The organism is Flavisphingomonas formosensis (genome assembly GCF_009755815.1).
GTDB classification, from domain to species: Bacteria; Pseudomonadota; Alphaproteobacteria; order Sphingomonadales; family Sphingomonadaceae; genus Flavisphingomonas; species Flavisphingomonas formosensis.
In genome coordinates this window covers 282,950-339,477 of sequence record NZ_WRPK01000002.1, presented here as the reverse complement: position 1 = coordinate 339,477, position 56,528 = coordinate 282,950, and the positions used below count along the sequence as shown (strand labels likewise).

At 66.4% G+C, this 56,528-nt stretch carries 50 protein-coding genes, 1 tRNA gene and 1 pseudogene (2 of these 52 running past the window's edge); 31 read left to right on the top strand and 21 right to left on the bottom strand.

The window, feature by feature from the left end; translation table 11 throughout:
• Positions 1–1,044: the 3' end of a TonB-dependent receptor gene (locus GQY20_RS07665; protein ID WP_157216472.1), read on the top strand. It extends 1,362 nt beyond the left edge of the window; the window shows 1,044 of its 2,406 coding nt (coding positions 1,363–2,406); the start codon falls outside the window, past its left edge; it ends in the stop codon at positions 1,042–1,044.
• A 333-nt stretch (positions 1,045–1,377) separates the two neighbouring features.
• Here GQY20_RS07665 and recQ read toward each other — a convergent pair whose 3' ends face one another.
• Together recQ and GQY20_RS07655 are read right to left on the bottom strand one after the other, a co-directional pair.
• Positions 1,378–3,153 (bottom strand): DNA helicase RecQ, encoded by a 1,776-nt coding sequence (recQ, locus tag GQY20_RS07660; protein ID WP_157216471.1) that lies wholly within the window; start codon positions 3,151–3,153, stop codon positions 1,378–1,380.
• 75 nt (positions 3,154–3,228) lie between these two features.
• The gene (locus GQY20_RS07655) at positions 3,229–5,043 is read right to left on the bottom strand and encodes an ABCB family ABC transporter ATP-binding protein/permease (RefSeq protein ID WP_157216470.1); all 1,815 of its coding nucleotides are present in this window, start codon (positions 5,041–5,043) and stop codon (positions 3,229–3,231) included.
• A gap of 553 nt (positions 5,044–5,596) precedes the next feature.
• Between GQY20_RS07655 and GQY20_RS07650 the strand changes: the two genes are divergently transcribed.
• From GQY20_RS07650 to GQY20_RS07640, 3 genes are read left to right on the top strand one after another with little or no spacing between them, the layout of a single operon-like run.
• Entirely contained in the window at positions 5,597–7,348 is a 1,752-nt protein-coding gene (locus GQY20_RS07650; protein ID WP_157216469.1) for a tetratricopeptide repeat protein, read from the top strand.
• Complete coding sequence (locus GQY20_RS07645) at positions 7,348–7,608, top strand: hypothetical protein (RefSeq protein ID WP_157216468.1); 261 nt, start codon at positions 7,348–7,350, stop codon at positions 7,606–7,608. The genes GQY20_RS07650 and GQY20_RS07645 overlap by 1 nt, the downstream gene beginning before the upstream one ends.
• The gene (locus tag GQY20_RS07640; RefSeq protein WP_157216467.1) at positions 7,605–8,453 is read left to right on the top strand and encodes an HpcH/HpaI aldolase/citrate lyase family protein; all 849 of its coding nucleotides are present in this window, start codon (positions 7,605–7,607) and stop codon (positions 8,451–8,453) included. Before GQY20_RS07645 ends, GQY20_RS07640 begins: the two co-directional genes overlap by 4 nt.
• Before the next feature lie 20 nt (positions 8,454–8,473).
• On the opposite strand, the gene GQY20_RS07635 is transcribed toward GQY20_RS07640, so the two are convergent.
• Positions 8,474–8,734: a hypothetical protein gene (locus GQY20_RS07635; RefSeq protein WP_157216466.1), complete on the bottom strand. Its 261-nt coding sequence runs from the start codon at positions 8,732–8,734 to the stop codon at positions 8,474–8,476.
• A 103-nt stretch (positions 8,735–8,837) separates the two neighbouring features.
• Here GQY20_RS07635 and GQY20_RS07630 point away from each other — a divergent pair, with 103 nt between their 5' ends.
• Entirely contained in the window at positions 8,838–9,455 is a 618-nt protein-coding gene (locus GQY20_RS07630) for a hypothetical protein (RefSeq protein ID WP_232475940.1), read from the top strand.
• A gap of 253 nt (positions 9,456–9,708) precedes the next feature.
• The gene (locus GQY20_RS07625; protein ID WP_157216465.1) at positions 9,709–10,743 is read left to right on the top strand and encodes an IS110 family RNA-guided transposase; all 1,035 of its coding nucleotides are present in this window, start codon (positions 9,709–9,711) and stop codon (positions 10,741–10,743) included.
• 1,530 nt (positions 10,744–12,273) lie between these two features.
• Here the strand turns inward: GQY20_RS07625 and GQY20_RS07620 are convergent.
• From GQY20_RS07620 to aroA, 4 genes are all read right to left on the bottom strand, one after another.
• Positions 12,274–12,744 (bottom strand): MEKHLA domain-containing protein, encoded by a 471-nt coding sequence (locus tag GQY20_RS07620; protein WP_157216464.1) that lies wholly within the window; start codon positions 12,742–12,744, stop codon positions 12,274–12,276.
• A 98-nt stretch (positions 12,745–12,842) separates the two neighbouring features.
• Positions 12,843–14,552, bottom strand: a complete 1,710-nt coding sequence (rpsA, locus tag GQY20_RS07615) for a 30S ribosomal protein S1 (protein WP_157216463.1) — start codon at positions 14,550–14,552, stop codon at positions 12,843–12,845.
• 235 nt (positions 14,553–14,787) lie between these two features.
• Positions 14,788–15,417 (bottom strand): (d)CMP kinase, encoded by a 630-nt coding sequence (locus tag GQY20_RS07610; RefSeq protein ID WP_157216462.1) that lies wholly within the window; start codon positions 15,415–15,417, stop codon positions 14,788–14,790.
• Between the two features lie 46 nt (positions 15,418–15,463).
• Positions 15,464–16,780, bottom strand: coding sequence for a 3-phosphoshikimate 1-carboxyvinyltransferase (gene aroA, locus GQY20_RS07605; RefSeq protein ID WP_157216461.1), 1,317 nt, complete (start codon positions 16,778–16,780; stop codon positions 15,464–15,466).
• A gap of 132 nt (positions 16,781–16,912) precedes the next feature.
• On the opposite strand from aroA, the gene GQY20_RS07600 reads away from it, so the two are divergent.
• The 4 genes from GQY20_RS07600 (at position 16,913) to GQY20_RS07585 (ending at position 18,620) form a co-directional block, all read left to right on the top strand.
• Positions 16,913–17,230: a TIGR02300 family protein gene (locus GQY20_RS07600; protein WP_157216460.1), complete on the top strand. Its 318-nt coding sequence runs from the start codon at positions 16,913–16,915 to the stop codon at positions 17,228–17,230.
• Positions 17,231–17,303: 73 nt separating this feature from the next.
• A tRNA-Ala gene (locus GQY20_RS07595) sits at positions 17,304–17,379 on the top strand.
• Between the two features lie 171 nt (positions 17,380–17,550).
• Complete coding sequence (locus tag GQY20_RS07590; protein WP_157216459.1) at positions 17,551–18,057, top strand: DUF1993 domain-containing protein; 507 nt, start codon at positions 17,551–17,553, stop codon at positions 18,055–18,057.
• The gene (locus GQY20_RS07585) at positions 18,054–18,620 is read left to right on the top strand and encodes a DNA-3-methyladenine glycosylase I (protein WP_157216458.1); all 567 of its coding nucleotides are present in this window, start codon (positions 18,054–18,056) and stop codon (positions 18,618–18,620) included. The genes GQY20_RS07590 and GQY20_RS07585 overlap by 4 nt, the downstream gene beginning before the upstream one ends.
• Before the next feature lie 7 nt (positions 18,621–18,627).
• Here GQY20_RS07585 and GQY20_RS07580 read toward each other — a convergent pair whose 3' ends face one another.
• The 6 genes from GQY20_RS07580 to GQY20_RS07555 form a co-directional block, all read right to left on the bottom strand.
• Complete coding sequence (locus tag GQY20_RS07580; RefSeq protein WP_232475939.1) at positions 18,628–19,806, bottom strand: winged helix-turn-helix domain-containing protein; 1,179 nt, start codon at positions 19,804–19,806, stop codon at positions 18,628–18,630.
• The gene (gene mmsB / locus GQY20_RS07575) at positions 19,803–20,681 is read right to left on the bottom strand and encodes a 3-hydroxyisobutyrate dehydrogenase (protein ID WP_157216457.1); all 879 of its coding nucleotides are present in this window, start codon (positions 20,679–20,681) and stop codon (positions 19,803–19,805) included. The genes GQY20_RS07580 and mmsB overlap by 4 nt, the downstream gene beginning before the upstream one ends.
• A 160-nt stretch (positions 20,682–20,841) precedes the next feature.
• The gene (locus GQY20_RS07570; protein ID WP_157216456.1) at positions 20,842–21,618 is read right to left on the bottom strand and encodes an enoyl-CoA hydratase-related protein; all 777 of its coding nucleotides are present in this window, start codon (positions 21,616–21,618) and stop codon (positions 20,842–20,844) included.
• Between the two features lie 76 nt (positions 21,619–21,694).
• Positions 21,695–22,744, bottom strand: coding sequence for an enoyl-CoA hydratase/isomerase family protein (locus tag GQY20_RS07565; RefSeq protein ID WP_157216455.1), 1,050 nt, complete (start codon positions 22,742–22,744; stop codon positions 21,695–21,697).
• 188 nt (positions 22,745–22,932) lie between these two features.
• Positions 22,933–24,075: an acyl-CoA dehydrogenase family protein gene (locus GQY20_RS07560; protein ID WP_157216454.1), complete on the bottom strand. Its 1,143-nt coding sequence runs from the start codon at positions 24,073–24,075 to the stop codon at positions 22,933–22,935.
• 165 nt (positions 24,076–24,240) lie between these two features.
• Entirely contained in the window at positions 24,241–25,737 is a 1,497-nt protein-coding gene (locus GQY20_RS07555; RefSeq protein ID WP_157216453.1) for a CoA-acylating methylmalonate-semialdehyde dehydrogenase, read from the bottom strand.
• Between the two features lie 174 nt (positions 25,738–25,911).
• Between GQY20_RS07555 and GQY20_RS07550 the strand changes: the two genes are divergently transcribed.
• The 3 genes from GQY20_RS07550 (at position 25,912) to GQY20_RS07540 (ending at position 28,225) form a co-directional block, all read left to right on the top strand.
• Positions 25,912–26,790, top strand: coding sequence for a LysR family transcriptional regulator (locus GQY20_RS07550; protein WP_157216452.1), 879 nt, complete (start codon positions 25,912–25,914; stop codon positions 26,788–26,790).
• A 92-nt stretch (positions 26,791–26,882) separates the two neighbouring features.
• Complete coding sequence (locus GQY20_RS07545; RefSeq protein WP_157216451.1) at positions 26,883–27,590, top strand: CoA transferase subunit A; 708 nt, start codon at positions 26,883–26,885, stop codon at positions 27,588–27,590.
• Positions 27,590–28,225, top strand: coding sequence for a 3-oxoacid CoA-transferase subunit B (locus GQY20_RS07540; protein ID WP_157216450.1), 636 nt, complete (start codon positions 27,590–27,592; stop codon positions 28,223–28,225). The genes GQY20_RS07545 and GQY20_RS07540 overlap by 1 nt, the downstream gene beginning before the upstream one ends.
• Positions 28,226–28,503: 278 nt before the next feature.
• Here GQY20_RS07540 and GQY20_RS07535 read toward each other — a convergent pair whose 3' ends face one another.
• A complete protein-coding gene (locus GQY20_RS07535; protein WP_232475938.1) occupies positions 28,504–29,904 on the bottom strand; it encodes a hypothetical protein in 1,401 nt (466 codons plus the stop codon).
• A gap of 269 nt (positions 29,905–30,173) precedes the next feature.
• Here GQY20_RS07535 and pstS point away from each other — a divergent pair, with 269 nt between their 5' ends.
• From pstS to ligD, 6 genes are all read left to right on the top strand, one after another.
• Positions 30,174–31,211 carry a phosphate ABC transporter substrate-binding protein PstS gene (gene pstS / locus GQY20_RS07530; protein WP_157216448.1) on the top strand — a complete coding sequence of 346 codons (1,038 nt, stop codon included), beginning with the start codon at positions 30,174–30,176 and terminating at the stop codon, positions 31,209–31,211.
• A 75-nt stretch (positions 31,212–31,286) separates the two neighbouring features.
• Positions 31,287–32,237: a phosphate ABC transporter permease subunit PstC gene (gene pstC, locus GQY20_RS07525; RefSeq protein WP_157216447.1), complete on the top strand. Its 951-nt coding sequence runs from the start codon at positions 31,287–31,289 to the stop codon at positions 32,235–32,237.
• A 10-nt stretch (positions 32,238–32,247) separates the two neighbouring features.
• Positions 32,248–33,084 carry a phosphate ABC transporter permease PstA gene (gene pstA, locus GQY20_RS07520; protein WP_157216446.1) on the top strand — a complete coding sequence of 279 codons (837 nt, stop codon included), beginning with the start codon at positions 32,248–32,250 and terminating at the stop codon, positions 33,082–33,084.
• Complete coding sequence (locus GQY20_RS07515; RefSeq protein WP_157216445.1) at positions 33,081–33,980, top strand: phosphate ABC transporter ATP-binding protein; 900 nt, start codon at positions 33,081–33,083, stop codon at positions 33,978–33,980. Before pstA ends, GQY20_RS07515 begins: the two co-directional genes overlap by 4 nt.
• A gap of 146 nt (positions 33,981–34,126) precedes the next feature.
• The gene (gene ku / locus GQY20_RS07510) at positions 34,127–35,062 is read left to right on the top strand and encodes a non-homologous end joining protein Ku (protein ID WP_157216444.1); all 936 of its coding nucleotides are present in this window, start codon (positions 34,127–34,129) and stop codon (positions 35,060–35,062) included.
• Between the two features lies 1 nt (position 35,063).
• Entirely contained in the window at positions 35,064–37,598 is a 2,535-nt protein-coding gene (gene ligD / locus GQY20_RS07505; RefSeq protein WP_157216443.1) for a DNA ligase D, read from the top strand.
• Positions 37,599–37,664: 66 nt separating this feature from the next.
• Here ligD and GQY20_RS07500 read toward each other — a convergent pair whose 3' ends face one another.
• The 6 genes from GQY20_RS07500 to GQY20_RS07475 form a co-directional block, all read right to left on the bottom strand.
• Positions 37,665–38,699, bottom strand: a complete 1,035-nt coding sequence (locus GQY20_RS07500; RefSeq protein ID WP_157216442.1) for a sensor histidine kinase — start codon at positions 38,697–38,699, stop codon at positions 37,665–37,667.
• Positions 38,696–39,139, bottom strand: coding sequence for a response regulator (locus tag GQY20_RS07495; protein WP_157216441.1), 444 nt, complete (start codon positions 39,137–39,139; stop codon positions 38,696–38,698). The genes GQY20_RS07500 and GQY20_RS07495 overlap by 4 nt, the downstream gene beginning before the upstream one ends.
• A complete protein-coding gene (locus tag GQY20_RS07490) occupies positions 39,136–40,647 on the bottom strand; it encodes a sensor histidine kinase (protein ID WP_332836080.1) in 1,512 nt (503 codons plus the stop codon). Before GQY20_RS07490 ends, GQY20_RS07495 begins: the two co-directional genes overlap by 4 nt.
• Before the next feature lie 94 nt (positions 40,648–40,741).
• Complete coding sequence (locus GQY20_RS07485) at positions 40,742–41,134, bottom strand: PaaI family thioesterase (protein WP_157216439.1); 393 nt, start codon at positions 41,132–41,134, stop codon at positions 40,742–40,744.
• Positions 41,135–41,193: 59 nt separating this feature from the next.
• Positions 41,194–42,144: an aldo/keto reductase family protein gene (locus GQY20_RS07480; RefSeq protein ID WP_157216438.1), complete on the bottom strand. Its 951-nt coding sequence runs from the start codon at positions 42,142–42,144 to the stop codon at positions 41,194–41,196.
• Positions 42,145–42,274: 130 nt separating this feature from the next.
• Complete coding sequence (locus GQY20_RS07475; protein WP_157216437.1) at positions 42,275–43,633, bottom strand: MFS transporter; 1,359 nt, start codon at positions 43,631–43,633, stop codon at positions 42,275–42,277.
• Between the two features lie 265 nt (positions 43,634–43,898).
• Between GQY20_RS07475 and cyoA the strand changes: the two genes are divergently transcribed.
• From cyoA to GQY20_RS33010, 12 genes and pseudogenes are all read left to right on the top strand, one after another.
• Entirely contained in the window at positions 43,899–44,909 is a 1,011-nt protein-coding gene (cyoA, locus tag GQY20_RS07470; RefSeq protein WP_232475973.1) for a ubiquinol oxidase subunit II, read from the top strand.
• Between the two features lie 11 nt (positions 44,910–44,920).
• Entirely contained in the window at positions 44,921–46,921 is a 2,001-nt protein-coding gene (gene cyoB, locus GQY20_RS07465) for a cytochrome o ubiquinol oxidase subunit I (protein ID WP_232475937.1), read from the top strand.
• Positions 46,922–46,926: 5 nt separating this feature from the next.
• Positions 46,927–47,556, top strand: coding sequence for a cytochrome o ubiquinol oxidase subunit III (gene cyoC, locus GQY20_RS07460; protein WP_157216434.1), 630 nt, complete (start codon positions 46,927–46,929; stop codon positions 47,554–47,556).
• The gene (cyoD, locus tag GQY20_RS07455) at positions 47,553–47,966 is read left to right on the top strand and encodes a cytochrome o ubiquinol oxidase subunit IV (RefSeq protein WP_157216433.1); all 414 of its coding nucleotides are present in this window, start codon (positions 47,553–47,555) and stop codon (positions 47,964–47,966) included. Before cyoC ends, cyoD begins: the two co-directional genes overlap by 4 nt.
• A gap of 199 nt (positions 47,967–48,165) precedes the next feature.
• On the top strand, positions 48,166–48,876 hold the full coding sequence (locus GQY20_RS07450; RefSeq protein ID WP_232475936.1) for an SURF1 family protein: 711 nt from the start codon (positions 48,166–48,168) through the stop codon (positions 48,874–48,876).
• The gene (locus GQY20_RS07445) at positions 48,873–50,195 is read left to right on the top strand and encodes an ATP-binding protein (protein ID WP_157216431.1); all 1,323 of its coding nucleotides are present in this window, start codon (positions 48,873–48,875) and stop codon (positions 50,193–50,195) included. Before GQY20_RS07450 ends, GQY20_RS07445 begins: the two co-directional genes overlap by 4 nt.
• Entirely contained in the window at positions 50,192–50,725 is a 534-nt protein-coding gene (locus tag GQY20_RS07440) for a response regulator transcription factor (RefSeq protein ID WP_157216430.1), read from the top strand. Before GQY20_RS07445 ends, GQY20_RS07440 begins: the two co-directional genes overlap by 4 nt.
• A gap of 35 nt (positions 50,726–50,760) precedes the next feature.
• Positions 50,761–51,936, top strand: coding sequence for an acetylornithine deacetylase (gene argE, locus GQY20_RS07435; RefSeq protein ID WP_157216429.1), 1,176 nt, complete (start codon positions 50,761–50,763; stop codon positions 51,934–51,936).
• A gap of 74 nt (positions 51,937–52,010) precedes the next feature.
• On the top strand, positions 52,011–52,538 hold the full coding sequence (locus tag GQY20_RS07430; protein ID WP_232475935.1) for an RNA polymerase sigma factor: 528 nt from the start codon (positions 52,011–52,013) through the stop codon (positions 52,536–52,538).
• Between the two features lie 61 nt (positions 52,539–52,599).
• Positions 52,600–53,553, top strand: coding sequence for a FecR family protein (locus tag GQY20_RS07425; RefSeq protein ID WP_157216428.1), 954 nt, complete (start codon positions 52,600–52,602; stop codon positions 53,551–53,553).
• Positions 53,456–54,244: pseudogene (locus GQY20_RS33015) on the top strand (TonB-dependent receptor plug domain-containing protein); the annotation flags it as partial. The gene GQY20_RS07425 and the pseudogene GQY20_RS33015, both read left to right, overlap by 98 nt.
• A gap of 201 nt (positions 54,245–54,445) precedes the next feature.
• Positions 54,446–55,855, top strand: a complete 1,410-nt coding sequence (locus GQY20_RS33010; protein ID WP_408641068.1) for a TonB-dependent receptor — start codon at positions 54,446–54,448, stop codon at positions 55,853–55,855.
• Here the strand turns inward: GQY20_RS33010 and GQY20_RS07415 are convergent.
• Positions 55,827–56,528, bottom strand: the 3' portion of a protein-coding gene (locus tag GQY20_RS07415; protein ID WP_157216426.1) for an endonuclease/exonuclease/phosphatase family protein. It continues 396 nt past the right edge of the window; only the last 702 of its 1,098 coding nucleotides appear in the window; its start codon lies off the right edge, out of view; the stop codon is at positions 55,827–55,829. The genes GQY20_RS33010 and GQY20_RS07415 overlap by 29 nt on opposite strands.

The following is a 56,528-nucleotide window of genomic DNA, read 5'->3' as shown; positions in this document are numbered from 1 at the left end:
CAGCATACCCGAGTGAAGGTGATTTCGGATGCGGTGTTCGTGCAGCCGGAAATCCATATCACCGACCAGTTCGACATCGTCGGCGGCGCGCGCATCACGCGCGACAAGAAGCATGGCGTGGAATATCTGCCCAACCAGCCGCTGAATCCCAGTCTGCCGCGCCTGACCTCGCCGATCCAATATCGCCGCAGCCACGCGACCTTCCTCGCCGGCGTGAACTACCGGCCGACCGACCGCATCCTGACCTATGCCAAATATGCGACCGGCTATATTTCCGGCGGGCAGCTCGCCACCATCACCTTCAAGCCCGAGACCGCCAAGAGCTGGGAGGCGGGCATCAAGGCCGACCTGTTCGATAGGCGCTTCCGCAGCAACCTGGCGCTGTTCAGCGTCAAATACCGCAACATCCAATATACCACCTCGGGCCAGCTGACCGGCGTGCCGAGCTCCTTCCCCTTCTCCCAGGCGGTGATCTCGACCGCCAATGCCAAGGCGAAGGGCTTCGAATGGGAGAATACGATCGTGCCGCTGAACGGCCTGACCCTGACGGCCAATGTCGGCCTCACCGATCTGAAGTTCGATCAGGGCAGCGTCTTCCCGGGCCTGCTGCTACAGTCGGGCGCGCCGGGCTACCAGGTGTTCCAGCGGCCGAAATGGACGGGCAGCCTGGCCGCGCAATATGAGACGCCGCCGGTGCTGGCGGGCGGCCGGCTGGTGCTGCGCGCGGACGGCAATTTCCGCAGCCGCATCCTCCATACGTCCGACATCACGCCGGGCGCGGCCACCACGGCCGCGCAGATCCCGAGCGTGCTCGCCGATCCCAAGCTGGTGAAGGCGGCGACGACGCCCTTCCAGTGGATCGTCAACGCGCGGATCGCGCTGGTCGACATCGATGTCGCCGGCAGCAAGGCCTATGTCGCAGCCTGGGGGCGGAACATCTTAAACAACCGCAACATCACCCAGTTCACCGGGCTCGGCCCGGTTGCCTCGGTGATCTACGAGCGGGCGCCGACCTATGGCATCGACGTGGGATTCGAATTCTAGGGAAAGCTGCGTGCAGCCTGACTCTTTCACCCCTCCCCTGAAGGGGAGGGTTATCGCATATGGCGAAATCGCTGCATGCGGGCCTCCTCATCCTCCCCAGCTCTGCTGGGGAGGGGGACCAGCCGAAGGCTGGTGGAGGGGAAATACCGTGCATTTGCAAAGTGCGAGCCGTTAGCCAGCCGCGCATTTCCCCTCCACCGCGCTGCGCGCGGTCCCCCTCCCCATCTGCGATGGGGAGGATGAAGAACTCTGCCGTTCATATGCGATAACCCTGCCCTTCGGGGGAGGGGCTTATGCGTTCCAATCATCACAGCTTAGTGAGAGCCGGGCGGCTCAGGCGAACTGGCGGATGGCGTCGAGAAAGGCGTCGCCATAGGCTTCGAGCTTCTTGGCGCCGACGCCGGCGATGGTGCCGAGCGCGCCGCGGGTGCGCGGCTTCAGCGCCGCCATTTCGCGCAGCGTGGCATCGTGGAAGATCACATAGGGCGGCACCCCCTGATCCCTGGCGAGATCGCGGCGGACGGCGCGCAGCGCCTCGAACAGGGGATCGTGGGGATGCTCCTCCACACTGCCGCCGCCCCGATCGCGGCGGCGCCGCTCGCGCTTCGGCGGCAGGACGACGTCGACGCGCTCCTCGCCCTTCAGGATCGGCCGGGCGGCGGGGCCGAAGCTGAGGCCGCCATATTCGTCGGCGCGCAGCGCGTCGCGGGCCATCAGCGCGCGGGCGACCGGCTTGATCAGCGTCAGATCATCGGCGCTCGCGATGCCGAAGACGGAGAGCCGGTCATGGCCCAGGCTCCGGACCTTCTCATTGTCGCGGCCGGCGAGCACGTCGGTGAGATGGCCGAGGCCGTAGCGCATCTCGGTGCGGAAGGCGGCGGAGAGCAGCTTGCGCGCGGTTTCGGTAGCGTCGGCGGCGGTGGGCGGATTGAGGCAATTGTCGCAATTGCCGCAGGCCGGCGGCGGATCCTCGCCGAAATGGCGGAGCAGGATCGCGCGGCGGCAGCTGCCGGATTCGACGAGGGCGGCGAGCGCGTTGAGCCGCTGCCGCTCGCCGGGGCGGCGATCCTCCGGCGTCTCGACCTCGATGCGGCGGCGCGCGCGGGCGAAATCCTCCGCGCCCCAGAAGAGATGGGCGACCGCCGGATCGCCGTCGCGCCCGGCGCGGCCGGTCTCCTGATAATAGGCCTCGATCGACTTGGGCAGGCCGGCATGGGCGACGAAGCGCACGTCCGGCTTGTCGATGCCCATGCCGAAGGCGATGGTGGCCGCCATCACCATATCCTCGCTGGCGACGAAGGCGCGCTGATTGGCGGCGCGCACGGCGGGATCGAGGCCGGCATGATAGGCGCGGGCGGGCCTTCCGGAGGCGGTAAGCGCGGCGGCGATGCGTTCGGTGGCGTCGCGGCTCGGCGCATAGACGATGCCGGGCCCTTCGACCTCGGCGACGAGGCGGGCGAGCTGGCGCGGCAGGCCGTCGCGCGGGCTGATCGCGTAGCGGATGTTGGGCCGGTCGAACCCGGCGAGGATGAGGCCGTCCTCGGGTATGCCGAGCTGCGCCAATATGTCGGCGCGGGTGTGGCGATCGGCCGTCGCGGTGAGGGCCAGCCGCGGCACCTCGGGGTGGGCATCGAGCAGCGGGCGCAGCAGGCGATAGTCGGGGCGGAAATCATGGCCCCATTCGGAAACGCAATGCGCCTCGTCGATCGCGAACAAAGCGAGCGGCGCCGCGCGGTCGATCAGCCGCTGGAAGCCTTCGGTGGAGGCGCGTTCCGGCGCGACGTAGAGCAGATCGAGATCGCCGCTCCGGAAGCGCGAGAGCGTCTCGTCGCGATTGTCGTCGGCGGAGGTGAGCGCGGCGGCGCGGATGCCGGCAGCCTCGGCGGAGCGGACCTGATCGTGCATCAGCGCGATCAGCGGCGAGATGACGAGGCCCGTGCCGCGCCGGCACAGCGCCGGGACCTGATAGGTGAGCGACTTGCCCGCGCCGGTCGGCATCACGGCCAGCGTGTGGGCGCCGGCCATGACCCGATCGATCACCTCCTCCTGCCGGCCGCGGAACGACGCATAGCCGAAGGTGGAGTGGAGGACGTCGAGCGGGGCGGGCATGGGGCGGGGTAAATTCCTTGAAGCTGGGGGCCGCCTTATCTCATCCTTCTCCACAGGGGGAGGATTTAGGAAGGGCTATTCCGCGGCGAGGGCTTCTTCGCGTTCGGCGGCCTGGCGGGCCCACATTTCGGCGTAGAGGCCGTCGCGGGCCAGCAGCGCGGCGTGGGTGCCGCGTTCGGCAATGCGGCCGGCCTCCAGCACGACGATCTCGTCGGCATGGACGATGGTGGAGAGGCGGTGAGCGATGACGATGGTGGTGCGGCCCTGCTCCACTGCCTGGAGGGTCGACTGGATCTCGGCCTCGGTGCGGCTGTCGAGCGCGCTGGTCGCCTCGTCGAGGATAAGCAGCGGCGGATTCTTGAGCAGGGTGCGGGCGATCGCGACGCGCTGCTTCTCGCCGCCTGACAATTTGAGACCGCGCTCGCCGACGCGCGTCGCATAGCCTTGCGGCAGGGAGAGGATGAAATCGTGGATCGCCGCGCCGCGCGCCGCCGCCTCGATGTCGGCCTGGGTCGCGCCTTCGCGGCCATAGCCGATATTATAGCCGATCGTGTCGTTGAACAGCACCGTATCCTGCGGGACGATGCCGATCGCCTTGCGCAGCGATTCCTGGCCGACGGCGGCAATGTCCTGCCCGTCGATCGTCACCCGCCCGTCGGCGATCTCGTAGAAACGGAAGAGGATGCGGGCGAGGGTGGACTTGCCGGCGCCGGAAGGGCCGACCACCGCCAGGGTCGCGCCTCCGGGCACGTCGAAGCTCACATCCTTGAGGATCGGCCGCTGCGGATCATAGGCGAAATCGACATGCTCGAAGCGCACGCGGCCGCTGTTGACGGTGAGCGGTGGCGCGCCGGGAAGATCGACCACCTCGGCGGGCGTATCGATCAGGCCGAACATCGCCTCCATGTCGATCAGCCCCTGGCGGATCTCGCGATAGACCATGCCGAGCAGATCGAGCGGGCGGAAAAGCTGGGAGAGCAGGGTGTTGACCAGCACGACGTCGCCGGTGCTGAACTGGCCGCGACTCCAGCCCCAGACGGTATAGCCCATCGCGCCGGCCATCATCAGGTTGGTGATGAAGGACTGGCCGATGTTGAGCCAGGCCAGCGACGTCTCGTTCTGGACGGCGGCGTCGGCATAGTTGCGCACGGCGAGCCCGTAGCGCTGCGTCTCGCGCTCCTCCGCGCTGAAATATTTGACCGTCTCGTAATTGAGCAGCGAATCCACCGCGCGGGCGACGGCGTTGTTGTCATGCTCCACCATCGCGCGGCGCATCTTGGTGCGCCATTCGGTCACGGTCCGGGTGAAGAGGATATAGGCCGCAACCATGACGACGGTGGCGACGACGAGGCCGGGGCCGAACTTCACGAAGAAGATCACGCAGACTGCGGTCAGCTCGATCACCGTCGGGCCGATGTTGAACAGGATGAAGTAGAGCATCGTATCGATGCTCTTGGTGCCGCGCTCGACGATCTTGGTCAGTGCGCCGGTGCGCCGTTCGAGGTGGAAGCGCAGCGACAGCGCATGGAGATGGCGGAACACCTCGACCGAGAGGCGCCGCGCGGCATCCTGGCCGACCCGTTCGAAGATCGCGTTGCGCAGATTGTCGAACAGCACGCCGCCGAAGCGGGCCCCGGCATAGGCGACCACCAGAGCGATGGCGAGGCCGGCGGCCGGCTGCAGGCCCGGCGCCATGCGATCGATCGCGCCCTTATAGGCGAAGGGCATCAGCAAGGTGACCGCCTTGGACAGCAGCACCAGCAGCAGCGCGACGACCACGGTCAGCCGCAGGCGCGTCTCGCCCTTCGGCCAGAGATAGGGAATGAAGCGGCGCAGCGCCCCCCAGCCATCGGCGGGGTTCTGCTGTTCTGTGGGGCGATCGGGTGGCATCGCTGCTCTAGATAGGGGAGCGTTCGCCTCCCGCCAATCGGGCAGACACCATCCGGCGCGCAATCAACCGGCAGCGATGGGTGAGAACTGACCCGGCCACGCCTGTGGGGGGTGGCGTGGCCGGGCCAGAGAGCGGCCTGAACGCACATGCAGCTCTGTGGGGGAGAGCTGATTGGTGGGCGTTCCAAGCCTTACGCGAGACCGGTGCGATCGAACCTGCCGGGATGGGACCAGAACCATCGTCGGCCGTTCGGATCATGGCCTCGCTTGACAACCCTCGTGCCGAAAACGGGTTGTGCAATTAAGTGTGAGACCGTCTTTCACGGTGAATAATCGCTGTCATCGGCCTGCTTTGTGCCGGCAATGGGTGGATCCGATGCGCGAAACGGATCGATATTCGCAGCCGGACGGCGTTCGAGCTTGCATATCCGTGCAGGAAAAAGGGGATGGCGGCGGAAATGCCAGATCGCTATAGGCTGATGTCAGAAGGTGCCATTTCACGGTAACATGTGTGTATGCGTAAAAAGCCGGGGCGCTGAGGGGCAGATCGAACATGGCAGATGACCCCGCGGTCACCCCCGACCCCTTTCGCGCGCGAATCCTCTCCGAGGTCGAGCAGATCTCAGGCACCGCCGAGTTCGAGCGGGCGCCGGTCATGCGCCGGCTGCTTTCATTCCTGGTCGATGCCACGCTGAACGGCCAGGGCGACGAGCTGAAGGCCTATGCGGTCGCCGTCGACGGCCTCGGCCGGTCGCCGGATTTCGACGCGCAGTCGGACAGCTATCCCCGTGTCCAGGTCGGCCGGCTGCGCCGCATGCTGGAGGCGCATTATGCCCAGCATCCGCCGGCCGACGATATTCGGCTGTCCGTGCCCCAGGGCCGGTACCGCGTCCATTTCGAGCCCAGCGAGCCGCCTGCCGAACAGTTCGCCCGGCCGGTGCCGCCTGCGCCGCCGGCAACAGCCAAGCCGCGCCGCTCCTGGGTGGCGATCGGCGCGCTGCTGGTGTTGCTGGGTTTCGTCTCGCTGTTGCTCTGGGTCTGGATCGCCGGCACCATACAGCAACAGCCGCAGGCGGCGGTTCCCGCGCGCGAAGCGCTGGTGACCCCGCCGCTGCTGGAACTCAGCCGCGTGACAGCCCCGCCCGACGAGGCGGAAAGCGCCGCCATGGCGGATTCGGTGTTGCTGGACGGGTTGCGGCGCTCCTGGCTCGTCCGGCTGCGCTCGGTGCCAGCCGCGCCGGCCAAGCCGGGTGCTGCGGCCAATCCGGGGCCGGCGGTCGATTATCGGCTGACCGGCGAGATCGTCGAGGGGCCCAAGCCGATTCTCTATCTGCGCCTCTGGCGTGCCCGATCGGACGTGCTGCTTTGGTCCGATCAGGTGACGCTGGCACATAAGCCGGAGATGGTGGCGGATTCCCTGTCGCCGATCCTGGCCGATCTCATCCAGTCCTACGGCGTGATCGCCACCGATCAGCGCGCGCAATATTCGGACAACCCGGCGCCAGGCTATGCCTGTCAACTGATGCTCTATCGCTACAAGCGCGAGCGCAGCGTGGCGATGCATGCCGAGACCCGTGCCTGCGTGGACCGGACGCTGGAGATCGATCCCAACAATGCGCAGGCGCTCGCCGCGCAAGCCTATCTGACGATCGACGAGCAGGTGTTCGGCTATGACACCGAACCCGGCAATCCGACCGAGCGCGCATTCGGCCTGGCCCGGGCCGCCGTTGCGGGCGATCCCTTCCTGCCCTTCGCCCATTATGCCTTTGCGCGGGCCGCCTATTTCTCCGGATCGTGCGATCTCGCCAAGCGGGAGGGGGAGCGGGCGATCGAGCTCAATCCCCATGATCCAGACATGATGGCGACGGTTGCCGTGCTGCTGCTGAATTGCGGCGATACCGCCGCGGAGACGATTTCGCGCAAGGCGATCGCGCTGGATCCCAACGCTCCGGCGTCCTTCTATACGCCGCTGGTCTATTCGGCGCTGGAGCGTCACGACTATCGCAATGCGCTGATCGAGGCGCGGAAGATGACGCCGCCGGCCAGCGGCACCAGCACCTTCTATTATCTCACCATGGCTGTGGTGGAAGCGGCCAACAACAATAGCGACGAAGCGGGTGAAGCCTGGCGTCATTACGCCGCGCTCGCACCCAAGGCGACGCAGGATCCGGGGCCGCTGCTCGACCGGTACCAGATCGCGCCGAAGCTGCGCGATCTCAGCCTCGGCATCTTGCGCAAGGCCGGGCTGGTGCCGGCACCGCCGCCCGAGCCTGCCAATGTGCTGGATAACGAATCCGGCGGCTGATGCAGCAGGCGATCGTCCAGGGGCTGGAATGGTATGGCGCGGTTGCAGGTGCCGTCGCGGCATTGATCGTATCGTTGGATCTCGGGCGTCGATGGACCGGCATCGGCTTCGTCATCTTCGTCAGCTCGTCCCTCACACTGATTGGCTGGGGTTTCCTCAAGCCGGACGCGCAGGGCATAGGCACGCAGAATATCGTGCTGCTGATCATCAACCTGATCGGCGTCTATCGTTACATAATCCGCAAGAAGGACCCTGCATGAGATTGCGATCGCTGTTGTTCGTGCCCGGAGACCGGCCGGAGCGGATGGAAAAGGCCCTGGGCATCGGTGCCGACGCGCTGATCCTCGATCTCGAGGACGCGGTGGCGGCGAGCAGGAAGGACGAGGCGCGGCAGGCGATCGCCGAGTTCCTCGCGCGCCCGCGCACGAAGACGCTGTTCGTGCGGATCAATCCGCTCGATTCCGGCATGGCCGAGGATGATGTAGCAGCGGTCGCGGATGCGGCTCCGGACGGCATCATGCTGCCCAAGGCGGAGGGCGGCAACTCCATCGCCGCGCTCGACGCGCTGCTGACGAAGGCGGGCAACGACAGCGCCCGCATCCTGCCGATCGGCAGTGAGACGCCATCGGCGGTTTTCGGGCTGGGCAGCTTCGGCAACTCCAGCGATCGGCTATGCGGCCTGACCTGGGGAGCGGAGGACCTGCCCGCCGCAATCGGGGCGGCCAGCGCGCGCGAGGATGACGGCAGCTACACGCCGCCCTATCAGGTCGTGCGTTCGCTGGTGCTGTTCGGCGCGCATGCTGCCGGCGTTCCCGCGATCGAGACGGTGTTTCCCGCATTCCGCGATCTTGACGGGCTGGCGGCCTATGCGGTGCGCGGCGCGCGTGACGGCTTCACCGGCATGATGGCGATCCATCCCACCCAGATTCCGATCATCAATTCGGCCTTCACGCCTTCCGATGCCGCGGTGGCGCATGCGCGTGCCGTGGTCGCCGCCTTTGCCGCCAATCCCGGCGCGGGCGCGCTGAGCCTGGATGGAAAGATGATCGACGCGCCCCATCTCAAGCAGGCGCAGCATATATTGGGGCTTGCCGGCGAGGCCTGAGGGAAGAGCCGGGTGAGGAATTAAAGCAGGAAAGCCAGGAAGAAGACGAAGCCGAACGCCCAGGCGGTGAGGAAGAGCTGGAGGTCGTCCCGCCATGTCGCGTCGGATGGAGCCGGGCGCAGTTCATCGGACGGAATCTCCGCCCAATCCGGCGTCCACGTCGTTTCGCGGCGACGGATCAGTCGAGCGTCGAGGCGGGCGCTTCGGATCGGGTGGGACATAAGCAAGGTTAACGATTCTAAAACCATCTTGTCTCGCACGGAAATCGCGGGTTCGGCCATTGTGCCAGGCTGGGACGCAACGCCGGCGTGGAACCAGGCGGGCAAGCTTGAAAAATCCCTCCGGTGGTTGCGCTCCTGGCCGGCTTGGGCCAAGCGGAGCAACATGCGCGTTTCGATGCTTGCCCTGGCGGCCTGTCTCGTTCTCTCCGGAAGTGCCGGCGCGGCCCATGAGCTTCGGCAGGGCGCCGAGGATCGGGCGCGGCGCGAGGAAGCCTGGGCGCTGCTGCGCGAGTTCAATGCCCGGCTGCTCGCCAACAGCAGCGCGACGCTGGTGCTGGAGCAGTGGTGCGGCGAGCATCATCTGGCCCCGCAGGCGCTGATCGTCGCGGAACAGGTGAAGGATGTGGTGAAGCCCGCCGGTGCCGAACAGCGCCGCCGGCTGGACGTGGGTCCGGACGAACCGATCGGCTATCGCCGGGTGCGCCTCAGATGCGGCGACCTTATCCTGTCCGAGGCGGATAATTGGTATGTGCCGGGCCGCCTGACGCCGGAGATGAACAGACTGCTGGAGCGGACGGACACGCCGTTCGGAAAGGCGGTGCGCGATCTGCGACCGGCGCGGCGCACCATAGCGGTGAAGACGTTGTGGCGGCGTGGCACCGCGATGCCAGACCATGTGTTGCAGCATCGGGCCGTACTGATCGACGCCGAGGGGCGGCCGATCTCGGAAGTCTATGAAAATTATACGCGCGCGCTGCTGGAAGGGGTGACTGCGCGATAGGGCGGCGAACTGCTCCACCGCAGCAAAATCGGATCGTTGCGTTTCTTCGTTCACCGTAGCGTGAAAGGATCCCGCCGTCGGTGGCGATTACGTAATTTACAAACCTATTGGATCAGTCTGCAAATCACCCACGCTTCGTCAAGCGCGAAGAGGCCGCCCGCCACGACCGGTAGATGGGGTGATTGCGGTTCACTCTTTTCGGCGCGCACCGTGATCTGGGCCGGCATGGGGCCGACAGACGCGTAGGGGTGCCATGTTGCAGTATGTTGGGCTCGACGTCTCGTTGGCCGAGGTGGCGATCTGTGTGGTCGATGAGGATGGAACGATCGAGTTTGAGGGCACGGCGCCTTCCGAGCCCAACGCCATCGCCGACTGGCTGCTCGAGCATGACGTTCACCCCGAGAAGGTCGGGCTGGAGATTGGCGGCCTGGCGCGCTGGCTGTATTCCGAACTGGCGGAGCGTGGACTCCCGATGATCTGCATCGACCCGCGCCGGCTACGCGCCCTGACCAAGACTATGCCGGTGAAGACAGACCGCAACGACGCGCGCGCCATCGCCCAGGTCATTCGCGTCGGCTGGTATCGGCCGGTCCACATCAAGAGCCCGGTCGGCCAGGAGCTGCGGATGCTGCTCGCCAACCGTAAGACGCTGCTGGTCAAGTATGGCGACATCGAGAACGAAGTGCGCGGCACGCTCCGCGCCTTCGGGCTCAAGCTCTCAAGCCGGATCGCGTCGGGACAGTTCGAGCAGCGCGCCATGGAGCTGGTTGAGGACCGACCGAGGCTCGCAGCCATGGTGAGGCCCATGCTCATCGCGCGTTCGGGGTTGCGCGAGCAATGCGCCGTGCTGCACAAGATGCTTCTCGACGCCGTCGCGCGGGATGATACCTGCCGACGCCTCATGAGCGTGCCGGGCGTAGGCGCGGTCACAGCCGTTACTTTCCTCGCCGTTATCGACGATCCGAGCTGCTTCCAGCACTCGCGCGATGTCGGTGCTCACCTCGGGATGACGCCGCGGAAGTACGCCAGCGGCGAGACGGATCGGAACGGCTCGATCTCCAAGACAGGCGACGCGCTGATGCGCACGACGCTCTACCAAGCATCGCTGGCGCTTCTGACGCGATCGAAGCGGTGGTCGACGCTGAAGGCGTGGGGCATGGCTGTCGCGAAGCGGCGCGGGCTGCGCAGGGCCATCGTCGCGGTCGCGCGCAAGCTGGTGATCGTCATGCATCGCATTTGGGCCGACGGCACCGAGTTCCGGTGGACGCGTGAGGAAGCCGTCGCATGATGGCCTGATCTCCGCGCCACCTTCACGAACTCCGCCGCAAGGCGGGGGCAGCCCGAGAGAACGAGGTCGAGGCGACTGCACTGTAACCGGTGTGCCACCAGAGCCCGTCCAAGGTAGATAGCAGCCCTCGATCAGCCATCGAACGACCCATGGTGAGGCGGCTCCGCGCCGACCTCGGACACAAGCTCGAACCTCGGCAAGCCCAATCACAATACCACCTGATCAGGCGCTCCGTCTGGTCGTGGTCGATGTCGTCTGCTCCCTCCAAGTTGTCCGGACGGCGCTAAGCGACCGCCAGCTTTTCCGCTGAAGGCTGGATTGGCATCGCCTTTTCGTGCAGACATTACGAATGGAGGAGCAGGCCAAGCAGCCGAGCGTGAGGCTTACAAAGCGGGCGTGGTGGTGGCTGGGAGTGTTAGGGATCGCGATGGTATCGGTGTGGCCCCTCGGTCACTTCGATAACACCACGGAACTCACGCCAGACCATACCGATGTCCTAGAGTACTGTTTCTGGTTTGCTGGTGCAGTTGCTCTTACCTCAGCTTCTGTCTGTTTCTTCCAGTCATCTGGAAGGTTGTTTTCGAGAATACTGCTGTCTGTATGCTGTTTTGCTTTACTTGGTGGAATGTCCTCTCTCCTGGTGACAAGCACAGTCGCAAATATCATTGAAAACCGACGTGACTTCCCGGCTGGAGAGACGCGGACATACTGGACGCTCCTCCCTATCCAGCGCGCCTATCGAATGGACTCACGAACAGGATCAAGCTGGATCATTCAGCCGGCGCCGATCTGGTCCAATATCGATATCGCACACTCAGACTACACATTCATGCTTACGCGTTCGAAGTCAGATACAAATGCTTCAGAACCCTCAAGCTTGCCGAGCCGCAGCTACTTCTGCGCTAAGGTAATGATGCAAAGCTCGGGTGAGGCGCTTCGGGTGCTTCATGCGGGGAGACAGTCACTTCCGCCGGGCACTGTGGGCGTTTGCTCTGAAATGATGGCCAAAGAGCCTGCCCTTCCTGTGCTGCATTGAGGTTCGCACACCGTTGCAAGGCATCAAGAAGGTGGCTTGTGCCGGGGACCGCAATCACACAAGAAGCTGCACAGCCACAACTTCAACCCGACGGTCTATGCCGTCGATCTCTGCGGAGAACAGAGTGCCTATCTGTGGCGTGGTTTCGAAGTCGCGTACTCCTAACGGATACGGACCGTTCGGGGTCTGTACGACAATTTGATGTTTCACTCTGACTCCCTCTCCACCGGCTTATGCGTCACCAGCTCCCAGCGCTCCTTGAAGCGCTCGGGGTCGTCATCCGCCTCTAGCTCGCGGGCGGCGTCCTTGAACTTGTCGAGCTGGGTTTCGGTTCGTCGGTCATGCGCCCACCTCCCTAACATCCTTTAAAGGGAAACCGACAACCGAATCCTCGTCACCAGATTCGACCGCATGCTCGAGCGCCAGAGGGCAGACACCGGCGTTTGGACAGCTACTTGCTTGCTGCACTACGCCACGTGACACTGGCGAAAATGTCAGTCCAGCGGCGTCCAGTGGCGGAAGGTCGCGGCCTGGCCGCGGCTGCGGCCGTCGGCGTCGATCAGGTTCCAGACCGTGGCCCGTTCGATGCGGAAGCGGTGGCCGGTCGCGGATATGCGCACGCCGGCATAATCGTCGATGAAGCCGTCGCGCGTCACGCGCTGCAGAAGGCGCAGCCGCTCGTCGCGGAGCGGCGCCTCGGCGGAGAGGCGCGAGGGCATGCCGACGAAACGCTCGGGCGGCAGGGCGAACAGCCGCAGCGCGAGTCGGTTGCCGTAGAAGAAGAGCGGGTCGGCCTCCGTGCCATGGGCCAGGATGGCGCAGGGCGCATCCCACAAGGTCCGAGCCGGATCCCGGGCGGACGGGATGAGAAGTCTTCCGGTCAGGCGCGCGAAGCTTTCCGGGATCAGCGCCAGCCGATCGCCGGTGCAGATGGCGGGCAATTCCTCGTCTCTGTCCATCGCCATGGCATTTCCTTCGTCAGCGCTTGTGCCCGGCTTGCCCACAAAAACAAAGGCCCGCCGGATCGCTCCGGCGGGCCTCCTGTCTCGATGGGGCCGAGGGCTTATTTGCGCTCGCTGCGCGCCTTCAGCGCCTCGCCCAGAATGTCGCCCAGCGACGCGCCCGAGTCGGACGAGCCATATTGCGCAACCGCCTGCTTCTCCTCGGCGATCTGCATCGCCTTGATCGAGAAGGTCGGCTTCTTCGAACGATCGAAGCCGGTCACCATCGCGTCGAACTTCTGGCCGACCTGGAAGCGCTCCGGACGCTGCTCGTCGCGGTCGCGGCCGAGATCGCTGCGCTTGAGGAAGCCGGTCTCGCCATCGTCGCCGACCTGGACGTCCAGGCCGCCGTCATTGATCGCGAGCACGGTGACCGTGACGATCGCATTCTTCGCCAGGCGGCTGCCGCCGCCGGTCGATGCCGTCGAAACACCGCCACGCTCGAGCTGCTTGATGCCGAGCGAGATGCGCTCCTTCTCCGAGTCGATGTCGAGCACGACCGCCTGCACGGTCTCGCCCTTGTGGTGCAGCGCCAGCGCTTCCTCGCCGGTGACGCCCCAGGCGATGTCCGACATGTGGACCATGCCGTCCACGTCGCCGTCCAGGCCGATGAACAGGCCGAACTCGGTGGCGTTCTTGACTTCGCCCTCGACGGTCGAGCCCACCGGGTGACGCTCGGCGAAGCTCTCCCACGGATTGGCCTGGGCCTGCTTGAGGCCGAGGCTGATGCGGCGCTTGTCGGCATCGACCTCGAGGATGACCACGTCCACTTCCTGCGAGGTCGACACGATCTTGCCCGGATGGACGTTCTTCTTGGTCCAGCTCATCTCGGAGACGTGGACGAGGCCTTCGATGCCCGGCTCCAGCTCCACGAAGGCGCCATATTCGGTGATGTTGGTCACGCGGCCGGTGAACTTCGCGCCGATCGGATATTTGGCGGCGGCGCCTTCCCACGGATCGCTCTCGAGCTGCTTCATGCCGAGGCTGATGCGCTGCGTGTCCTTGTTGATGCGGATGATCTGCACGCGGACGGTGTCGCCGATGTTGATCATCTCGCTCGGATGACCGACGCGCTTGTAGCTGAGATCGGTCACGTGGAGCAGGCCATCGATGCCGCCGAGATCCACGAACGCACCGTAATCGGTGATGTTCTTGACGACGCCGTCGATCACCTGGCCTTCATGCAGCGACTGGATGAGGCCGGTGCGCTGCTCGGCGCGGGTCTCTTCCAGAACGGCGCGGCGCGACACGACGATGTTGCCGCGGCGGCGATCCATCTTGAGGATCTGGAAGGGCTGCGGAATGTCCATCAGCGGGGTGACGTCGCGGACCGGGCGGATATCGACCTGGCTGCCCGGCAGGAAGGCCACGGCGCCGTTGAGATCGACGGTGAAGCCGCCCTTCACGCGGCCGAAGATCACGCCCTCGACGCGGGCGGACTTGGCGAATTCGGTCTCGAGCTTGTCCCAGGCGGCTTCGCGGCGGGCGCGGTCGCGGCTGAGCATCGCTTCGCCATGGACGTTCTCGACGCGATCGACGTAAACCTCGACCTCGTCACCGACCTTCAGATCGGCCTTCTGGCCGGGGGCGGCGAATTCGCGCAGCGCGACTCGACCTTCGGACTTCAGGCCGACGTCGATCACCGCCATGTCGTTCTCGATCGCGGTGACGGTGCCCTTTACGACGCGGCCTTCGAAGCCGTCATGCGTGCCGAGCGTGGAGTCGAGGAGCGCCGCGAAATCGTCGCGGGTCGGGTTTGCCATAGTGGCCATAAATACCAGTTTCCTAACTTCATGTGTTTCCGGCCATCCGGTTGTTTCCGGAGGTCTTTTGGCCGAACTGCCGCGTCGGCCTCATGCCGCCGCGGCATCCCGCGCTACGCCCGCGATCGGGGAAGGCGCCGGATGGAGGGAAAAGCGAAAAGGCACGCCGAGGCTCCGGTCCCCACCGGTTCCTCCGCATGCCTCGCTCCAAGGTGCCGGCTGTTTGTCCGGCGGACATGATCCGCTAGACGCCGCGCCCCATCCGGGCTTCCACGAGCGCAATCGCCCGCTGGACGGCGGCGTCTATACCCATGTCGCTGGTATCGAGCAAGACGGCGTCCTCCGCCTGCCGCAACGGCGCGGCGCTTCGTGCCGAATCCCGCTCGTCGCGCGCGCGGATGTCGGCGAGCACGGCATCCTGGTCCCCGGGAAGGCCGAGGCGGACCATCTCGCGATGGCGGCGTTCGGCACGGACCTCCGGTGAGGCGGTGACGAACAGCTTGGCATCCGCGTCGGGCGCGATCACGGTGCCGATGTCCCGTCCGTCCAGCACCGCGCCGCCCGGCTGGCGGGCGAAGGCGCGCTGCCGTTCGAGCAGGGCGGCGCGTACGGCGGGGTGCGCCGATACGATCGAGGCGGCGCGGCCGGCCTCTTCGCCCTTGAGCGCAGGGTCGGCAAGCAGCGCATCCGCGAATCCGCAGGCGGCGAGCGCGTCCGAGGCGCTCGCCGGATCGCCGCCAGCCCTCGCGACGCCCAGGCCGACGGCGCGATAGAGCAGGCCGGTATCGAGATGCGGCAGCCCGTAGTGGCGGGCGAGGCGGCTGGCGATGGTGCCTTTGCCGCTCGCCGCCGGCCCGTCTACGGCGATGATCATCGCGCGGCCGCCGCGACGAAGAGGCACCGGTTCATGAGGCACCGGTTCATTCAGGGACGGCGCCGAGGCCGGACATCAGCGCGGCGAATCCAGGAAAGCTGGTCGCGACCGGCGCCATGTCGTCGATCGTCACCGCGTCGCGCGACACCAGGCCGGCGACCGCGAAGCTCATCGCGATGCGGTGATCGAGCTTCGCCGCGACGGTAGCGCCGCCGGCGAGGGTATCGCCGTCGGTGCCGTCGATGACGAGTCCGTCCTCCAGCTCCTCGACGCGGGCGCCGATCGCGCGCAGCCCCTCGGCCATGGTGGTGATCCGATCGGATTCCTTGACGCGCAGTTCGTCCAGCCCGCGCGCCACGGTGCGGCCCCTGGCCAGCGCCGCGGCAACGAACAGCGCGGGGAACTCGTCGATCATGCTCGGCGCGATCTCGGGCGGCACGTCGATGCCGGTCAGCGCGGAATGGCGGACGATGAGATCGGCGACCGGCTCGCCCCCCGCATCGCGCGGATTGGCGAAGGCAATATCGCCGCCCATCGCGCGGAGCACCTCGAACAGGCCGGCGCGGGTGGGGTTCAGCCCGACATTTTCGATCGTCACCTCCGATCCGGGCACGAGCAGCGCCGCGACGACGGGGAAGGCGGCGGACGAGGGGTCGCCTGGGACGATGATCTGCTGCGCCCTGAGCTCCGCCTCGCCGCGAAGCTCGATCACCGTGGCGTCGTCTGCTTCGTCGCGGTGGATCTCGAGGCTGGCGCCGAAGCCGCGCAGCATGCGTTCGCTGTGATCGCGCGTCGCGACGGGCTCGATCACGCGGGTGATGCCCGGCGTGTTGAGGCCGGCCAGCAGGATCGCCGACTTCACCTGGGCCGAGGCGACCGGCAGGCGATACTCGATCGGGATGGCGGGGCAGAGGCCGCGCAGCATGAGCGGCAGGCGGCCGCCGGGGCTGGGCGTGAAGGCGGCACCCATCTGCGAGAGCGGGTCGATCACCCGGTTCATCGGACGGCGCGACAAAGAGGCGTCGCCGATGAAAGTGGCGGTGATCGGGTGGCTGGCGACCAGGCCCATCAACAGGCGCGTCGACGTGCCGGAATTGCCCATGTCGAGCGCGGCCTCGGGCTGCAGCAGGCCGCCGACGCCGACGCCGTGTACGCGCCACAGGCCATCCTCGCCGCGTTCCACGGAGGCGCCCATCGCCCGCATCGCCGCCGCGGTGGCGAGCACGTCCTCGCCCTCCAGCAGGCCTTCGATGCGGCTTTCCCCGACCGCGAGGGCGGACAGCATGATCGAGCGATGCGAGATGGACTTGTCGCCTGGCACGCGCGCGGAGCCGCGCAGCGGGCCGGGTGCACGAAAGCGCATGGGGTGAGGCTGGGAACCGTGCATGGCGGCGGCTTTTGACAGCGGCGTCCGGCTATGGCAAGGCGCGCGGCGTTTCGCGACCGGACGGGGTCCGGCCGCGCTCTTTCCATTTGTTTGCGGAGACGACACATCGTGGTGAAACCGGAATGGGGCACCAAGCGGACCTGCCCGAAGTGCGGTACCCGCTTCTACGATCTGGGCAAGGACGATCCCGTGAGCTGCATCGAATGCGGCACGGCGTGGGAGCCCGAGCCCGTCCTCAAGTCGAAGCAGCCGCTGCCCTTCGACGTGCCCAAGAAGGAGGTCGAACAGCAGAAGGGCGATGCCGATCTCGGCGACGAGGATCTGGACATCGACGAGGATGCCGAGCCGAGCCCGGACGACGATGTCGACCTCGGCGGGGACGACGACATCGGTCTCGATACTTCGGATGACGAAGACGAGAATTGAGTGTTGCCAGAGCGCGCCGACTACCCTAAAGGGCGCGCTCTCCCCGGTTCCCAGCCGGGGAAATTGAAGGGACGGGGCCGTAGCTCAGCTGGGAGAGCGTCGCAATGGCATTGCGAAGGTCAGGGGTTCGATCCCCCTCGGCTCCACCAACTCTTTCCCTTTTCGAGCCGGCCTCTGGCCGGCTTTTCTTTTGCCTGCGACGAATCGGAATGCGCCGGAGCGCGCGTGGCGATTCCGCGAGACTTTCCCGCGGCGCTGACGCACAAGCCGCACACAGGTCGGCGCGCCGATCCCCGGCGCCGACGCAGCACGGGTGATCCATGTCTCTTTCGCTCTACGACGTCAGCGTTCCCGCCTTTCTGCCCGCCTTTGATGCGATGTCCGCCTTCCTCGAAAAGGGTCGGGCCTTTGCCGACGCGCAGGGCCTGCCCCATGCCGAACTGCTCGATGCGCGGCTGATCGGGGACATGGCGCCGCTCACCGCCCAGGTCCAGCGCGCCAGCGATACGGCGAAGTTCACGGTCGTGCGCGTGGGCCAGGTCGAGAATATGGCCATCCCCGACGAGGAGGCGAGCTTCGACGACCTCCAGACGCGAATCGCGCGGACGGTGGCCTTCCTGAAGGCGGCGCCCGCGACGTGCATGGACGGGCGCGAGGAGGCCGAGGTGGTGCTCACCACGCCGAACGGCGCCATCCCCTTCACCGGGCGGAGCTATGTGCTCGGCTTTGCGCTGCCCAATTTCTATTTCCATGTCACCACCGCCTATGCGCTGCTGCGGCACAAGGGCGTTCCGGTCGGCAAGATGGACTTTCTCGGCCGGCCATGAGCGGGACGGGCGGCGAGGAGGATGTCGGCCGCTGTCCCTGGGCGGGCAGCGATCCGCAGATGCGCGCCTATCACGACAGCGAATGGGGCACGCCCGAGCGCGATTCGCGGGCATTGTGGGAGAAGCTGATGCTGGACGGTTTCCAGGCCGGCCTCGCCTGGATCACCGTGCTGCGCAAGCGCGAGGCGTTCCGCGCCGCCTTCCAGGGCTTCGAGCCGGAGCGGGTGGCGCGCTTCGGCGAGGAGGATGTCCGGCGGCTGCTCGGCGATGCCGGGATCATCCGCTCGCGCGCGAAGATCGAGGCGACGATCGCCAACGCCCGCGCCTATCTGGCGATGCGCGAGGCGGGCGAGGATTTCGCCGATTTCTGCTGGTCCTTCACCGGCGGCAAAGTGCTGCGCGGCGACGGCGGACCGCCGCCGGCGAAGACCGAATTGTCCGAGCAGCTATCGAAAGCGCTCAAGCAACGCGGCTTCGCATTCGTCGGGCCGACGATCGTCTATGCCTGGATGCAGGCGGTCGGCATCGTCGACGATCATGTGAAGGGCTGTTTTCGGCGATAGGATATCTTCATTCTCCCCCGTGCCGGGGAGGATCAAGGCCCAGCCACCGTGCCATCTCCTCCAGCTCTGCGTGCAATTCGCCTATCGTTTCCGCCGGAGCGCCCGGCTCGAGATGTATCGCATGCGCGATGAGGCGCCCGCCCTGGCGATCCGCCTTCAGGTCCGCGCGCGCGACGAGGCGGTCGCCGAGCAGGAAGGGGAGCACATAATAGCCGTGCTGGCGCTTGTCGGCGGGTGTGTAGATCTCGATCCGGTAGCGGAAGCCGAACAGCCGCTCGGTCCGGTCGCGCTCCCAGATCAGCGGATCGAAGGGGGCGAGCAGCGCGCGGGCGGCGATGCGGCGGGGCCGCTTCGCGTCGCGATGGAGATAGGCGGGATTGCGCCAGCCGGCGACGGCGACCGGGATCAGCACGCCTTCCTCGACGAGGGCCGCAACCGCCGCCTTGCTGTCCGCCGGGGTCAGCCGGAAATAATCGCGCAGGTCGCTCTCGGTGGCGATGCCGAGCGCCTGCGCCGCGCGTTCGGTGAGCAGGCGCTGGGCATCGGCCTTGGCGGGTGTGGGCAGCGCCAGGATCGCGGATGGGATCACGCGTTCGGGCAGGTCGTAGACGCGTTCGAAGCTGCCGCGGCGCGTGGACGTGGTGATATGGCCTGCCCAGAACAGCCATTCGAGCGTGCGCTTGGTGTCGCCCCATTCCCACCAGCCGCTGCGGCTCTTGCCGCCCTCGAAATCGGAGGCGGCGAGAGGCCCGTCGGCACGGATGCGCGCCAGCGTCGCCTCTGCCTCGCCGCGGCGTTCGCCGGCATAGGCGCGCAGGCTGCTCCATCCGATCGCGCCGCTGTCCGCCTCGGCCATGCGCCAGCGCAGCAGCGGGTGCAGCTCGAGCGGCAGCAGCGAGGCCTCGTGCGCCCAATATTCGAACAGCTTGCGCTCGCTGCGCTTTCCCCAGGCGGCGCGCTCCAGCAGGGTGCGGTCATAGCTGCCCAGCCGGGAGAAGGCGGGCAGATAATGGGCGCGCGCCAGCACGTTGACGCTGTCGATCTGGTGGAGCGACAGCCGCGCGAGCGTGCGGCGCAGATGGGCGGCGCCCGGCGCGGGAGGCCGGGCGGCGGCGAAGCCCTGGGCGGCCAGCGCGATGCGGCGGGCCTGGGCGGAGGAGAGCTGGTCTTTGGGCGGTGCGATCACTCGCCCAGCATGCGGATGATTGCGGAGAAGTCGAGCCCGCCATTGCCGGCATTCTGGAAGGCTTGATAGAGCGCCATGGCATTGGCGCCCATCGGCACGCTGGCATTGGCGCCGCTCGCCGCCTCGACCGCGAGCTTCAGGTCCTTGAGCATCAGCGCGGTCGCGAAGCCGCCCTGATAGCCGTTGTCGGCGGGCGTCTGCGGGCCGACGCCGGGGAGCGGGCAATAGCTCGTCATCGACCAGCTCTGGCCCGACGCCTTGGACGAGATGTCGAAGAAGGTCTGCGGATCGAGGCCGAGCTTCTTGGCGAGCAGGAAGGCCTCGCAGGTCGCGATCATCGTCGCGCCGAGCAGCATGTTGTTGGCGATCTTGGCGGCCTGGCCGGCGCCGATCGCGCCCGCGTGGATCACCGCCTTGCCCATCTTGGCGAGCACCGTCTCGGCCCGCGCGAAGTCGGCGTCGCTGCCGCCGACCATGAAGGTGAGCGTGCCGCCATTGGCCGCCGCGATCCCGCCCGAGACCGGCGCGTCGACCATGGCGAGCCCCTTGGCGGCGGCCGCGGCGCCGACCGCCTTCGCCGTGGCGACGTCGATCGTCGAGCAGTCGATCAGGAGCGCGTCCTTCGGCACCGCATCGAACACCTCGCCGCCATAGACCGCATCGACATGCTTTCCGGCGGGCAGCATGGTGACGACGAACTCGGCGCCGGCGACGGCCTCGGAAGCCGAGCCTACCGGCGTGCAGCCCGACTGGCGGGCTTTGCTGAGCGCATCCTCGGACAGGTCGAAGGCACGCACCTCATGTCCCGCCTTGGCGAGATTGGCAGCCATGCCGCCGCCCATATTTCCGAGACCGATGAAACCGATGCGTGCCATGTCGTGCTCCTTATTTTTAGGCCCCCCCTTCAGGGGAGGGGATGGGGTGGGGGCGAGCCAAGCGAGCGTTCTGGCCTCGAAGCAGGAATACCGGCATCGTGGCGGCTGCCGACAGGCCCCACCCCAAACCCCTCCCCCTGAAGGGGAGGGGCTTAGATCGTCACCGACCCTTCCACTCGCCTTTCCGCTTCTCGACGAAGGCGGTCATGCCCTCGGCCTTGTCCTCGGTGGCGCACAGGCCGTTGAACAGGCGGCGCTCGAAGAGGATGCCGGTGGCGAGGCCGGTCTCGAAGGCGGCGTTGACCATCTCCTTGTTGGCGATGGCGGCCAGCGGCGGCATCTCGGCGATCGCGGCGGCAGTCTTTAGCGCTTCGTCGACCAGCTCGGCGAGGGGGACGACGCGGCTCACCAGGCTCGCGCGCTCGGCCTCGGCGGCGTCCATCATCCGGCCGGTGAGGCACATCTCCATCGCCTTCGCCTTGCCGACCGCGCGGGTCAGCCGCTGCGACCCGCCCATGCCGGGCGCGACGCCGAGCTTGATCTCGGGCTGGCCGAACTTGGCGTTGTCCGCCGCGATGATGAAGTCCGCCATCATGGCAAGCTCGCAGCCGCCGCCGAGCGCGAAGCCGGCGACCGCGGCGATCCACGGCTTGCGCGTCGCGGTCACCCGCTCGAAGCCGGCGAAGAAATTCTCTCCGAACATCTCGGCGAAGCCCTTGGGCTGCATCTGCTTGATGTCGGCGCCCGCCGCGAACGCCTTCTCGCTGCCGGTCAGCACCGCGCAGCGCTGCTCGGGATCGGCGTCGAACGCGGCGAAGGCGGCGATGAGGTCGGCCAACACGTCGGTGTTGAGCGCGTTCAGCGCCTGCGGCCGGTTGAGCCGGATCAAGGTCACCGCGCCGTGGGTCTCTACGAGGAGGGTTTCATAGTCGGCCATGTCGTCGTCATCCCGGCGAAAGCCGGGATTCAGGCCCGGCGGTTGATATGGACCCCGGCTTTCGCCGGGGTGAGGGTCAGAAGGCAAGCGGCTGCCATTCCTCATCGGCGGGCAGCGGCGCGAAGATCTGGTCGACCAGGCCCTGGCTCACGCCCTCGGGGGTTGCCGGATCCCATTTCGGGCTGTTGTCCTTGTCGATGATCAGCGCGCGCACGCCCTCGATGAAGTCGTGGCGCTGGCAGATATGGGCCGCGACGCGATATTCGACGCGCATCTCCTCGGCGAAGTCGGCATGGTCCTTGCCCTGGGCGAGCAGGCGGAGCGAGACCTTGCAGGTCTGTGGGGACTTGGAGCGCAGCGTCGCTGCTTCCCTGGCGGCCCATTCGGAGCTGTCGGTGTCGAGCGCCGCGATCACCTGTTCCAGCGTATCGGCGGCGAACAGCCGGTCGATCGCCTCGCGATGGGCGGCGATCTTCCCGGTCGGCGGCTCGGCCGAGACGGCGGCGAGGATGGCGTCTACCTCCTGCGGCGCCGCGGTCAGTCGCGCCTTCAGATCGTCGAGCGCGTCGCTCGGCACATAATGGGTGGAAAGGCCGAGCGCGATGCAGTCTCCCCCATCGATGCGTGCACCGGTGAGCGCCAGATACTGGCCGGTGCGCCCCGGCAGGCGCGAGAGATACCAGCCGCCGCCGACGTCCGGGAACAGGCCGATGCCGCTCTCGGGCATGGCGTACATCGTCCGCTCGGTTGCGACGCGATAGCGCGCCGGCTGCGAGATGCCGACGCCGCCGCCCATGGTGATGCCGTCCATGAACGCCACGATCGGCTTGGCATAGGTGAACAGCAGATGGTTGAGCTGATATTCGCGATAGAAGAAGGCGCGCGCCTCGACGCCGTCGCTTGCGCCGCTCTCGGCGATCATGCGGATGTCGCCGCCCGCGCAGAAGCCGCGGCCTTCTGCATGGTCGATCAGCACGATGCGGATGGCAGGATCGTCGCGCCACGCGACGAGCGCGTCGATCATGGCGTCGCACATCGGCTTGGTCAGCGCGTGGATCGCCTTGGGGCGGTTCAGTCGGATGCGGCCGGCGCCGCCTTCGACGGAGATCAGGACGTCATCGGTCATACGGGCGCTTTCCTATCCTTTTCGAGTCCCTTTCATCCTCCCCCGCAGGGGGAGGGGGACCATGCGTAGCATGGTGGAGGGGTTCCGGGCCGCTCAAGGCGCGACGTTGCGAATGAGGTATGCGGGAACCCCTCCACCGGCTTCGCCGGTCCCCCTCCCCCTGCGGGGGAGGATGAGTGAGAGGCGCATCACTGCCGCAGCATCTCGCGCGCGATGATGACGCGCATGATCTCATTGGTGCCTTCCAGGATGCGGTGGACACGCAGGTCGCGGAAGAAGCGTTCGATGGGATAATCCTGGAGATAGCCGTAGCCGCCATGGAGCTGTAGCGCGCGGTCGACCACCGCGGAGCCGGTGTCGGTGGCGAAGCGCTTGGCCATGGCAGCGAACTTGGTCTTGTCGGGCGCACCCTCCGTCACCTTAGCGGCCGCCGCGTAGAGCAGGGTACGCGCCGCTTGGAGCTCGGTCTCCATGTCGGCGAGGGTGAACTGGGTTCCCTGGAAATCGGCGATCGACTGGCCGAACTGCTTGCGGTCCTTGGTGTAGGCGATCGCCTCGTCCAGGCAGCGCTGCGCGCCGCCGAGCGAGCAGGCGCCGATGTTGAGCCGTCCGCCGTCGAGCCCTGCCATGGCGATGCGGAAACCCTCGCCCTCGGCACCGACGCGATTGGCGACCGGCACGCGCACGCCATCGAAATTCACCTGCGCGGTCGGCTGCGAATGCCAGCCGAGCTTCTTCTCCTGCGCGCCGAAGCTCACGCCCGGCATGTCCTTGTCGATCACCAGGCAGGATATGCCCTTGGGGCCGTCCGCGCCGGTGCGCACCATGACCACATAGACGTCGTTGGCGCCGCCGCCGGATATGAATGCCTTGGATCCGGTGACGACATAGTCGTCGCCATCGCGCACCGCCTTGGTGCGCAGGCTGGCCGCGTCCGATCCGGCGGACGGCTCGGTCAGGCAATAGCTGGCGATGCGATCGCAGGCGACGAGATCGGGGAGATAGCGCGCCTTCACATCCGCCGAGCCGAACCGGTCGATCATCCAGGCGGACATGTTGTGGATCGAGATGAACGCGCTGGTGGAGGGGCAGCCATAGGCCATCGCCTCCATGATGATCGCCGCCTCCAGCCGGCCCAGGCCGATGCCGCCGGCTTCTTCGGAGACGTAGATGCCGCCAAAGCCGAGCTCGGCCGCGGCCTTCACCACGTCGCGCGGGAAATGATGCTCCTCGTCCCACTTCGCCGCATGGGGGGTGATCGCGTCCGCGGTGAAGCGCTGCGCCATCTCCTGGATGGCGCGCTGGTCTTCCGTGAGATCGAACTGGGTCATGCGCTCTCCACGTTCTTCATCCTCCCCCGCAGGGGGAGGGGGACCACCCGGAGGGTGGTGGAGGGGCTCCGGCGCGCATCATTCCCGACGTCGCGTCCTGGACGACCCAGAGCCCCTCCACCGCCTTCGGCGGTCCCCCTCCCCGTTCCGGGGAGGATGATGCGGTTACCCCATGGTCGGAATCACGAACGCGCTCGAGCCGTCGGCGCCGCCATCGGGCCAGCGGCCGGTGACGGTCTTGATCCGGGTCCAGAACTTCACGCCTTCCATGCCGTGCTGGTTGGTGTCGCCGAACGCCGAACGCTTCCAGCCGCCGAAGGTGTGATAGGCGACCGGCACCGGGATCGGCACGTTGACGCCGACCATGCCGACATTGACCCGCGCCGCGAACTCGCGCGCCGCATGGCCGTTGCGGGTGAAGATCGCGACGCCGTTGCCGTACTGGTGCTTGGAGGGGAGGGCGACCGCCTCCTCGAAATCCTTCGCGCGGACGATCTGGAGGACCGGGCCGAAGATTTCCTCCTTGTAGGTCGTCATGTCGGTGGTGACGCGATCGAACAGCGTCGGGCCGACGAAGAAGCCCTCCTCATGGCCCTGCAGCTTGAAGCCGCGGCCGTCGACGACCAGCTCGGCGCCCTCGTCGATGCCCATCTGGATGTAGTTCTCGATCTTCGCCTTGTGCGCGGCGGTGACGACCGGGCCGTAATGGGCCTCGGCATCGGTCGAGACGCCGACGCGCAGCGCCTCGATCGCCGGGATCAGCTTCTGGCGGAGGCGATCGGCGGTGTCCTCGCCGACCGGCACGACCACCGGCAGCGCCATGCAGCGCTCGCCTGCCGAGCCGAAGGCGGCGCCGGCGAGATCGTTCACCACCTGGTCGAGATCGGCGTCGGGCATCACGATGCCGTGATTCTTGGCGCCGCCCATCGCCTGGACGCGCTTGCCGGCCGCGACGCCGCGCTGATAGACATAATGGGCGATGTCGGACGAGCCGACGAAGCTGACCGCGGCGATATCGGGATGATCGAGGATCGCATCGACCATCTCCTTGTCGCCATGGACGACGGAGAGCACGCCGTCCGGAAGCCCCGCTTCCTTGAACAGCTCGGCGAGGCGCACGGGAACCGAGGGATCGCGCTCGGACGGCTTGATGATGAAGGCGTTGCCGCAGGCGAGTGCGACGCCCGACATCCAAAGCGGGATCATCGCCGGGAAATTGAACGGCGTGATGCCGGCGCCGATGCCGATCGGCTGGCGCATCGACCAGACGTCGATGCCGGGGCCGGCGCCCTGGGTATATTCGCCTTTCAGGACATGCGGGATGCCACAGGCGAACTCGATCACTTCCAGTCCGCGCTGGATGTCGCCCTTCGCATCGGCGATCACCTTGCCATGCTCGGACGAGAGCAGATGGGCAAGCTCGTCCATGTTCTTTTCGACGAGTTCCTTGAACTTGAACATCACGCGGGCCCGGCGCTGCGGGTTGGTCGCGGCCCAGGCCGGCTGCGCGGCCCTGGCGGCGGCCACCGCCTTCTCGAGCTCGGCCTGGGTGCCGAGCGAGACCTTGGCCTGGACCTGGCCACTGTTCGGATCGAACACGTCGCCCTGGCGGCTGCCGCCCGAAGCGCTGCCGCCGGCGATGAAATGATCGATGATGCGCATGGAGACTCTCCTGGCCGAATGGTTGCGGGCGGGATGGTCCATTGAGGATTTGCACGCAAGAGGGCATATCCGCAGCCATGATCTGCAATTATGCAGCAGGGCGTGCGGGCGCCTTCTTCTCATCCACCCCATCGCCGATGGGAAGGATGAGGGTGTGCGGTTAGATCGCTGCCCATGACTTTCGACTGGGACGACCTGCGCATCTTCCTCGCCGTCGCCCGCGCCCGCCGCGTCGCGCCGGCCGCCCGTGCGCTCGGCATCGATCCGACCACCATCGGCCGCCGCCTCGCGCGCCTGCAGGACGGCCTCGGCGCCCCGCTGTTCGAGACGATCGGCGGCGAGCGGCGGCTGACCGAGCGCGGGCAGACACTGCTCGCCCATGCCGAGACGATCGAGAGCGCTGCGCTTGCCGCAGTCGGCGAGGTCTCGGGGGAGGCGGCGCGGCTGTCCGGCCATGTCCGGCTCAGCGTCTCGGAGGGCTTCGCGACCTGGATCCTCGCCCCCGCGCTGCCCGATTTCCACCGCGCCAACCCGGCGATCCAGCTCGACCTCATCACCGCGTCGGGCTTCCTCAACCCCTCGCGGCGCGAGGCGGACATCGCGGTGATGCTGGCGCGGCCGCGCAGCGGGCGGCTGGTGGCGGCCAAGCTCGGCGACTATCGGCTGCGCCTCTACGCCTCGCACGCCTATCTCGCCGCGCGGACCGCGCCGGGCTCGGTGGCGGACCTCGCGGGCCATGACCTGATCGGCTATGTGCCCGAGTTCATCTATTCGCCCGAGCTCGATTATCTGGGCGAGATCGGCGCGGGGCTGGAGCCGGTGGCGCGCAGCACCAGCATCAATGTCCAGCACCGGATGATCGCCACCGGCGCCGGGATCGGCATCCTGCCGGCCTTCATCGGCGAGCGCGATGCGGGGCTCGTCCCGCTGCTTGCCGATGCGGTCGAGCTCAGGCGCAGCTTCTGGCTCGTCACCCACAGCGATACTCGTCAACTGCCGCGGATCGAGGCTGTGGTGCGCTGGCTGCGTGCGTGTGGGGCTAGCCTCGCATGACGGAAAAAAACTGGCGCCCCGGGACAAGAATTCGCTAGATGCGCGGGTAGCTCTGTTGCGACCGCAACATCCTCTTTGACCCTGGGGGAAGGATGAAGAAACTCTATCCCGATGCCGCCGCGGCGCTCGACGGCGTCCTGTTCGACGGCATGACGATCTGCGCGGGCGGCTTCGGCCTCTGCGGCATTCCGGAGCGGCTGATCGACGCGATCGTCGCCTCCGGCGTCAAGGACCTCACCATCGCGTCGAACAATGCCGGCATCGACGGCGAGGGGCTCGGCAAGCTGCTGCGCAGCCGCCAGGTCAAGAAGATGATCAGCTCCTATGTCGGCGAGAACAAGGAGTTCGAGCGGCAATATCTGGCGGGCGAGCTCGAGGTGGAGTTCTGCCCCCAGGGCACGCTGGCCGAGCGGATGCGGGCCGGCGGCGCGGGCATTCCGGGTTTCTACACCAAGACCGGCGTCGGCACCCTCGTCGCCGAGGGCAAGGAGACCAAGGAGTTCGACGGCCAGACTTATATCCTCGAGCGCGGCATCCGCGCCGACCTGTCGATCGTCAAGGGTTGGAAGGCGGACGAAGCGGGCAATCTCGTCTTTCGCAAGACCGCGCGCAACTTCAACGCGCCGGCGGCCACGGCGTCGAGCATGACGATCGCCGAGGTGGAGGAGATCGTGCCGGTCGGCAGCCTCGATCCCGACTGCATCCATGTACCGAGCGTCTACATCAAGCGGCTCGTGCTCGGCGCGCCCTATGATAAGAAGATCGAGTTCCGCACCGTGCGCCAGAGGGAGGCGGCATAATGAGCTGGGATCGCAATCAGATGGCGGCGCGCGCCGCAAAGGAGCTGAAGGACGGCTTCTACGTCAATCTCGGCATCGGCATCCCGACCTTGGTGGCGAACAACATTCCGGACGGCGTCACCGTCACCTTGCAGAGCGAGAACGGCATGCTCGGCATCGGGCCTTTCCCCTATGAGGACGAGGTCGACGCCGATCTGATCAACGCCGGCAAGCAGACGATCAGCCAGCTTCCGTCGAGCAGCTTCTTCAGCTCCTCGGACAGCTTCGCGATGATCCGCGGCGGCCATATCGACCTGACCGTGCTCGGCGCGATGGAAGTGGCCGAAAATGGCGACATCGCCAACTGGATGATCCCCGGCAAGATGATCAAGGGCATGGGCGGCGCGATGGATCTCGTCGCCGGCGTCAAGAAGATCATCGTGGTGATGGAGCATACGTCCAAGGACGGCAGCCCCAAGTTCATCCCGGAATGCACCCTGCCGCTGACCGGCAAGAATGTGGTCGACATGATCGTCACCGACCTGTGCGTGTTCAGCCGTCCGGATCATGACTCGCCGTTCAAGCTGATCGAGCTTGCCCCCGGCGTGACGGCCGAGGAGGTCGCCACCAAGACGACGGCGCATTATCTGAGCTAGTTCTTCCTCCCTCTCATCCTTCCCCAGCGGGGTTACGGGATGCGGACATTGTAGAATCGGGCCTTTCTTCTTCGTCACCCCAGCGGAGGCTGGGGTCGCTCTCCACAGTCACCTGCGGCTTGTCGAGAGTGATGTCAGCTTCCGCTGGCATGACGTGTGAAAAAAAACGTGGCCGAACCAATGGGTGAATCCGATCGCTCGCGCTGGGGGAGGATAAGAAACAAAAAAGCCGGCGCGAGGGGATCGCGCCGGCCCATTTGCGATGAAAGGGTTGGAGATCAGAAGCGGAACTGACCGAACAGGCCGAACTCGTCGTAGGTGCCGCTGACACCGGCGAGGCCGATATTGCCGTTCGACGTCGCGATCGTGCCGTTGTCGACCTTGTCGCGCTTGTAGACCAGGGCCAGGTCGACGATCTTCGCCGGGCTGTACTGGACGCCTACGTTGAAGTAGTTGTCCTTGACGCGGTCGAACTGCTCCTTGCGCGGCTTGACGAAGTCGTAGCGACCGAAGGCGCTCCACTTCGGGGCGAAGTTGACGTTGGCGAACACCGAATAGCCTTCGGATTTGTCCGAGAGCGTCGCGGAGGTGATGTAGTTCGAGCCGTTGTTGTTGTAGTTCTTGGCATAGAAATATTCGCCGCCGATCGTGAACATCTTGTTCTTGTAGCCGGCGAGGGCGTCGAAGCGCTTGGCGGTGTGGTAGGTCGGCACGCCCTGGACGTCGTTGCCGAGCTTGCCGACATAGCCGCCGACGCCCGCGAAGAAGCCCTTATACTGGGTCGACACGCGGCCTTCGAAGTCGACCGACTTGGTGACCTTCACGTTGCGGTAACCCGCGCCGTCGACGACCGAGAACTGATAGCTCAGGATGCCGTCCTTGACGTCGCCGAGGACGTGCACGCCCCAATCGGCCGAGGTGCCGAAGCTCACGCGATCGATGAGCGTGTTTTCGATGTGGCGCAGGCCGTAGATATTCTCGACATAGGGGACCCACGGCATGTCCGCCGCGCCGACCCGGATGATCAGGGCCGGGTTCAGCTTCGCCTGCAGATAGGCTTTCTTCACATAGAAGCCGCGGCCGACGAGCTGCGCGTCGCTCGGTGCCGATAGATTGTTGAAGTTGGTGCTCGACGTGCGGCCGACGACGTTGGCGATGTCCATCGTCAGGTTGCCGGAGAAAATGTCGTCGAACTTGTGATCGACGCCCAGATAGAAGCGCTTGATGTTGAAGCCCGTGCCGTTCGTCGTGCCGTTGGTGGTGCCGATCGGCTTGATGCCGCCATTCTTCTGGCTGATGTTGCTGATGTTGAAATACATCCGGCCGCTGAAGGTGGTGGTATCCCACCAGCCGCCCTTCGGCTTCCAGGTGGCCATCTGCGACTTGACCTGCTCCGGAACCTTGGACGTGGCGGCGGTGGCTGCCTGCGCCTGGCTGATCGCGGCCTGGGCCTGATCGTTGGCGGCCTGTGCCTGGACCTGGGTCTGCTGCTGCGCCGCTTCGGCGGCATCCAGACGCGCGGTCAGCATCTCGACCTGCTGCTTCAGCAGCTTGATCTCTTCGGCCTGCGAAGACGAAGCTGCGGCGACGTGGCGGCGCTTCGTCGGCTTGGCGTCAGCGGCGGTCGCCGCGCCCACCAAGGCGAGCGCGCTCAACCCCGCTCCCGCGAGCAGGGACATCCGATTTTGCATTGTGAATAAACCCCTTGATTCGGTCCGCACCCGAGAGCGGAACCATCGCGCTGCTAGACCTCGGATGTGACAGTTTGATGTAGCTATTCTTACGATTTTGCGCTGCACCAACCCCTGGGGCGATTCGAAACAACAGGATCAAATATATGAAATTAAACGGATATTTGTGTGTTAATCGATTGTCATATTGATGTAACAGCGTCGCACTACGGCGTTACCGTGCCGGGGGGAAACCGGCGTTCGGAGACATATAACCCATGTTCAAGACATTCACGGTCGCGCTCGGCGCGGCCACGCTCCTCGCAGGAGCTGCGCAGGCGGCCGATCTGTCGGGCGCCGGCGCGACTTTCCCGGCTCCTGTCTACGCGAAGTGGGCGGAGACCTATAAGGCGCAGACCGGCGTCGGCCTCAACTACCAGGCGATCGGCTCCGGCGGCGGCATCAAGCAGATCAAGGCGAAGACCGTCGATTTCGGCGCGTCGGACAAGCCGCTGAAATATGAGGATCTCCTCGCGGCCGGCCTCTATCAGTTCCCGACCGTGATCGGCGGCGTGGTCCCGATCATGAACCTGCCGGGCGTGAAGCCGGGCGCGGTGAAGCTGACCGGCGACCTGCTCGCCAAAATCTATCTCGGCCAGATCACCCGCTGGAACGATCCGGCGATCAAGGCGGTCAATGGCGGCCTGCCGCTTCCGAACCTGCCGATCACCGTCGTCCATCGTTCGGACGGCTCGGGCACCAGCTTCATCTTCACCTCCTATCTGGCCGCGAAGAATGGCGATTGGGCCGCCAAGGTCGGCGCCAGCGACTCGGTGCAGTGGCCGACCGGCCTCGGCGGCAAGGGCAATGACGGCGTGTCCGCTTTCGTGAAGCAGACCCTCGGCTCGATCGGCTATGTCGAATATGCCTATGCCAAGCAGAACAATGCGGTCTTTGCCTCGATGCAGAACAAGGCCGGCAAGTTCGTGCTGCCGGCGGCAGCGAACTTCGCGGCGGCTGCGGCCGGCGCGGCCTGGGGCAAGTCGGCCGGCAACTACGTCCTGCTGATCGATCAGCCGGGCGCCACCACCTGGCCGATCAGCGGCGCGACCTTCATCCTGCTCTATCGCGAGCAGGAAAATGCCGCCGCTGGCCAGGGCGTGCTGAAATTCTTCGACTGGGCCTACAAGTCGGGCGATGCGGACGCCGCGAAGCTCGATTACGTGCCGCTCCCGCTCGCCGTGAAGAATATCATGCGCAAGCAGTGGGCGACGATCATCAAGTCGGGTGGCAAGCCGGTCTACGTTTCCAAGTAAGCCATCCCTTTCGCCAGACCATGGCATAATGAGGCGGGGGTGCTATGGCACCTCCGCCTTCGTCGAGCAGGTGACATGACCGCACTCGCTGTTTCCGAAACATCGATCAAACCGCGCAATGCGTGGGGAGAGACGCTGTTCCGCGCCGCCTGCTTCAGCGCGGCCACATTATTGATGGCCGCCCTTGCCGGGGTGGTGATCAGCCTCGTCATCGGCGGCTGGCCCGCCTTCAAGACCTTCGGCTTCGGCTTCTTCACGTCGAGCGAGTGGAATCCGGTGACGGAAGTCTATGGTGCGGCGGGGCCGATCGTCGGCACGCTGATCACGGCCTTCCTCTCGCTGGTCGTCGCGCTGCCGCTGGCGCTCGGCGTGGCTGTGTTCCTCGTCGAATTCTGCCCCAAGCCGATCGCCAATCCGATCGGCGTCGCCGTCGAGCTGCTCGCGGGCATTCCCTCGATCGTTTACGGCATGTGGGGCCTGTTCGTCTTTGCCCCCTGGTTCGCCCAGCATGTCCAGCTCCCGCTGGTGATGAACGCCGAGCCGGGATCGTGGATGGACAAGCTCTTCTCGGGCGTGCCCAACGGGGCGAACATCTTCACTGCCTCGATGATCCTCGCGATCATGATCTTGCCCTATATGTCGGCGGTGTTCCGCGAGCTGTTCATGACGGTTCCCGCGCAGGTGCGCGAAGCCGCCTATGGCCTCGGCTGCACGCCCTTCGAGGTGATTCGCTCGATCATCGTCCCCTATGTCAGCAAGGGCGTGATCGGCGTCATCATGCTCGGCCTCGGCCGCGCGCTGGGCGAGACGATGGCGGTGACCTTCATCATCGGCAACGCCCACGGCTTCCCGCACTCCATCTTCGACTCGGGCTCGACCATCGCATCGACGATCGCGAACGAGTTCACCGAAGCCACCGGCGAGATGCATACGGCGGCGCTGGTCGCGCTGGGTCTCGTCCTGTTCCTGATCACTTTCGCGGTGCTCGCCGTCGCGCGGCTGCTGCTCCGCGGCCAGAAGCATTGAGGAGGCAGTGATGGATCGCGCACTCTTCCGCCGCGTCACCAACGGCATCTTCGTCGGCGCCTGCGGCCTCGCCACGCTCATCGCGCTCACCGCGCTGGTGCTCATCCTGTGGTCGCTGATCACCAAGGGCATCGGCGGGCTCGAGCTCAAGGTCTTCACCGAATCGCAGCCTGCGCCGGGTTCGGAGGGCGGTCTTGCCAACGCCATCGTCGGATCGATCCTGATGTGCGGCCTCGGCATGGTGATCGCCCTCGTCGTCGGCATCCTGGCTGGCACCTGGCTCGCCGAATATGGCGGCCAGACCACCTATGGGCACGTCGTCCGCTTCCTGAACGACGTGCTCCTGTCGGCGCCGTCGATCCTCGTCGGCCTGTTCGTGTACGAGCTGCTCGTGGCGCCGTTCCACGGCTTCTCGGCTTATGCCGGCGCGGTGGCGCTCGCCATCCTCGCGACGCCGATCGTGACGCGCACCACTGAGGACATCCTTGCCCTGCAGCCCAACGCGCTGCGCGAGGCGGGCATGGCGCTCGGCGCAAGCCGCGCATTCGTGATCCGCTCGATCATCTGGAAGGCGGCGCGCACCGGTCTCGTCACGGGCGGCCTGCTCGGTTTCGCGCGGATCAGCGGCGAGACCGCGCCGCTGCTCTTCACCTCGCTCGGCAACCAATTCATGAACACGCACATGTCGCAGCCGATGGCGAGCCTGCCGACCACCATCTTCCAGTTCGCGCTGAGCGCCTATGACGACTGGCAGCGCCTCGCCTGGGTGGGCGCGCTGCTGATCGCCATCGCCGTCCTTTCCATCAACATCATCGGGCGCATCCTCGCCCGGGAGACGCACCGATGAACGACGTTTCCATTGCCGCCCCGACGCAGGCGGAAGAGCAATATATGGTCGCGCCCGCGCGCGAAAATCTCGTGATCGAGGCACGCAAGCTCGATTTCTTCTACGGCAAGAACCAGTCGCTGTACGGCGTCGACCTGCCGGTCGAGCGGAACAAGATCACCGCGCTGATCGGCCCGTCAGGCTGCGGCAAGTCCACGCTGCTGCGCGCCCTGAACCGGATCTACGACCTGTATCCCGGCCAGCACGCGGTGGGCCGGATCGTGCTGGACGGCAATGACATGCTGACCGATCGCAAGAGCCTCCAGAGGCTGCGCGACCGCAACTCGACGGGCGCGACGGTGGACGAGGAGCCGCAGGCCAGCCGCGCCGGATCCGACCTCACCCAGCTGCGCGCTCGCGTCGGCATGGTGTTCCAGAAGCCGACGCCGTTTCCCATGTCGATCTACGACAATGTCGCGTTCGGCGTGAAGCTCTACCACCGCAAGAGCAAGTCCGAGATGGATGCGATCGTCGAGCGCTCGCTGCGCCGCGCCGCGCTGTGGGACGAGGTCAAGGACAAGCTGAACAAGTCGGGCCTCGGCCTTTCGGGCGGCCAGCAGCAGCGGCTGTGCGTCGCGCGCGGCATCGCGGTGGAGCCGGAGGTGCTGCTGCTCGACGAGCCGGCCTCGGCGCTCGATCCGATCTCGACCGCAAAGCTGGAAGAGACGCTGATGGAGCTGAAGCGGGACTTCACTATCGTGATCGTGACGCACAATCTTCAGCAGGCAGCCCGTATCTCCGATTATACGGGCTTCATGTTCCTGGGCAAGATGATCGAGTTCGGCCCGACCGAGGATCTCTTCTCCAATCCGCGCGCGCAGCGCACGCGCGATTATGTGACCGGCCGCTTCGGCTGATCGCAACTGACGGGGCTTTCCGGCAGGGGGCGTGATGGCACATCCGCCATCACGCCCCCTGTGATTCGGATCGCCGCCCGAATGACGGGAACATTGAGCCGCGTTGAGGTATTGAGTGGAGTCGGTTCCAGATGGAGGACACCGACATGGCTGCGCGTGCCTATTGGCAGGGCCAGATCAGGCTGGCGCTGGTTTCGATTCCGGTGGAGATATATTCGGCGACGAAGAGCGGCGCGACCGTCTCCTTCCGCCAGATCCACGAGCCGAGCGGCAAGCGCATCCACTATGAGAAGGTGGTGGACGGCATCGGCCCGGTCGATCCGGACGAGATCCGCAAGGGTTTCGAATATGAGAAGGGCGAATATGTCCTGCTCGAGGACGAGGAGATCGAGGGCGTCAAGCTGGAGAGCAAGAAGACGCTCGACCTCACCGAGTTCGTCGATGTGGGTGAAGTCGACGCCATTTATTATGACAAGCCCTATTATGTCGTTCCGGCCGACGATCTCGCCGAAGAGGCGTTCGTCGTTCTGCGTGAGGCGCTGCGCAAGACGCGCAAGGTCGGCATCGGCCAGCTTGCATTGCGCGGGCGCGAATATGTCGTCAGCCTGAAGCCGTGCGGCCGCGGCATGGTGCTCGAGACTCTGCGCTATGCCGACGAGGTGAACAAGGCCTCCGGCTATTTCCGTGACATCGGCGATGCCAAGCCGGACGAGGATCTGCTGGATCTCGCCACCACGCTGATCGAGAAGAAGGCGGCGAAGTTCGACGCCTCCGAATTCCACGATCGCTATGTGGATGCGCTGCGCGACCTGATCGAGCGCAAACGCAAGTCCAAGACGGGCAAGGTCTCGCTCGACACCGAGGAGCGCGCGCCTTCGCGGGGGTCCAACGTGGTCGATCTCATGGCCGCGCTCAAGAAATCGCTCGACCGGCCGGGGGACAATGACAATGGGCCGGGCCGCAAGGCGCCGGCGCGCAAGGCCGCGGCAAAATCGGGTACGACGAAGACGGCCGCGACAAAGGGAACGGCCAAGCCCGCGGCGCGCAAGGCAGCCTCGCCTCGCGCCCGCAAGAGTGCCTGACATGGCCGCGCGCGCCGATCCGCTCGCCACCTACAACCGCAAGCGGGATTTCAAGAAGACCGCGGAGCCCAAGGGGGTGCGCGGCACCGAAAGCGGCCATCTGTTCATCGTGCAGAAGCACGACGCGACCCGGCTCCATTGGGATTTCCGGCTCGAGATGGACGGCGTGCTCAAGAGCTGGGCGGTGACACGCGGCCCCAGCCTCGATCCCGAGGACAAGCGGCTCGCGGTTCGCACCGAAGACCATCCCATGGATTATGCCATGTTCGAAGGCACCATTCCCAAGGGCGAATATGGCGGCGGCACCGTCATGCTGTGGGACAAGGGGACGTGGGAAGCAGTCGGCGGCAAGGATCCGACGAAGACCATCGAGGACGGCCATGTGCACGTCATCCTGCATGGCGAGCGGATGAAGGGCGAATGGCTGCTGGTCCGGATGAAGCCGCGCCCCGGCGAGAAACGCGAGAACTGGCTGCTGCGCAAGATCGACGATCGTTACGCCGGCGCGTCGGGCGGACTGGTCGACACTGCGCTGACCAGCGTCGCCAGCGGCCGATCGATGGCGCAGATCGCGGATGGCGATGATCCGGTCTGGCATTCCGACAAGGCCAAGGCGAAGGCCGATCCCGAGGCCGCCAACGCTCCGGGCCGCAAGCCGGCGCGGCGCAAGCCAGCGAAATCGGGCGCCAAGGCCGCGCCGCCACCCGCGTTTCGCGACGTGCAACTCGCAACGCTGGTCGATCATGTGCCGCCCGGCTCGGGCTGGCTGCACGAAGTGAAATATGACGGCTATCGCGCGTTGATCGCCGTCGGCGGAGGTACGGCCAAGGCCTATACGCGGCACGGGCTGGATTGGAGCGACCGGTTTGCGCCGGTGTGCCGGGCGATGGCCGCGCTCGATATCGGTCCGGCCTTGATCGACGGTGAGGTGGTCGCCTTCGATCCGAACGGGAAGCCGAGCTTCTCGGCGCTGCAGAAGGCGCTCAAGGATGGCGGCGAACTCCACTATTTCGCCTTCGACATGCTCGAGCAGGACGGCGAGGATCTGACGCGACTGCCCAATGCGGACCGCAAGGCACGGCTCGCGGCGCTGCTGGAGGGAAGGGAGGCGGCGTCCCTGATCCACTATGCCGAGCACCTCACCTCGAGCGGCGAGGAGATGCTGAAGCGGCTGTGTGCGGAAGGCTATGAGGGGATCGTCTCCAAGCGCGCCGACGCGCCGTATCGCGGCGCCCGCACCCGCGCCTGGCTGAAGACGAAATGTATCAACCGCCAGGAATTCGTCATTCTCGGCTATACGAAGAGCGACAAGGCCGGTCGCGACCTGCGCTCACTGCTGCTCGGCGTGAACGAAGGCGGCACGCTGCGCTATGCCGGCCGTGTCGGCACCGGTTTCGATGCCGACATGCGCGACCGGCTGATGGCGGCGATGCGCGCGCTCGCCCGCAAGGCGGCAGCGGCCGAAGTGCCGCGTGCGGCTGCGCGCGGCGCGCAGTGGATCGAGCCGAAGCTGGTCGCCGAAGTCGCCTTCGCCGAATTCACGCATGACAATGTCGTTCGCCATGCGAGCTTCCTAGGCCTGCGCGAGGATAAGGGGGCGGATGAGGTGGTGCGGGAAAAAGCTGCCGAACCGCCTGCGGCGAAGCCTGCCGATCCGGGTGACCCGGCCAAGCCGTTCGGCATCGCCATCTCGCATCCCGACCGGCTGATCTATCCCGAGGCGAAGCTCACCAAGGGCGATCTCGCCCATTATTATGCGGCAATGGCCGAGCCCATGCTGCGTTGGCTCGCGGGTCGCCCGGTCAGCCTCGTGCGCTGCCCGCAGGGGCGGGCGAAACATTGCTTCTTCCAGAAGCATGACGCCGGCAGCTTCGGTGGGCACGTCGACCATGTCCCGATCCGCGAGAAGAACGGCAAGACCGAGGATTATCTCGTCGTCAACGACGGCGCGGGCCTGCTGACCTGCGTCCAGATGGGTACGATCGAGTTTCACGGCTGGGGTGCGCGGGCGGACGATGTCGAGCATCCGGACCGGCTGGTGTTCGATCTCGATCCGGACGTCGGCCTCGATTTCGGGGATGTCCGCAACGCCGCGGCGCAGCTTCGCGACCTGCTCGGCGAGATGGGGCTGGTGAGCTTCCCGATGGTTTCTGGGGGCAAGGGCCTGCATGTGGTGGTGCCGCTCGATCGGGCGGCGGACTGGCCCAGGGTCAAGGATTTCGCGAGCCGCTTCTCGCGCGCCGTGGCCGAAGCCTATCCCAAGCGCTTCACCCCCAATATGCGAAAGACCGAGCGCAAGGGGCGGATCTTCCTCGACTGGCTGCGAAACGAGCGCGGCGCGACGGCGGTGCTGCCCTATTCGGCGCGGGCGCGGGAGACGGCGGCGGTGGCAGCGCCCGTCACCTGGGACGAAGCGGCGAAGCTCGATAATGCACATCCGTTCACCATCCGCGATGACGCCGAACTGCTGAAGCGGGCAGCGAGCAAGGCGTTGGCTGGCTGGGGAGAGGCGGAGCAGACCCTGCCCGATTTCTGATTTTCATCGTCTCCGCTTGGGAGCGATCACCTATTTCCACGTCCTGCAGGAGGCTCGGAACCGGTGTCAGTAGCTCGCCGACAGCCTCGCGGTCAGTCCGGTCGGCGCCGTGTCATATTCCACGGTCGATTTCAGGCTCGACGCCATGGCGTTGATCAGGCGCGATCCGAGGCCGGTGCCTTTCGGCGCGCCGTCCGCCGGCAGCCCGCAGCCGTCGTCTTCGACGCGCAGCTCGAAACGGCCGAGCGCCGGGACACGCAGTGCCACGCGGATCTCCCCCGCCGCCTCGGCCGGATAGGCATATTTGCAGGCGTTGCTGACCAGTTCGTTGACGATGATGCCGACCGAGACGGCTTGGTCGGTCTTGAGCTTGACCGGCTCGGCCGAGACCAGGATCGTCCGCGGCGAGGCGGGCGTGGACCAGGTGTGCTGCAATTCGTCGACCAATGCGGCGAGATATTCCGCCATCTCGACCGTATCGACATCGACCGACGCGTAGAGCCGCTTGTGGACCTGCGCGATCGCGGCGATGCGGCGCTGCGTATCTTCGAGCGCGGTCTTGGCGGCGCCGTCGGTCAGCGAATTGGCTTGGAGATGGACGAAAGCCGATACGAGCTGAAGGCTGTTGGCGACGCGGTGGTTGACCTCGCGCAGCATCGCCTCGAGCCTGGCGTGACTCTCGCGGAGCCGCTGCTCGCCGAGCGCATTCTCGCGCCGCAGCCGCACCGTGTCGAGCGCCTGGGCGAAGGCGCTGGCCAGCAGATCGAAGAAATCTTCGCCGACCGACTTCACCACATAATCGACCGCGCCGGCCTTCAGCGCAGCCACGGCTATGCGGCTTTCCTCGGATCCGGTGACATAGACCACCGGGGGCGGATTGGGCATCGCCGAAATCTCGGCAAGGGTGGAGAGGCCGTCGCGGCCCGGCATGTAATGATCGACGGCGACGAGATCGAACGCCCCGTCGCGGGCCCGGGCTATGCCCTCGTCCCCGCTGCCCGCCGTCTCGACCGCGAAGCCGCGCCGTCCGAGGATGCGCGCGGCGAGCCGGCGCAGCCCCTCATCGTCGTCGATAAAAAGGACGCGGGGCGCGTCGTTCACTCAGCTTCCACTTCCGGAACCTGGATCACCGAGAGGAACAGGCCCAGCTGGCGGATCGCCTCGGCGAAGCTCTCATAATTCACCGGCTTGGTGATGTAGACGTTGCAGCCGAGATCATAGCAGCGCTGGATCTCCACCTTGTCGTCGGTGGTGGTGAGCACGACGACCGGCGTCCGCTTCAGCACGCCTTCGCCCTTGATGCGGGCGAGGATGTCCGTCCCGCTCATGTCCGGCAGATTGAGGTCCAGCAGCACCAGTGCAGGCCCGCCATGGGTGGGGCCATTCTGATCATTGTACAGATAATCGAGCGCAGACGTGCCGTCGACGAAATGGCGGATCGCATTCGAGATGCCGGCGCGACGGATATTCTTCTCGATCAGTCGGGCATGGCCTTCGTCGTCCTCGATCATCACGATGGTGACTGGCTGTTCCTTGGTCATGACGTGACTTTCTGTTCTTCGGAGTAGCGTAACGGCAACGACAGCCGGAAGGTTGCGCCTTCGCCGAGAGCGGACGCGCAATCGATGGTTCCGCCGAGGCGATAGGCGAGAGCGCGAACATGCGCCAGCCCGATTCCTTCGCCCGGCTGGTCCTGCACGCCGGAGCGGCGGAACAGGTCGAAGATGCGGGCATGATCCTTGGGATCGATGCCGCGGCCGTTGTCCTGCACCTCGAAGATCGCGCGCAAACCGATACGGTGGCCGCGTATCTCGATCCGGCCCGGCCGACCCGGCTGGAGATATTTCACCGCATTCTCGACGAGGTTGGACATGATCTGCTCGATCGCAAGTCGATCGGACACGATCGCCGGCAGCTCCGCTGCGACATGGATCTCGGCGCCAAGCTCGGCGATGCGGTGATGCAGGCCGTCTGCCACGCCATGGGCAAGCTGGGTCATATCCAGCGGCTCGGGCGTGATGGTGCGGCGGCCCTCGCGCGAAAGCTTGAGGATGGCATTGATCAGCCGATCCATCTTCTGCGTCGAGGAGCGGATGAAACCGATCGCCTCGGGCACGTCTTCACGCACCGCAATGCGCGACTGATCGTCGATCAGGCCCGGCGCGGCCTCGTCCGCGCGCGAGATGAGCGCGTCGAGCGGTTTCAATGCGGCGTCGAGCTCGGCGGTGAAGCCGAGGACGTTGACCAGCGGCGAACGCAGATCGTGCGATACGATATAGGCGAAGCGCTGAATCTCGTCATTGGCGCGCTTCAGGTCGGACGTGCGCTCCTCCACCAGATCCTCGAGAGATTCGTTGAGCGTCTTCAATTCACCGCGCGATTCGGAAAGAGCGGTGGTGTAGCGCCGGATCGCGACCAGCGAGGAGATGCCGACGAGCACGAGCAGTACCGCGAGGATGCCGAGCGCGACGAAGAAGGTGTGCACGCTGTCGCGCTGCTGCCGGTCGCGCTCGAGCAGCAGGGCCCGCTCACGTTCCAGCATCCGTTCGGTCAGGCTGCGGATCGCGCGGACCCGCTCCACGCTGCCGTCGAGCGAGAATCGTTCGAGCGCGTCGGCACGGCGGCCCTGATCGATAAGCGCGACGGACGCGCGCGCAACGCCGGCCATTTCCGCGACGCGCCGACGCAGTTCGGCGATGTCGGCATACTGTGCCGAATTGTCGCTGGTGAGCGTCGCAAGCCGGTCGATATCGGGTCCGAGCGCACGCGTGCCCTGATCGAACACCTGCCGGAAACGGGCGGTAGGCTCGATCAGCAGACCGCGGCGAGCCGTTTCTGTGCGTTCGAGATCGAGCCGGAAGAGGTTGATCTGCTGTTCCACCTGATAGGTGTGCACCAGCCACCGGGTGTGATCCTGGTTGCGCAGCATCAGCCAGCCGGCAGCGGTGCCGGCCGCGATGAGCGCAAGGAAACCGAGCGACATCAAGGTCAGCACGAGCCGATTGAATTGGCGTTCGGACAATGTGCCGAACCGCTGAAAGGCGCTCATCATGAGGGCTGCGTTAGGAGGCTGCGAAGCATATGCCAATAATCTGGATCGAGAAAAGGAACGCCTCGCGAGAGTCGAGCGCCGGCATCATCGCTCAGGCCACGTGCCGGATGATCGATTTGGTGATCCGCACGAGGCTGACCGATTCTCCACGCGTTCTCGCGGCGACCTCCAGCCAGGCCATCGTCCGGCTGCGGCGGATCAGCGTGCCGGTGAGCTCGTAGCGGGTGTCGCCGGGAAGCGGGCGCATATGCTGGATGAAGATGTCGTTCGTCACCGGCAACTCGCCTGATTCGATCGTCGACAGCAGCGCGACGAAGGCGGGTATCTCGACCAGGCTGGAGAGCACGCCGCCATTCAACGTGCCCCACGGGGTGAGCATCTCGACTCGCGGCGTGAAAGCGACGCGGCCAACGCCGTCGCCCATCTCGACGAGTTCGACTCCGGCCCACAGACCGTAACCGGTGGAGACGGCTGTATCGAGCATCCGGTGCCGATGCTCGACGGCGGAGAGATCTGCTGGCTCCCCAGGACCCCTTTCCGCCCTCACCGGCCACGCCTCGCGCCGGCTACGATCGCCTCGGCCTGGAGGAACAGCGCCGGATCGATGGCGAGATCGGCGGCGGCGGCATTCTCGTCGAGCTGGGCCGGGCGGCTGGCACCGACGATCGCGGAGGCGACGTTCGGCTCGCGCAACACCCAGGCGAGTGCGAATTGCGCCATGGTGCAGCCAGCCTCGGCGACGATCGGGCGTAGCGCGTCGACTGCTTCCAGGATCTGCGGCTGCAGCCAGCCCCGCATCATCGATCCCATCGTCTCGCTTTCGGCGCGCGAATCCGCGGGGGCGGGCGCGCCGGGACGATATTTGCCGGAAAGGACACCCTGGGCGAGCGGCGACCAGACGATCTGCGACACGCCGTGGGCGGCGCAAAGCGGGATCACCTGCTCCTCGGGCTGGCGGTGCAGCAGCGAATATTGCGGCTGGCTGGAGACGAAGCGCTCGACGCCCGGAATGGCGAAGGCGGCCGCGATCTCCTCCGGCGCCCATTCGCTGAAGCCGATGTAGCGCGCCTTGCCGGCACGGACGACCTCGCTCAGCGCCTCCATCGTCTCTTCCAGCGGCGTCTCGGGATCGTAGCGGTGGCACTGGTAGAGATCGACATGATCGGTGCGCAGGCGGCGGAGCGAAGCATCGATCTGCTTGAGGATCTGCGCGCGGGACAGGCCGCGATCGGTGTCGCTCATCGGGAAGAAGAGCTTGGTGGCGAGGACGTAGCTGTCGCGCGGACGGGACGAGAGCAACTCGCCCAGCACCGTCTCGGCGGCGCCGCGGCCATAGGCATTGGCGGTGTCGATGAAATTGATGCCGAGATCGAAGGCCCGGTCGAGGCAGGCGCGGGTGGCGTCCGCCTCGACGCCTACGCCATATGTCAACCAGGAACCGAGCGACACCGCCGAAATCTGCAGTTCGCTTGCGCCGAGCTGGCGATATTGCATGGCCTCATACTCCTCTGCGCGGTGGCAGAGGGGATAGTGCGGGATGCCCGGTTGCGCCAGCGCGCGTTTCGTTGCTTTTCAGGCCCTTTCGGGATTAGGACGCGGCCGAAGGCCTCACCGGGGGCGCAGGCTATTGCGGCGCATCCCCATCGGCCGCGCTTGCCAGCCCTTTATTGGCATAAAGCGCGATGAGCGTGCAGGCAGCGCCGGAAAAGAGATAGGCTCCGGACGAGGCGAGGCCGAACCGGCTGGTGAGCAGCAGCGCGACGAGCGGTGCGAAGCCGGCGCCGAACATCCAGGCGAGATCCGAGGTGAGTGCCGAGCCGGTGTAGCGCGAATGGCTGGAGAAATTGGAAGCGACCACGCCGGAGGACTGGCCGAAGGACAGGCCGAGCAGCATGAAGCCGATCACCATGAAGCCGACCTCGCCGAGATCGCCGCCGCTCAGCAGCAGCGGCGCGGCGACGCTGAACAGCGCGATCGCGGCCGCCGATGCGGCGAGCAACGTGCGCCGCCCCGTCTGGTCCGCGATGAAGCCGGACGCGACGATGGCAAGGATGCCGACCGAAGCGCCGATCATCTCGATTCCCAGGAAGTGGCGAACCGATTCCTGCGTGAACAGCGCGATCCACGAGAGCGGGAAGACGGTGACCATGTGGAACAGCGCGAAGCTGGCCAGCGGCGCGAAGGCGCCGATGATGATGTTCCGCCCTTCCTTCTGCAGCGTGGGGATGACCGGCGAGGGCTGGAGATCCTTATTCTCGAACAGCCGTTCGAATTCCTCGGTCACGACGATGCGCAGCCGGGCGAACAGCGCGACGACGTTGATCGCGAAGGCGACGAAGAAGGGATAGCGCCAGCCCCATTCGATGAAGTCCGCCTGCGACAGCGCATCGAGGAAGAAGGCGAAGAGCGCGCTCGCGACGAGCAGGGCGATCGGCGCCCCGAGCTGCGGCATCATCGCATACCAGCCGCGCTTCTCGCGTGGGGCGTTGAGCGAGAGCAGCGAGGCGAGGCCGTCCCACGCGCCGCCGAGAGCCACCCCCTGGCCAATGCGGAACAGGGCGAGCAGCACGGCCGCCCAATGGCCGACAGTCTCGTAGCCGGGCATGAAGGCGATCGCCGCGGTCGACCCGCCGAGCAGGAACAGCGCGATGGTGAGCTTGACGCCGCGGCCGTGACGGCGGTCGATCCACATGAAGAGCAGCGAGCCGATCGGCCGCGCGACGAAGGCGAGGGCGAAGATCGCGAAGGAGAAGAGCGTGCCGGTCAGCCGGTCGACGAACGGGAAGATCAGTGTCGGGAAGACGATCACCGAGGCGATCGCATAGACGAAGAAATCGAAAAACTCCGACGTGCGGCCGATGATCACGCCGATCGCGATCTCGCGCGGGACATTGGCCTGAGCGTGGCCCTGGCCGTGCCGGTGCAGGGCGCGCGCGTCACGCTCCAGCGATGTCGAATTGGGCGCGGCGGCTTGCGCACTCATGGACTCTCAGGCTCCTTCAGGGACCGGAGGGGTAAACGATCCTCGCGCGGGCAGGCTCCCATGCGGATCGATCCTCCTTGCCATGCGTCCTTGCCTCGTTCGGCGGCTCCGGGAGATTGGACAAAGTGTCCTATGTCGGCAAGCGGGAATCGGTCCTAGGCGACGCGGCATGATCCCTCTCCGATCGGCCGTTCCCGCCCGCCTGCTGCGGTCCGCCACGATATTCGCCTGCGCGCTGCCGCTTGCCGGCTGCGACTGGGTCGTGATGAATCCGGCAGGCGACATCGCCATCCAGCAGCGCGACCTCATCATCATCTCCACGGTGCTGATGCTGCTCATCATCATACCGGTGATGGCGCTGACCATATTCTTCGCGCGGCGCTATCGCGCGTCGAACGAACGGGCCGACTATGACCCCGACTGGGATCACTCGACCAGCCTGGAACTGGTGATCTGGTCCGCGCCGCTGCTGATCATCATCTGCCTCGGCGCGGTGACATGGGTCAGCACCCATCTGCTCGATCCCTATCGTCCGCTGGCCCGGATCGACGCGCAGCGGCCGCTGGCTGCGGCGGTGAAGCCGCTGGACGTGCAGGTGGTGGCGCTCGACTGGAAATGGCTGTTCATCTATCCCGAGCTCGGCATCGCCACGGTGAACGAGCTCGCCGCGCCGGTGGATACGCCGATCCGCTTCTCGATCACCGCGTCCAACGTGATGAACAGCTTCTACGTGCCGGCGCTCGCCGGGCAGATCTACGCCATGCCCGGCATGGAGACGAAGCTCCACGCGGTCGCGAACAAGCCCGGCACCTATGAGGGCTTCTCCGCCAATTATAGCGGCGCCGGCTTCTCCGACATGCGCTTCCGCTTCCACGCGCTCGATCCCGCCGGCTTCCAGGCCTGGGTGGCGCAGGTGAAGGCCGGGGGCGGCGCGCTCGACCGGCAGGCCTATCTGAAGCTCGAGGCGCCGAGCGAGAAGGAGCCGGTGCGCCGCTATGCCGCGGCCGAGCCGGGCCTGTTCGGCGCGGTTCTCAACATGTGCGTGCGGCCCGGCCAGCGGTGCATGTCCGATCTGATGCGGATCGATGCAAAGGGCGGCGCGGGCAAGGAATCGGCCCGTGATGTCCAAGGCCTGCGCCACGACATCCTGCGTGACGATCCGTCCCATGAGGAACGGCCGGCGGCCAAGCCATCCGTTCCGACCCATCATCACGAGAACAGACCCATGACGCTCAATCTGGTGCCCACCTCCGTCGCATCCGCACGGCGCGGCTGAGGGAGGACATGATGGACAGCACCGGCATCGCCCATTTCATCTTCGGCCGTCTGACCTGGGAATCGCTCCCGCTGCACGAGCCGATCCTCGTCGGCACCTTCCTCGCGGTCGCGCTCGGCGGCCTTGCGCTGCTGGCCGCGATCACGCGCTTCGGCCTGTGGGGCTATTTGTGGCGGGAGTGGTTCACCACCGTCGACCACAAGCGGATCGGCATCATGTACATGATCCTCGGCCTGATCATGCTGCTGCGCGGTTTTTCCGACGCAATCATGATGCGCGCGCAGCAGGCGATGGCCTTCGGCGGATCGCAAGGCTATCTGCCGGCCGACCATTATGACCAGATCTTCACGGCGCATGGCGTGATCATGATCTTCTTCGTGGCGATGCCGCTGGTCACGGGCCTCATGAACTATGTCGTGCCGCTGCAGATCGGCGCGCGCGACGTATCCTTCCCCTTCCTCAACAATTTCAGCTTCTGGATGACGACGGCGGGCGCGGTGCTCGTCATGACGTCGCTGTTCGTCGGCGAGTTCGCGCGCACCGGCTGGCTTGCCTATCCGCCGCTCTCCGGCATCGCCTACAGCCCCGATGTCGGCGTCGACTATTATATCTGGGCGCTGCAGGTGGCGGGTGTCGGCACGCTCCTGTCCGGCGTCAACCTGATCGTGACGATCGTGAAGATGCGCGCGCCGGGCATGTCGATGATGCGCATGCCGATCTTCACCTGGACGGCCTTGTGCACCAACGTGCTGATCGTCGCCGCCTTCCCGGTGCTCACCGCGGTGCTGGCCCTGCTCTCGCTCGATCGCTATGCCGGCACGGCGTTCTTCACGAACGACTTCGGCGGCAATCCGATGATGTACGTCAACCTCATCTGGATCTGGGGCCATCCGGAGGTCTACATCCTGATCCTGCCGGCGTTCGGCATCTTCTCGGAGGTCACCTCCACTTTCTCGGGCAAGCGGCTCTTCGGCTACACCTCGATGGTCTATGCCACGGTGGTGATCACCATCCTGTCCTACCTGGTGTGGCTGCACCACTTCTTCACCATGGGATCGGGCGCCAGCGTCAACAGCTTCTTCGGCATCACGACGATGGTGATCTCGATCCCCACCGGCGCCAAGATGTTCAACTGGCTGTTCACCATGTACCGCGGCCGCATCCGCTTCGAGCTGCCGATGATGTGGACGATCGCCTTCATGCTGACCTTCGTCGTCGGCGGCATGACCGGCGTGCTGCTCGCAGTGCCGCCGGCCGATTTCGTGCTGCACAACTCGCTGTTCCTGATCGCCCATTTCCACAACGTCATCATCGGCGGCGTGCTGTTCGGCCTGTTCGCCGGGATCAACTATTGGTTCCCCAAGGCGTTCGGCTTCCGGCTGGATCCGGTGTGGGGCAAGCGCTCCTTCTGGTGCTGGGTGGTCGGCTTCTGGTTCGCATTCATGCCGCTCTACATACTCGGCCTGATGGGCGTGACGCGGCGGATGCGGGTGTTCGACGATCCCTCGCTGCAGATCTGGTTCGTGATCGCGGCGTTCGGCGCCCTGCTGATCGCGATCGGCATCGCCTGCATGCTCATGCAATTCTATGTGAGCATCCGGGACAGCGAGCGGCTGCGCGACACCACCGGCGATCCGTGGAACGGGCGCACCTTGGAATGGGCGACATCGTCGCCGCCGCCGGACTATAATTTCGCCTTCACGCCGATCATCCATGACGGCGACGCTTGGGCGGACATGAAGAATCGCGGCTATGAGCGCCCGACCGGCGGCTATCTGCCGATCCACATGCCGAGCAACACCGGCGCCGGGATCATCCTCGCCGGGCTCAGCGCGGCGACCGCCTTCGGCCTGATCTGGTACATGTGGTGGCTCGCCGGCCTCGGCTTCGTCGGCCTCGTCGCGGTCGCGATCGGCCACAGCTTCAATTACAAGCGCGATTTCTACATCCCGGCCGAGGATGTGGAACGCACGGAGAGCCAGCGCACCGCGTTGCTGGCGGCGCAGGGCTGAACGCGATGAGCAGCACTCTTCCTTCTTCCGCCGACGACACGCCCGTGTTCTACGAGACGGAGCCGCATCACCATCCCGAGGGCGCGAGCACCATGCTCGGCTTCTGGATCTACCTGATGAGCGATTGTCTCATCTTCGCCTGCCTGTTCGCCACTTTCGCGGTGCTCGGCGGCAGCTATGCCGGCGGTCCCGGTCCGCGCGACCTGTTCGAGCTGCCGCTGGTGGCGTTGAATACGGCGATGCTGCTCTTCTCCTCCATCACCTACGGCTTCGCCATGCTGGCGATGGAGAAGGGCAAGGTCGCCCCGACGCAGGCCTGGCTGGCGATCACCGGCCTGTTCGGCCTCGCCTTCCTCTCGATCGAGCTCTACGAGTTCGCCAACCTGATCCATGAGGGCGCGACGCCGCAGCGCAGCGCCTTCCTCTCGTCCTTCTTCACCCTGGTGGGCACCCATGGGCTGCACGTCACCTTCGGCCTCGTCTGGCTGGTGACGCTGATGGCCCAGGTCGCCCGCCACGGCCTGATCGCCGCGAACAAGCGGCGGCTGATGTGCCTCAGCCTGTTCTGGCACTTCCTCGACGTCATCTGGATCGGCGTCTTCACATTCGTCTATCTGATGGGAGTGCTGCGATGAGCGACGCCGGGCATGCCGGGGCGCACCACGGCGATCACGATCACGGCCACGACGGCGCGACGCATGGCACGATGGGCAGCTACATGATCGGTTTCGGCCTGTCGGTGCTGCTGACGGCCATTCCCTTCTGGCTGGTGATGACCGGCGCGCTGGGCGACAATCGGCTGACCGCCTTCGTCATCATGGGTTTCGCAGCCGTTCAGATCGTCGTCCACATGATCTTCTTCCTTCATATGAGCACCCGCTCGGAAGGTGGCTGGACGATGATGGCGCTGATCTTCACCGTGGTGATCGTGGGGATCACGCTGTCCGGCTCGCTGTGGGTGATGTATCACCTCAACACGAACATGATGCCCCATGCGACCATGCCCGGCGGCGATGGCCTGCACGACATGCAGGATATGAGGTGACCTCTTTTCTCCTCCCCCTCAGGGGGAGGGGGACAGTGCGCAGCACGGTGGAGGGGGTCCCGCGCAGGACAAGCGGCGCTTCTGATGTGAGCGGGACCCCTCCACCGCCTTCGGCGGTCCCCCTCCCCGTTCCGGGGAGGACGAGCGGCGGCCTGCTACAACGATGTGTGGATGCCGTAGCCCCTTCTGCGGAGGATGCATGAGGCGGCGCCTTATCTTCATCACCCTCGCCGCGCTTCTGATCGCGGCGGGCTTCGTCGCCCTCGGCGTCTGGCAGCTGCACCGGCTCGCTTGGAAGGAAGCGCTGATCGCCCGTGTCGAGGCGCGCGTCCACGCCACTGCCGTCGCGCCGCCCGGCCCGGCCGCCTGGCCGATGGTCGATGCCATGCGGGACGAATATCGCCGCGTTGCGGCAACCGGAGCCTATCTGCCGGGCGAAGACACGCTGGTGCGCGCGGTTACGGACGAGGGGCGGGGCTTCTGGGTGATGACGCCGTTCGACACGGGCGGCTTCCGCATATTCGTCAACCGCGGTTTCGTGCCGGACGGCACGCCACGCACGGCATTCGCGGCGCCAGCCGGGCCGGTGCGCGTCGTCGGCCTCGTCCGGATGAGCGAGCCGGGCGGCGGCTTCCTGCACGCGAACGATCCCGCCGCCGATCGCTGGTACTCCCGCGATGTAGCCGCGATCGCCGCGCACCGCCGGCTCGGCGCCGTCGCGCCCTATTTCGTCGATGCCGACCGCGGGCAGGGCGGCGCGTTGCCGGTCGGCGGCCTGACGGTGATCGCGTTTCGCAACAGCCATCTGCAATATGCGCTCACCTGGTTCGCTCTGGCGATCATGACGCTCGGCGGCTACATCATCGTCATGCGGGAAGAGCATAAGCTCCGGCGGACCCGCGCGGCATGATCCGCGCGTTTGCCCGGACCCTGCTGCGGGGGCCGCTGCCGCGCGATCGATCCCCGGAAGCGGCCGGCCGCAACAATATGCTGCTGCTGATCCAGCTGCGCTGGATCGCGGTGGCGGGGCAGCTCCTCACCATCGCATTGGTGCATTATGGGATGGGCATCAGCCTGCCGATCGTGCCGATGCTGCTCGCGCCCCTCGCCGCGGTGGCGCTCAACGTCGGCAGCCTGCTGATCCTGCGTCGGCGCACGCGCGTCGCCAATGCCGAGCTGTTCGTGGCGCTGCTGTTCGACGTGATCTCGCTCGGCATCCAGCTCTATCTCAGCGGCGGGGCGACCAATCCGTTCGTCTCGCTGTTCCTGCTCCAGGTCGTGCTCGGCGCGATCCTGCTCGATCGCTGGTCGGCCTGGATGATCGCGGCGGTGACGAGCCTGTTCGCGATGCTGCTGGTCTTCGCCTATTGGCCACTTGCGCTTCCGCCCGCGGCGGAGGACCGACTATTCCCCATGTACATCGCCGGCGCCTGGGTCTGTTTCATCCTCGTTGCGGTGCTGCTCGTGCTGTTCGTCCGGCGCATCGGCGAGAATCTGCGCACGCGCGATGCGCGGCTGGCGGCGCTGCGCCAGCGCGCGGCGGAGGAGGATCATATCGTCCGGATGGGCCTGCTCGCCTCCGGTGCCGCGCATGAGCTCGGCACGCCGCTTTCCTCGCTGGCGGTGATCCTCAACGACTGGCGGCGCGTGCCCGCGCTGGCGAAGGATCCGAACCTCGCCGAGGAGATCGGGGAGATGCAGGCCGCGGTCGCGCGCTGCAAGACGATCCTCTCGGGCATCCTGCTTTCGGCCGGGGAGGCGCGCGGCGAAGCGCCCGAAGTGTCGCGGCTGAGCGTTTTCCTGGGCAGGATCGTCGAGGAATGGCGAGCTGCCTATCCATCCGTCACGCTGGATTATCGGCAGTCGCTGGACGAGGATCCGCTGATCGTCTCGGACCTGGCGATCCGCCAGGTGATCGGCAATGTGCTGGAGAATGCCCGCGAGGCCTCTCCGGACTGGATCGGCATGGACGTGCGGAGCGATGGCGAGATGCTGGAAATCGCGGTCACCGATCGTGGTCCGGGCTTCGCGGCCGACATGCTGGCCGATCTCGGCAAGCCCTATCGATCGACCAAGGGGCGGCAGGGCGGTGGTCTCGGCCTGTTCCTGGTGATGAACGTCATGCGCAAGCTCGGAGGTGAAGTGTCGGCGGAGAATGCGGACGAAGGCGGGGCCGTCGTCCGGCTGGTCATGCCGGTCGCCACGCTGGCGATGGAGGAAGAGCGATGAGCGAGGAACGACTGCTCGTGATCGTCGAGGACGACCAGGCCTTCGCCCGCACGCTGAGGCGTTCGTTCGAGCGGCGCGGCTATTCCGTGCTGTCGGCGGCGAATCACGAGGAACTCAAGGCTCTGCTGGAAACCCATGACCCCGGCTATGCGGTGGTCGACCTCAAGCTCGGCAGTACGTCCGGGCTGGTGTGCGTTCAGACCCTGCACGCGCATGATCCGGATATGCTGATCGTGGTGCTGACCGGCTTTGCGAGCATCGCGACCGCCGTCGAGGCGATCAAGCTCGGCGCATCGCACTATCTCGCCAAGCCCTCCAACACCGACGATATCGAGGCGGCCTTCGCCAAAGGGCAGGGCGATGTCGATGCGCCGCTCGCGCCGCGGCCGACCTCGATCAAGACGCTCGAGTGGGAGCGCATCCACGAAACGCTGGCGGAGACCGACTTCAACATCTCCGAGACCGCCCGGCGGCTCGGCATGCATCGCCGTACCCTGGCAAGAAAGCTGGGCAAACGTCAGGTGAGCTAGTTGCGCCGGGCGATGCGAAGCGCCTATCCCTGCTCATGGCCTCACCGCTTCAGCCCCGCGAGGACACGCTCGCGCTCCTTTCCGATCTCGTCGCGTTCGACACCGTCTCGGCGCGGAGCAACCGTGCGTTGATCGATTTCGCCGCCGCGCGGCTGGCCGAGGCCGGCATCGCGGCGCAGGTGCTGCCGTCGCCCGACGGCGCTAAGGCCAGCCTTTGGGCGACGATCGGCCCAAAGGTGGACGGCGGCATCGTGCTGTCCGGCCACAGCGACGTCGTGCCGGTCGACGGACAGGACTGGACGAGCGATCCGTTCCGGGTGGAATTGCGCGACGGGCGCGCCTTTGGCCGCGGTGTCGCCGATATGAAGGGATTCATCGCCTGCGTGCTGGCCGCCGCGCCTCGTTTCGCGCAGGCGCCGCTGCGCCGGCCGGTGCATGTGGCGCTCACCTATGACGAGGAAGTGGGCTGCGTCGGCGCGCCGAAGTTGCTTGCCTGGCTGGCGGAACAGGCACCGCGGCCGGCGATCGCCTTCATCGGCGAGCCGACCTCGATGCGGGTGGTGAACGCGCATAAGGGCATTTTGGTCGCGCGCACCCAGATTTGCGGGGTCGAGGCGCATTCGAGCCTCGCTCATCTCGGCGTCAGCGCGATCGGCATCGCCGCGCGGGCGATCACCCTCCTGCAGACGATCGAGCAGGAGCTGGCAGCGGAGCGGCAGGACAGGCGGTTCGAACCGTCGCGCGCCACGCTTTCGATCAACCGCATCGCCGGCGGCACGGCGGTGAACATCCTCGCCGGCCGGGCCTCGTTCGACTGGGACGTGCGCAGCATCCCCGGCGTCGATGGCCGCGCCGTGCTGGCCCGGTTCGAAGAGCGGCTCGAGACCAAGATCATGGCGCCGCTGCGGGCCGCCTTCCCGACAGTGGAGGCGCATACCGCGGTGGTCGCGGATGCCCCCGCTCTGGCGCCCGAGGAGGATGGCCATGCCGAGACGCTGGCCAAGCGCCTGCTTTCGACCAAAGAGACGCGCGCCGTCGCCTATGCAGCCGAAGCCGGCCAGTTCCAGGGTGCGGGCCTCTCCACGGTGATCGTCGGGCCGGGATCGATCGACCAGGCGCACAAGGCGGACGAATATGTCGATCTGGAGCAGCTCGGGCTGTGCGACCAGTTTCTGGATCGGCTTGCCGGGGCGCTGGTATCCGGCGGATGATGAACCGGAATTTCCACCCCCTGCGGCGATCTGCCGGCTTTCCCGTACATAGCGGGCTGGATTAGAAGTTCCGCGTGGAGGAGGACAGCACCCAAGGACTGGAAGCCCTGTATCGCGCGCACCGCGCGGATCTGCTGCGTTTCCTCGCCGCGCGGACCGGGGATGCCAGCGAGGCGGAGGACATACTCCAGGAATTGTGGATCAAGCTGCGCCAGCTTCCGGCCGGCCCTGTCGCCAACGGGCGCGCCTATCTCTATCGCATGGCGCAGAATCTGGTGGTCGACCGGCTGCGCGAGCGGCAGCGCCGGATGCGGCGCGAGCGGGTCTGGTCCGACGATCGCACCGGTCATCCGGCCGAGGGCATGGAGCCGGCCGACGGCAGCCAGAATGCCGAGGACCTGCTGCTGGAGCGGGAGGAGGCGGCGCTGCTGGCCTCCGCCGTCACGACCCTGCCCGATGGCGCCCGTCGCGCGTTCGAGCTGCACAAGCTGGAAGGATTGAGCCATGCGGAAGTCGCCGCGCGGCTGGGAATATCGAAAAGCGGCGTAGAGAAGCATATGGCGGTGGCCATGAAATATCTTCGGCGAGCGCTGCGTGACTGAGGTGACGACGAATGTGTGACGTCTCGGCCTGGACAGGTGGATTTCGAGGTATGTATTCGCCATGACGGCGGGGTCGAACATCGACGAACGGCTGCTGGACGAGGCCATCGCCTGGCATCGTGCGCTGGAGGGCGACGATGCCGATTGGGATGGCTTCACCCTGTGGCTGGAGGCCGATCCCCGCCATCGCGAGGCATTTGACGAGATCGCGCTGATCGACCGCATCGTGGAGGAGCATGCGCCGACCCTGCGCCAGCTGACCGTGATCGAGCCGATCGAGCCCGAGCCGGCATCTCCGGCGCGGCGGCGCTGGCTGGTCGGCTCGCTGGCCGCCGCGCTCGCTTTCGCGGTCGGCATTCCGGCTGTGTGGCATTCGCCGGCCGACAAGGTTTTTGCCACATCCGCAGGTGAGACGCGTCAGATCGCGCTCGGCAACGGCGCATCGGTGGATCTCGCCCCGGCCAGCCGACTGATCGCGCGAGGCGGCGACACCAACAGACTGGAGCTCGCGGCCGGGGATGCCTATTTCGACGTCGCGCACGATCCCGCGCGCACGCTGTCGATCAAGGCCGGCGATTATGCGGTGAGCGACATCGGCACGCGTTTCGAGCTCAACCTGGCGGCGGACGCAGTGACCGTTGCCGTTGCGGAAGGGCAGGTTTCGGTCTCGCCGGATGGCGGCGATGCGACCCAGGTGGCGGCGGGACAGCAGCTCGTCGCGCTGCGCGGCGCCCAGGGCAGCCGGCTCGCCACGGTCGACGCCCGCGATGTCGGCGCCTGGCGGCAGGGCCGCCTCGTCTACAACAACACCCCGTTGACCGTCGTCGCGGCGGACATCTCGCGCTATACGGGAAAGACGGTAAGCGTGGATCCCGCGATCAGAAGTCGGCAATTCTCGGGGGTGTTGGTCATTGGGGATGGGTCGCGGCTCTTGGCCAATCTCGCAGATCTCATGGCCGTCTCCTACGACGAGAAGGGCAATCGCGTGCGCATTCGCGCTGCTGATCGCCGATAGCGGTATTGCAGACGCGGCAGCACGCGACCGATCCTTTTCCTTCGACATTCCGCCGGGTTCGATCGCCTCGGCGCTGAACGCCTTCTCCCAGGCCAGCGGGCTGTCGGTCGGCTGGACGGGGGCGTTGCCGATCCTGCAGACGCGGCGGCTGCATGGCCGGATGAGCCCGGACGAGGCGCTGCGGCGCCTGCTCGACGACAGCGGCTGGCGGGCGGTTCGCGTCGGCGCCGCCGCGTACCGGATCGAGCGGGATCCGAACTGGCGCCGTCCGCCCGCGTCGCCGAGTGCCCGCCCGCCGGTCAAGCATGCGCCGCCCGCTCCCGTTGCACCCCGCGCGGATATCGTCGTCACCGGCCAGAAGCGGCCGCAGCTGTTGCAGCAGGTGCCGATGTCACTTTCCGTGGTGGCGCCGGACGCGACGAACACCGGGCGCGTTTCGCTGGGCAGCCGCGATCTCGCTCTGTCGGTGGAGGGGTTGGCGCTGACCAATCTCGGCCCCGGCCGCAACCGCCAGTTCATCCGTGGCGTGGCCGACAGCCCCTTCAACGGCCCGAGCCAGGCGACCGTCTCGATACAGCTCGACGAGACGCGCATCACCTTCGACGCGCCCGATCCGGACATCCGGCTGATCGACATGCAGCGCATCGAGATATTGAAGGGGCCGCAGGGACCGCTCTACGGCTCGGGCGCGCTCGGCGGCATCTATCATCTGGTGACGAGCAAGCCGGATCTCGCCCAGCCCAGCGGCAGCATCCGTTTCATCGGCGAGACGATTGCGGACGGCGGCCCCGGCGCGGGCGGCGAGGTGGTGATCAACCAGCCGATCGTCACCGACCGGCTGGCGATACGCGCGGTCGGCTATCGGCTGAGCGCCGGCGGATGGATCGACAATGTGGGCCGGACCGGCAATGCCAATCGTACCGAGACGCTGGGCGGGCGGATGGCGTTGCGCTGGCAGCCCGCGCCGGATTGGACGGTGGATCTCTCCGGCATCGTGCAGAACGTCGATTCGCGCGACAGCCAATATGTGACCTCGGTCGACACGCTGAGCCGGACGGCGCGGATCGCGGAGCCGACCGACAATGATTTCCGCTCGGCGGCCGCCACCGTGCAGGGTGGGCTGGGCGATCTCGTCCTGCTCGCGACCAGCAGCTATGTGAAGCACATCGTCAACTATACGCTCGACGCCACGGCGGGGGCCGGCGCCTTCGGGCTCACCGGGCCGGCAACTTTCACCGACGACCGGACCTATACGATCGTCAATCACGAAATGCGGCTGTCGCCGCGCGGCGCCTCGCACTGGCTGATCGGTGCATCCTATCTGCGTGCGCGCAGCCACGACGACGCGGTCGTGACCGGCGACACGGCCTCGGTGACGGCCGAGACGCTGGACCGGAGAGTGACCGAATATGCGCTGTTCGGCGAGGCGACGGTGCCGCTCGTCGATCGCGTGAAGGCGACGCTGGGCGCGCGTTTGTTCCGCACCGTCGCGGAGGACGAGTCGGTCGAGCAGTCGGGGGGCGCCAAGGATCGTATCTCCAAGACCCTGCTGTCGCCGAGCGTGGCGATCGCCTGGAATCGCTCCGATCGGACCATGGTCTATCTGCGCTATGCCCGTGCGCTGCGGCCGGGCGGACTGGCGCCCGCCGCGGAATTCCCTTCACGCCGCTTCGATTCCGACGAGCTCGGGACATTCGATCTCGGCATCCGCCGGACGGCGACCGGACGTGGCGTCGCCTTCGGCTTCAGCCTGTTCCACACGCTATGGAGCCATATCCAGTCCGATTATCTGCTCGCCAATGGGCTGGTCTCCACACGCAACGCGGGACGGGGGCGGATCTACGGGATCGAGGCCAATGCCGAATGGCGGCCCGTGCCGCGTGTGCGGCTGTCGGCTGGCGCCACCTATGTCAACGCGATGCTGACGCGCACCGAGGACGGTGCCAGGCTGGATGACCGGCGGCTACCGATCACGCCGAATGCCACCGCCCGCGCATCGGCACGCTATGATCATCCCTTCGGGCCATGGCTGGCGAGCATCACCGCCCAGGCCAATTTCATCGGCTCTGCCCGGCTGAGCTTCGACCAGAATCTCGACCGGAACATGGGCGAGTATACGACCGTGTCGATGGGCGGGCTGCTGAGCCGCGACCGGCTGACGCTCGGCCTGCGCATCGATAATCTGTTCGATACGCGCGGCGACACCTTCGCATTCGGCAATCCCTTCTCGATCATGGCCGCGCGCCAATATACGCCGCTGAAGCCGAGAACGGTCACGCTCTCGATCGCGCGGGCCTGGTGAGTCCGGACGCGTCGGCCTGCTGGATGATTCCCGCTGGCGGGAGCCCGTCCTGCTGGATCCGGAAGCGGGCGACATAGCCGACATGATCCGAGAGCATGCCGCCCGATGGCTCGGTGCCGAAAGGCACGTCGATCCCGGTGAGGATCAGCCGGCTGGTCGCGCCGTCCGCGTAGAATTGCCAGTCGCGCGCGCGATGGGCGCTGAAGGCGGCATCGGGCGAGAGCAGGCCGCCCTGCCGCCGATACTGGCCGAGCGCGTCGCGCACCGGCGCGGCGGGCGACCACTCCTCGCGCACCTGCGTCAGCAGCGCGGCGCGGCGTGGGGCAACCCAGCCGAGGTTGAAATCGCCCGCGGCGATCAGCGGGCGAGCCGGATCGTGGGCGGTGCGGACGAAGGCGGTCAGCGCCGCCACCTGGCGCCGATAGGCGTAGTTGGAGCGGGCATCGTCCACGCCTGAGGCGTGGCGGCTGTTGAGATGGGTGGTCAGCACGTCCACCGGGGCCGAGACGCCCGGTATGGCGAGGCTGACGAGCAGCGCGCCCTTGTTGGCCAGGCAATCGAAGCCGGCGCAGGCGAAGGCGGGAAAGGCGAGGCGGCGGACCGCGACGACCGGATAGTCGGAGAGAATCTCGAGCCCGCTGCCAAGCAGCTTGCCCTCGGTCTCGCCCTTCCA

What these genes read in the sequence shown, in the direction of transcription:
- recQ (WP_157216471.1), bottom strand. Translation starts at nt 3,153, where the DNA reads ATGCCCGCCCCGCTCGACGTCCTCCACTCCACCTTCGGCTATGCGTCG.
- GQY20_RS07655 (WP_157216470.1), bottom strand. Translation starts at nt 5,043, where the DNA reads ATGCCACCCGATCGCCCCACAGAACAGCAGAACCCCGCCGATGGCTGG.
- GQY20_RS07650 (WP_157216469.1), top strand. Translation starts at nt 5,597, where the DNA reads ATGGCAGATGACCCCGCGGTCACCCCCGACCCCTTTCGCGCGCGAATC.
- GQY20_RS07645 (WP_157216468.1), top strand. Translation starts at nt 7,348, where the DNA reads ATGCAGCAGGCGATCGTCCAGGGGCTGGAATGGTATGGCGCGGTTGCA.
- GQY20_RS07640 (WP_157216467.1), top strand. Translation starts at nt 7,605, where the DNA reads ATGAGATTGCGATCGCTGTTGTTCGTGCCCGGAGACCGGCCGGAGCGG.
- GQY20_RS07635 (WP_157216466.1), bottom strand. Translation starts at nt 8,734, where the DNA reads ATGGCCGAACCCGCGATTTCCGTGCGAGACAAGATGGTTTTAGAATCG.
- GQY20_RS07630 (WP_232475940.1), top strand. Translation starts at nt 8,838, where the DNA reads ATGCGCGTTTCGATGCTTGCCCTGGCGGCCTGTCTCGTTCTCTCCGGA.
- GQY20_RS07625 (WP_157216465.1), top strand. Translation starts at nt 9,709, where the DNA reads ATGTTGCAGTATGTTGGGCTCGACGTCTCGTTGGCCGAGGTGGCGATC.
- GQY20_RS07620 (WP_157216464.1), bottom strand. Translation starts at nt 12,744, where the DNA reads ATGGCGATGGACAGAGACGAGGAATTGCCCGCCATCTGCACCGGCGAT.
- rpsA (WP_157216463.1), bottom strand. Translation starts at nt 14,552, where the DNA reads ATGGCCACTATGGCAAACCCGACCCGCGACGATTTCGCGGCGCTCCTC.
- GQY20_RS07610 (WP_157216462.1), bottom strand. Translation starts at nt 15,417, where the DNA reads ATGATCATCGCCGTAGACGGGCCGGCGGCGAGCGGCAAAGGCACCATC.
- aroA (WP_157216461.1), bottom strand. Translation starts at nt 16,780, where the DNA reads ATGCGCTTTCGTGCACCCGGCCCGCTGCGCGGCTCCGCGCGCGTGCCA.
- GQY20_RS07590 (WP_157216459.1), top strand. Translation starts at nt 17,551, where the DNA reads ATGTCTCTTTCGCTCTACGACGTCAGCGTTCCCGCCTTTCTGCCCGCC.
- GQY20_RS07585 (WP_157216458.1), top strand. Translation starts at nt 18,054, where the DNA reads ATGAGCGGGACGGGCGGCGAGGAGGATGTCGGCCGCTGTCCCTGGGCG.
- mmsB (WP_157216457.1), bottom strand. Translation starts at nt 20,681, where the DNA reads ATGGCACGCATCGGTTTCATCGGTCTCGGAAATATGGGCGGCGGCATG.
- GQY20_RS07570 (WP_157216456.1), bottom strand. Translation starts at nt 21,618, where the DNA reads ATGGCCGACTATGAAACCCTCCTCGTAGAGACCCACGGCGCGGTGACC.
- GQY20_RS07565 (WP_157216455.1), bottom strand. Translation starts at nt 22,744, where the DNA reads ATGACCGATGACGTCCTGATCTCCGTCGAAGGCGGCGCCGGCCGCATC.
- GQY20_RS07560 (WP_157216454.1), bottom strand. Translation starts at nt 24,075, where the DNA reads ATGACCCAGTTCGATCTCACGGAAGACCAGCGCGCCATCCAGGAGATG.
- GQY20_RS07555 (WP_157216453.1), bottom strand. Translation starts at nt 25,737, where the DNA reads ATGCGCATCATCGATCATTTCATCGCCGGCGGCAGCGCTTCGGGCGGC.
- GQY20_RS07550 (WP_157216452.1), top strand. Translation starts at nt 25,912, where the DNA reads ATGACTTTCGACTGGGACGACCTGCGCATCTTCCTCGCCGTCGCCCGC.
- GQY20_RS07545 (WP_157216451.1), top strand. Translation starts at nt 26,883, where the DNA reads ATGAAGAAACTCTATCCCGATGCCGCCGCGGCGCTCGACGGCGTCCTG.
- GQY20_RS07540 (WP_157216450.1), top strand. Translation starts at nt 27,590, where the DNA reads ATGAGCTGGGATCGCAATCAGATGGCGGCGCGCGCCGCAAAGGAGCTG.
- GQY20_RS07535 (WP_232475938.1), bottom strand. Translation starts at nt 29,904, where the DNA reads ATGTCCCTGCTCGCGGGAGCGGGGTTGAGCGCGCTCGCCTTGGTGGGC.
- pstS (WP_157216448.1), top strand. Translation starts at nt 30,174, where the DNA reads ATGTTCAAGACATTCACGGTCGCGCTCGGCGCGGCCACGCTCCTCGCA.
- pstC (WP_157216447.1), top strand. Translation starts at nt 31,287, where the DNA reads ATGACCGCACTCGCTGTTTCCGAAACATCGATCAAACCGCGCAATGCG.
- pstA (WP_157216446.1), top strand. Translation starts at nt 32,248, where the DNA reads ATGGATCGCGCACTCTTCCGCCGCGTCACCAACGGCATCTTCGTCGGC.
- GQY20_RS07515 (WP_157216445.1), top strand. Translation starts at nt 33,081, where the DNA reads ATGAACGACGTTTCCATTGCCGCCCCGACGCAGGCGGAAGAGCAATAT.
- ku (WP_157216444.1), top strand. Translation starts at nt 34,127, where the DNA reads ATGGCTGCGCGTGCCTATTGGCAGGGCCAGATCAGGCTGGCGCTGGTT.
- ligD (WP_157216443.1), top strand. Translation starts at nt 35,064, where the DNA reads ATGGCCGCGCGCGCCGATCCGCTCGCCACCTACAACCGCAAGCGGGAT.
- GQY20_RS07495 (WP_157216441.1), bottom strand. Translation starts at nt 39,139, where the DNA reads ATGACCAAGGAACAGCCAGTCACCATCGTGATGATCGAGGACGACGAA.
- GQY20_RS07490 (WP_332836080.1), bottom strand. Translation starts at nt 40,647, where the DNA reads ATGAGCGCCTTTCAGCGGTTCGGCACATTGTCCGAACGCCAATTCAAT.
- GQY20_RS07485 (WP_157216439.1), bottom strand. Translation starts at nt 41,134, where the DNA reads ATGCTCGATACAGCCGTCTCCACCGGTTACGGTCTGTGGGCCGGAGTC.
- GQY20_RS07480 (WP_157216438.1), bottom strand. Translation starts at nt 42,144, where the DNA reads ATGCAATATCGCCAGCTCGGCGCAAGCGAACTGCAGATTTCGGCGGTG.
- GQY20_RS07475 (WP_157216437.1), bottom strand. Translation starts at nt 43,633, where the DNA reads ATGAGTGCGCAAGCCGCCGCGCCCAATTCGACATCGCTGGAGCGTGAC.
- cyoA (WP_232475973.1), top strand. Translation starts at nt 43,899, where the DNA reads ATGAATCCGGCAGGCGACATCGCCATCCAGCAGCGCGACCTCATCATC.
- cyoB (WP_232475937.1), top strand. Translation starts at nt 44,921, where the DNA reads ATGGACAGCACCGGCATCGCCCATTTCATCTTCGGCCGTCTGACCTGG.
- cyoC (WP_157216434.1), top strand. Translation starts at nt 46,927, where the DNA reads ATGAGCAGCACTCTTCCTTCTTCCGCCGACGACACGCCCGTGTTCTAC.
- cyoD (WP_157216433.1), top strand. Translation starts at nt 47,553, where the DNA reads ATGAGCGACGCCGGGCATGCCGGGGCGCACCACGGCGATCACGATCAC.
- GQY20_RS07450 (WP_232475936.1), top strand. Translation starts at nt 48,166, where the DNA reads ATGAGGCGGCGCCTTATCTTCATCACCCTCGCCGCGCTTCTGATCGCG.
- GQY20_RS07445 (WP_157216431.1), top strand. Translation starts at nt 48,873, where the DNA reads ATGATCCGCGCGTTTGCCCGGACCCTGCTGCGGGGGCCGCTGCCGCGC.
- GQY20_RS07440 (WP_157216430.1), top strand. Translation starts at nt 50,192, where the DNA reads ATGAGCGAGGAACGACTGCTCGTGATCGTCGAGGACGACCAGGCCTTC.
- argE (WP_157216429.1), top strand. Translation starts at nt 50,761, where the DNA reads ATGGCCTCACCGCTTCAGCCCCGCGAGGACACGCTCGCGCTCCTTTCC.
- GQY20_RS07425 (WP_157216428.1), top strand. Translation starts at nt 52,600, where the DNA reads ATGACGGCGGGGTCGAACATCGACGAACGGCTGCTGGACGAGGCCATC.